The organism is Treponema vincentii (genome assembly GCF_010365865.1).
Taxonomy (GTDB): Bacteria; Spirochaetota; Spirochaetia; order Treponematales; family Treponemataceae; genus Treponema.
Window position 1 is genome coordinate 1,554,036 of the sequence record NZ_CP048020.1, and the last position, 57,671, is coordinate 1,611,706.

The window sequence follows — 57,671 nt, forward strand, 5'->3', positions numbered from 1 at the left end:
TGCGGGAGAACATCACCGAAAATGCCCCGCGGGCAGTGCTCTATCCTTCAAGTCATGAAGAAATCGTGCAGATTGTCGAATACTGCCAAAAGCAGCACATTCCCCTCTATGTATACGGCGGCGGCTCTTCCGTTACCCGCGGCGTAGAAGCGTTTAAGGGCGGCATCAGCCTTGATATGCGGCGGAACTTTAACAAGGTGATTAACTTTAACGAAACCGATCAAACCATCACGGTTGAAGCGGGGATGTCCGGCCCCCAGCTCGAAAAAATCTTAAGCGAAGCGAAAACACGGTTCGGCGCACGGCACGCATACACCTGCGGACACTTTCCGCAGTCGTTTGAATACTCCTCCGTCGGCGGCTGGACGGTAACGCGGGGGCGCCGGTCAAAACTCAACCTATTACGGCAATATTCACAATATCGTGATGGGGCAGACTTATGTTACCCCCACCGGTGTCATTAAAAGCTACGGACTTCCCGCCCACGCAGTCGGCCCCTGATATCGATGAGTTGATGATGGGGTCGGAAGGAGCGTTCGGCGTACTGACGCATGTAACGCTGAAAATTTCCCGCCTGACTGCGGAGAACCGCCGGTATTTCAGTTTTATGTTTAAGGACTGGCAGAGCGGACGCGACGCCGCGCGGGAAATTATGCAGGCCGAAGCAGGCTATCCTTCCGTGTTCCGCCTATCCGACCCCGAAGAAACCGATGCAATGATGAAGCTCTACGGCGTGGAAGGCACGCCGCTCGAAAGCTTGATGAACCTCCGCGGATACAAAGCGCATGACCGCTGTATGTTCTTAGGCTGGACGGAAGGGGAGCGAGGCTTTTCTTCAAATCTCTTCCGCGTCGTAAAAAAAATCAGCAAAGCCCACGGCGGACTGTACCTCACCGGCTATCCCGCGCACAAATGGGAAGAAGGCCGCTTTACCGACCCCTATTTACGGGAATCGCTGCAGGACTACGGTATCATCATCGACACGATGGAATGCTCCGTTACATGGGAGATGATGGGGCGTGTGCATGAAAAGGTTCGCGCCTTTGCAAAATCCCGCCCGAACACGGTCTGTATGACGCACCTTTCCCATGCGTATGAGCAGGGAGCCAATCTCTATTTTATCTTTATCGGAAAATTCCGTGATAAAGAAGAATATGCAGAATATCAGTTCGGTATCTTTGATAATATCATGGAACAGGGCGCTGCGATGAGCCACCACCACGGTGTCGGCAAGATGACGGCCGCATGGGTGGAACAATCGATCGGCACGGATAGGCTGAATATTTTCCGCGCGTTAAAAAAGCATTTTGACCCCGACAATATTATGAACCCGGGCGGCACCCTCGGCATCGACATGACCGATGAGCAAAAGCGTAAACCGAAGTTCTGCAGCAGAACATGGGATAATCCTGCATATTAAGAGGTATCGCTCAAAATAACGGAGCCGCTAAAAAGAGCCGGGGCTGTCCAAAAACTTCAGTTTTGGACAGTTTCCTTAGATTTAGATGCGATGTTTAAAATTAAGTTATTACTGTATAAAGACTTAATTTTAAACTCGCTATCAGCTATGCTGATGACGATGTCCAAAAAGTAACCAACTTTTGAGACATCCCCGGTTTTCGTTTTTAATGCAATTCTTCAAACCCGTAGGTTTCTTCTTTTGTATTAAAGAAATAGTTATAGGATTTGGAAGCCTCTACTGTAATTTCCTGTTTGCTTGCACCGTAGGTTGTTGTAACGGAGCGGTAAAAGAAACCGGGACGAGTTTTTGAAAAAGACGATTCGACGACATGGGTTCCGGGAGTAACATAGAATCCGGTTGAAAGCTTTTCTCTAAAGTAGAACGGGCGCTCCCCGTCGACGCTGCGGATGGTTATCTGTTGAGCGGCACTCGCCAGATAACCGGTTACCGAACTCGTTTTACCGATATATACTTTTACCGCATCGGGATGTTCATTCAGCCAATTTGTAACGCGCTGTTTATCCTTCTTCGTTTTAAAGATTGCAAATGCAAAATAAGCAAGCAGCCCTATCGGAATAAGGATAAAATAATAGATATGTGAAAAACTTGTATTACTCATGATGGTGTCCATGGGTTTTCTCCTTTACGGTTGTCAATTTAGCCGGTTCATCAGTATTGTCCGTGCTGAGTTTGGTTACGGAATCTCTATTGATTCCCAAATCATCCAATAACTTTATAAACTGCGTAATACCGATTAATTCGCAGTCAATCAGTTCTTCATTTTCTCCCTGCCGGGTAAGATAGAGCGAGCATTCCGTATCCCCGCCGGAACTAACGGTTTTTGCCCGTATAGCTGTAGCGGAAATCGAATAGGTATCGATTTTTTTCCCTTTTTTTATCGTCAATGTATTGCCGTCGGTTTCTATAACAATCATGTTGCCGATAATGACAAGCCAAATATAGCCGGCGAAAACTGCTAAAGCTATCAATAGCAATAATACGGAACTTTTAAGCCAAATTGATGCAATAAAAGTCACAAAGAGAGCGGCTCCCGCACCAAAAATGAGATTCACGAGAACTCTGTGCGGACGTGTCTTATAGACATTGCTCATTTTTTCCTCCTAATAAACTTCGGAATCGAAAGCATTATTATAATTGAGCAAGATAGTTTGTCAACCCAATCTAAATTTAGAGGATGCGAATTTACAAGATCGCACAAATAGATTACTGAGACGCCCTATTACACCACATATTGAAATTTCTTTCTACTTTATGGCATACTGCTTTCTGCAAGGAGAATACGATGGAACTCATACATCAAGAAAATAGAATTTATGCGGAAAACGATACCGGAAAAGTTATTGCCGAGGTTACCTTTCCGCAGGAGAATGATTCGACGGTTTGCCTCGACCATACCTTTGTTGATGATTCGCTGAGAGGACAGGGCGTTGCCGGTAAGCTCGTTAAAGAAGTCGTAGACTATGCCCAAAAAAACGGAAAAAAGATACGGCCTCAATGCTCGTATGCAGCTGATTGGTTCAATAAACATTCGGAATACGCGGATTTAGTCGCGCATTAATTAAACCACCAAGCACGCAGAGACCGCAAAGGATTCTAAAAAGAACACTCTTATCGAATTCCTTTTCTTTGCGATCTTGGCGGCCTTTGCGGTTACATTTACCAATTAGTTTATCTTTATCCCTCGCAAAGAGGAGGCACTTGAGTACTTATGAATGTTTTAGCTGAAAAATGTAAAGAAGTTATTTTTTCAGTTTTACCCATTGCCGTGTTAATTTGTATTTTGAACTTCCTTTTTGTGCGAGTTGATTATACTTTTTTTATTCAGTTCTTAATCGGCGTTGTTTTTATCTGCATCGGGCTTACGATATTCCTATTCGGAATAGACATCGGTATTACGCCCATCGGCGACGTGATGGGGCAGTTTATCACTGCGAAAAATAAAATCTCAGTGGTTATTATCGGAGCGCTCATACTCGGCTTTTTTATTTCGATTGCCGAACCCGATTTGCAAATCCTCGGCGATCAAGTGATGCAAGTCACCAAGGGTGCAATCCCGCAAACCACGCTGATTGTTATCGTTTCAATCGGTGTCGCGGTATTTCTTGCCGTCGGATTATTAACCATTGTCTATCACATCCCGCAGCATAAAGCTTTTACTTTCTCGTATGGATTGATATTACTCTGTTCGATTTTTTCGGTACGGGAGGGCATCTCGATTGCCTTTGATTCTTCGGGTGCAACAACCGGTGCAATTACGGTGCCGTTTGTTCTGGCAATAGCAGCAGGTGTTTCCCGCATGAAGAAAAACTCCATTGCATCGGAAACGGATTCTTTCGGGCTTGTCGGGATGGTTTCGGCAGGAGCAATCTTGAGCGTGCTTGCAATAACTTTGATACGGCAGTTACCAGCCTTTGATAATGATTTCAGTATTTCGGAGCCTGCTGCCGGAGCATCAATTCTTACCGCCATCTCCGAAGCGTTTAAGCATGCTGCCTCTGAATCGATGCTGTCGCTGTTACCGATTGCGATTATCTTTTTACTCACCGATGTATGTTCGTTACGGTTGAAAAAAAACACCTTGAGCGGAATTATTAAAGGGATGATTATCACCTTTGTCGGCTTAATGTTATTTTTAGCGGGAGTAAAAACGGGTTTTTTGGATCTCGGCTTCCTGATTGGGCATAAAATCGGAGAGATTGCAAATCTACCGCTCATTTTAATCATCGGGGCTTTTATCGGCTGCGTAGTCATCCTTGCGGAGCCGGCCGTTTATGTATTGACCAAGCAAATTGAAACCGTCAGCGCCGGCTATATTCCGAGAAAGCTGGTACTCATCTTCCTTGCGCTCGGCGTGAGTATTGCGACATTTCTTTCGATGCTGAGGATTCTTATTCCCGCATTTCAACTCTGGCATATTCTATTGCCGGGATATATGGTCGCGCTTGCGCTTTCATGGATTGTGCCGGAGCTGTTTGTCGGTATGGCTTTTGACGCAGGAGGGGTCGCGTCGGGGCCGATGACAGCAACATTCGTGCTCTCCTTTGCGCAAGGGCTGGCGGCAGCAACGCCGGGTGCAAACGTACTTATCGACGGGTTCGGTATTATCGCAGCAGTCGCTTTGGCGCCGGTTATCTCGCTGCAAGTGCTGGGATTACTTTTTTATTTAAAACAAAGGAAGGGGACATGACCGCTTTTTCATTATTGATCATTTTAGTGCCACATGGACAAGCGCGGAAAATTATTCACGAAGGTAGGGAACTCGGCCTTATCGGAGCGACGACGCTGCTTGCTCAAGGTACGGTAAAAAGTAAGCTGCTCGATTTTCTCGGCATCAATCAAATCCAAAAGGAATTGATTTTGACAATGGGAGAACATGATAAACTCACCTCGATTATGGAAGAACTGAACCGGCGGCATAAAGTAACCAGAAAAAATTTCGGCATTGCGTTCATCATTCCGATTACCTATTCAAATAAACATTTCAGCGGAGCAATGCCGCCGGAAACGCAAAAGGAGATACAAGCTATGAAGTCGGCGATTTTTACAATTGTAGATAGAGGACGAGCTAATGATGTTGTGGACGCTACCATAGAAGCGGGAGCACGCGGAGGCACCATCCTTCACGCCCGCGGTTCGGGGGCGAATCAAACAAAGCTGATTTTTGATATTGAAATAGAACCCGAAAAAGAAATTGTCTTAACAATTGTAGACCCCGAACAGGTTGAACCCGTCGTTGCCGCCATCCGCAGCCACAGTGATATCGAAAAGGACGGCCACGGAATCTTATTTGTGCTGCCCATCACCGACGCCTACGGAATAAAATAGTAGAAAAATTACTGGAATATAGTATACTCTAAGAAGGCACTGTAGGTCATAAGGAGTTTTTGTGGTGATAGAAACAACTCTTAAACAAAAAGCGATGGATTATTTTGCAATGCTTGATAATGAGCAGGCTCAAATGGTTATTTCATACATGGAAGCAATTGATTTTTCCACTGAAAAACAACAACGCAGTCTCGCCGACCTAAAGGGTAAAATTCAATTTGCTGATGGATATGATTATAAAGCAATGCGGAGTTCTTAATGATTCTAGTAGATACTTCTGTGCTGATCAATTTTTTTCGTGGCAGGGAAACAGTCGGTACTGTATATTTTGAAAAATTACTTGAAGAACAAAAACATTTTTGTATCAATGAATTTATTTATCAAGAAATTTTGCAAGGTTCAAAAGACGAAAAAGAATTTTCCGTTTTGAAATCTTATTTACGTGACGTACCGTTGTATTCTCTAAGACTCGGTATTTGCTCCTTTGAAAATGCAGCTCTGCTGAATTTTCGTTGTCGTAGAGGAGGGGTTACAATTCGTAGTACGGTCGATTTACTGATTGCAGAAACGGCAATTGAAAATAATATTCCACTTCTACACGATGATGCCGATTTTGTAAATATGGCTCGAATTATTACAGAATTAAAACTTGCTGTGTAAATCAAAACCGCTTAGTACCGTTATGTATTTTTTATAAACTCTTTATCTCTTTATGATTACACTACACCGGTTGCTTCAACATTATCAATAACACCGCCGCCAAGTACCCTACTCCCGCAATAAAATACAGCGGCTTGCCCGCGCGCAACCGCTCGTTCGGGTTCGGTAAAAACAATACGGACTCGGTCAATACCGCTCGGTTCAATGCAGACTTTTTTCAGCTGCTGCCGGTACCGTGTTTTAACCTCCGCGTAAAAAGGCTCCTGCGGCATTTCGGCAATCCAGTTTACCTCCCGCACCGAACAGGCGGCGGCGAGAAGGGAATCACCCGCACCGACGGTAACGGTATTATGCTCTGCCGATTTTTCAACCACGTAAATCGGATAGCCGAACGGCAGAGCAAGTCCCCGCCGCTGCCCGATGGTATAACGGTGCAAGCCGCGGTGCGTACCGACCTTGGCGCCATTGATGTCGATAAAATCTCCTTCGGGAAACGCATTGGGCGCCAATGCTTCGATTACTGCCGTGTAGTCGCCGTCCGGTACAAAGCAAATATCTTGGCTGTCGCTCTTATGTGCATTGACCAACCCGGTTTTTTCCGCAATGAGGCGAACCGCCGGCTTCGTCAGTTCCGCAAGCGGGAAAAACGTCCTGCTGAGCTGCCCTTGGCTCAACAAGGCCAAAAAATAGCTTTGATCTTTCTGCACATCAGCCCCCCGCTCCAGCACATACCGTCCGGACGGCTCCTGAAATACTTTGGCATAATGACCGGTTGCAACCGCATCACAACCTTCCCGTAACGCCTGTTCCAAAAGTAGGCCGAATTTAATCTGTCTATTGCAAATATAACACGGATTCGGCGTTTCTCCGCTGCGGTAGCTTTTTATAAAATAATCGATAATCTGCTTTTGAAATTCGGTACGGAAGTCGTAGACACGGTGCGGAATACCGAGAAGCCGCGCTGCCTGCGCCGCTTCTTCGATAATCCGCTCGGATTGTTCCTTCGCGATGGAAGTCTGTTCATCCAGCAAGCGGAGCGTAACACCACACACGTCATGCCCCTCTTCTATCAGAAGCTTTGCCGCAACGCTAGAATCTACCCCTCCGCTTAAACCTACTGCAATCTTCATTTTTTTATTGCACTCCGCAATGACAGCGCTTTACCGTCTGCGAGCACAACCGCTTCCAATTGTTTATACGTATGGGCAGGAAACTGAATCGGTACGCTTAAAGTACTGCCGATGTAAATCACTTCGACGGCTTTTGTTTCCTTCTGTTCCGTATCGCGGTTCGCCGCAGTGATACGGACGGTAAGCGGCAGCGCATAGTCATCGCTTTGTTCCGTGGCTGCGAACGAAACATTCACATAGAGATGTTCCTGCTGCGTTAAATATTCCAATTTAACCGGAACTCCCTCAATTTTTCCTGACTGCCGATCGGTTTTAAATAAAAATGATGCAAAGGTGAGGGCAAAAACGGCAACAATAGCAAACAGCATAGATCGGGTTGAACGAGTTGCGGTAAGGCTTTTAAGAAGACTCATTTTTTTGATGTAGTCGGGCTCGTACATTTGCTGCACCGCTTCCGGCGCACGCTTTAAACGCTCACTTCGGTCATAGCGGAGATACGAACTTCCCTCATCCCATGAATCCGGTTGGTTATTCATTTTTTGACGCTCCGGTAATTTCGGTTGTCTTCCACCAAACGATGTCCGCCTGCTTGTCCCCTGCAAGGAGCGCCGATAAGATACCATCGGAAGAAAGATGGAAAGCGTTATACACTAATTCATCCGGGGAGACGGTCAATGTTCGCGTATGTATTTTATTTGAATGTAAATTGATTAGTTCGAGGATATATCCGTCGGAACGCGGTGTCGTCAACAAGCACCAATTATTTGCGGTTACACCGAGCAACCCATACACTTTTTTAATGTGCCGGATACCGGTATTCGTGTCTTCCGTATCCTCATACGGCGCAATATCCACCGTCCGCTCGTACTGCCTCTCTTCAATATTGAACGTATAGAGGCAGCTTTTATCATAACTGATTCCGGCGCTCACATTGATATCCGTATCAATATCTTCACGGTAATAATCGACTTTAATATGCAGCTTCTTTGCCGTAAAATCGGGAACAGCCTTATCAAGGCTCGAAAATACTTTTACATCGTTGGTGTAAGGCGACGGCAACCCGCTAAATGCAATAGGAATTTTGTACAGCAAACCGCCCGTATTGTCATACCAGTACACCCTGATACCGGTTTCCGTTCGACATACTACAATAAGACCATTGTTTGAATCCGCATACAGTCCTTCGATAGGTGGAAACGGCGTACCGCCGACTCCTTCTTGTCCGACGGTATCAACAAATTCACCGGTCTCATTAAAATGAATGACCGTATCGCGTAACGCAAGATTCTCCGTTTGATCGTATTCAATACGTTCTTCGTTGACCGTATCGACGGCAAACAAGTGCTTGTTCGGCGTTACGGCAAGATAGGTCGGATGATTAAGCGGATACGGCACGGCGCGGCGGGTCATAATTTTATCCGCTTGATCGGCGTCGATAAATGTCGGGCGGGGATTCTTTTCGGGATTATAATACAGCGCAAGCAAATCACCGAAAGACGTCAATTTCATAATTTTTCCCGCGCCTGAATTGCTTAAGTAAAAAATACCGTCATCCATGACTAACTGACTGTCGGGACGGACATACGGACTTGCCAGCTGAAATAAATCGAGCTGATCTTCAAAATTTCCGTATTTAATTGAAAAAAGTTGTTTGCGCTCCAAGTTCCCCGTTTTTTCTTTCCCGCACGAAACGGCACAAAGAGAAACAACGGCACACAAGAAAATACAGAGCCCTTTAACAAAATGACTGCGGTAACACATTACAATAATCCGGTTCCTTACGGTATCTTCTAAAAACTCATGAGAGATTTGTTTTGCACCCTTAGGAATAGAAGATACCGCATCAGCAAAACTGCTTATTTGATAACTTCCGCAATACTTGACACAAGCCCTGCCATATTCTGAATATCAGCAGGAATAATAATTTTCGTCGATTTTCCGTCGGCTACTTTTTCAAAGGCTTCCAAGCTGCGCAGTTTAATCAGTGCAGGGTCGGCACCGACATTCTTAATAAGATTCAAACCTTCGGCAGTTGCTTTCTGGATAGCCAAAATTGCCTCAGCCTCACCCTGCGCCCTGCAGATAGCGGATTCTTTTTCCGCTTCGGCCTGTAAAATCATCGACGCCTTTTTTCCTTCTGCCACCAGAATGGAGGACTGCTTTTGTCCCTCCGCAATGAGAATGGCCTCACGCCGTTCACGTTCTGCACGCATCTGTTTTTCCATCGCTTCCTGAATGGATTCAGGGGGAATGATATTCTTTACTTCTACGCGGTTTACCTTAATACCCCAGGGATCGGTCGCTTCATCCAGAATGCTGCGCATACGAGTATTGATAACATCGCGGCTTGTCAGCGTACCGTCAAGTTCCAATTCACCGATAATATTCCGCAGCGTGGTCGCTGACAGATTTTCAATCGCATTCATCGGGTTTTCAACGCCGTAGGTATAGAGCTTCGGGTCGGTAATCTGAAAATAGATAACCGTGTCAATCATCATGGTAACGTTGTCTTTCGTAATAACCGGCTGCGGTTTAAAATCGAGCACCCGCTCCTTGAGCGACACCTTATTGGCGATTCGATCGACAAACGGCATCTTAACGTGCAGACCGACCTCCCATGACTGGAAATAGCCGCCAAGCCGTTCGATAATGAACGACTGAGACTGCGGTACAATTCTGATATTCAAAATAAGCAGAATGAGTACGAATACGATTAATGCAAAAGCAATCCACATAGTAAAACCTCTCTATTATATTTAGGTTCTTGTTAGGCGTCTCTAAACGTTTCAGTTTTCAGAGGCATCCATTTCTTTTACGATCAGGGTAACACCCTCTATCTTTTCGATGATACATTCATCTCCGGCAGGTATAACCGCGCCGTCAACCGAAGAAGCCGTCCACACAACGCCGTTGATTTTAACTTGCCCTTTTTCCCATTCGGTAATGGTTTGTAGCACGACGGCTTTTTTACCGATAAGGCTGTCCGCATTGGTTTTTTCCCGTTTGGTATGCAAAAATTTCAGCGCAATGGGGCGGGTAAAAAAGAGCAGCAGCAATGCAACAAGCGCAAACAGAACGCACTGCACATAAAACGGCGGCTGCAACATGGAAATGAAAATCATCAGCACGGCGCTGAGCGCGAACCACACGGTCGTTAAACCAAGCGTCATCCCCTCGATAATTGCACAAATAACGGCAATACCGAACCAAAACCACGGCGTATAAAACGCTAAAAACATCGATAGTTGGAAGAGCATACGGCCATCTCCTTAGGTTCGTGCCAGCGCCGCTCCGATAAAGTCACGGAATAGCGGATGCGGCTTATTCGGACGGGAGGCAAACTCGGGATGAAACTGTACCGCTAAAAACCACGGATGATTTTTCAGCTCGACGATTTCCACTAAATTGCGCTCAGGATTGATTCCCGAAAGCAGCATGTCGGTATTTTCAAACCGGCTGCGGTACAAATTGTTAAATTCATAGCGGTGCCGGTGGCGCTCGCGAATTTCGTGCATTTTATAAGCCTGCTCCGCCTTGCTGTTCTCCGCAACCATACAGCGGAAAGAACCGAGCCTGAGCGTACCGCCGAGCTGCACATCTTTTTGATCGGGCATCAAGTCGATAACGGGTTCACAATTCTTGATAAACTCGGAGGAATGCGCGCGTTCCAACCCAAGTACATGGCGGGCAAATTCGATAACGGCAATCTGCATTCCAAGGCAAATACCGAAATAGGGAACGCCCTTGGTGCGCGCATATTCCGCAGTAAGCACCATCCCCTCAATGCCACGCTCACCGAAACCGCCCGGAACGATAATCGCCTGTGCATCTTTTAACAATTCTTCAGCCTTTGCCGCATCCGTAATCTTCGCTGCGTCAATCCACAGCTGCTTTACACGTGCGCGGTGATAGACCCCTGCAGCGGTCAACGCTTCGCTTACGCTTAAATACGCATCGGGCAGCTCGGTGTATTTGCCGACGAGGGCAACCGTTACTTCTTTTTCGGGATGATAATAAGACTCAACCATTTCCTTCCACGACTGTAAATCGGGTTCGGAATTGGGAATATTGAAAAGCTCGCAGATTTTTTTACCGAGGTTCCCTTCTTCCAGCATCAGCGGAACTTCGTAGATAGACTTTGCGGTAAGATTTTCGATAATGGCATCTTGGCTGACATTGCAAAAAAGACTGAGCTTTTCGCGGATGGATTTACTGAGCTTTTTTTCGCTGCGGCACATAATGATATCGGGCTGAATTCCGAAGCCGAGCAGCTCTTTAACGCTATGCTGCATGGGTTTGGTTTTAAGCTCGCCGCATTCTTTTAGGTACGGTAAAAGACCGAGGTGGATAAAAAGGCAATGTTCTCTGCCGACTGTGTTCCGAATTTGCCGAATCGCTTCTATAAAAGGGAGCGATTCGATGTCGCCGACCGTACCGCCTATTTCCGTAATAACGATATCGCTGCCGGTTTGCTCCGCCGTTTGCATAATGCGGTGTTTAATTTCGTCGGTAACATGCGGGATAACCTGTACGGTCGCTCCGCAATAGTCCCCAGCCCGCTCATGATCTAATATGGAAAGATACACTTTTCCGGCCGTGTGGCTGTTAAATTTATGCAAAGCAACATCAGTGAACCGTTCGTAATGACCGAGGTCGAGATCGGTTTCGCCGCCGTCCTCCGTTACAAAAACTTCTCCATGCTGATAGGGATTCATCGTTCCCGGATCGATATTCAAATAAGGATCAAACTTTTGATTGATAACCGAAAAACCTCTGCTTTTCAGCAAAAGTCCGATAGATGCAGCGGTAATGCCTTTCCCAAGGGAAGAAACAACCCCGCCGGTAATAAAAATAAAACGAGCTTTCATCATGTACGCTACTATAGCATATTATGAGGGCTTCCGCAATCAATATGCCCATGCCGAACACAGTATCGTGAAATCCCACCACTCCGCTATGACTGCGGGGCGTTTTATGATACACTCATCCCCATGACACAGCATACACAAGACACGCTCTACCTACTTGATTCCTACGGCTTAATTTACCGCTCTTACTTCGCTTTTGTCAGCCATCCGTTGACCAATAAGGCGGGCGAAAATGTTTCCGCGCTTTACGGCTTTTTTAGAAGTCTTGCGATGATTTTAAAAACATACCGGCCGCAGTATTTTCTTGCAGCCTTCGATTCCCGCACGCCGACGTTTCGGCACGAATGGTACCCCGAATACAAAGCAACCCGCGACAAGACACCGGAAGATTTGCACGCTCAGATTCCGCATATCGAAAAAATACTGACAACGCTCGGTATCACCTGCCTCCGCAAAGACGGTTTTGAGGCTGATGATATTATTGCAACCCTTGCCTGCCGCGCTGCACAAGAAGGCCTCCGCTGTGTTATCATCTCCGGAGATAAAGATTTGGCGCAGCTGGTAGGAGATTTTGTTTCGGTGCTTAAACCCGATAAGAGTGAAGCCTTGGCGCACTGCGGCATCGAAGAGGTTAAGGAGCATTGGGGGGTTGCACCTGCACAGATGCTCGATTACCTTTCGCTCATCGGCGATGCTTCGGACAATATCCCCGGCGTAAAGGGCATCGGCCCCCAAAACGGCTGTAAAGCTTTTGCAGGATTACGGTACGCTCGACGCTGTGTATGAACATATCGATTCCATTGCGGGAGCCGTACAAAAGAAATTGGCTGCCGGAAAGGAGAGCGCGTATTTTTCAAAAAAACTGATAACGCTTGCCGCCGATATTCCCATCGAAGGCTCGATCGAAGATTACCGCTGCGATGCGCTGCACTACACAGAGGCGGCTGCGCTGCTAAAAGAATATGAGCTGCCGCGCCTCGGCGAACTGTATACAAAGGCTGCCGAAGAAGCAGGCATGGCCGGTGCAATGGCCGCGCCGAATACCGCAGCAACCGGCGGGTCAGCGGATAACGGTTCGGCAGAGATCGGTTCCGGTACAGGCAATGCGATTTCCCGCGGCAAAGCAGCCTCGTCTGCCGGAACCGGCATGAAAGCGGCAGGCGCAGGTACAAAACTGGCGACCGGTACAAAATCGATAGGCGGCGCTGACGGCGCACCGGAAGCCGGTAACGGTACAGTACCAGCGGAGCTCCGTAAAAATACCGGCGAGTACCGCACCGTAACGGACGCGGAAGAACTCGAAGCCGTTATCGCAGCAGCCGAAGCGCAGGGCTTTGCCGCCTTTGACTGTGAAACCACCGGCCTCAACCCGCTGTACGACGCTCTTGTCGGGTTTTCGCTCAGCTTAAAAGCCGGAACCGGTATCTACGTACCGCTCAAAGCACCGGCGCCCGAACTGGGGGAACAGCCCTTCACCGTGATGCCCCTTGCCGCCGCAAAGGAACTACTCGCGCGGCTCTGGAGCAATGAAGCGCTTACTCTGATACTGCACAACGGCAAATTTGACTATCAGGTGCTGCGGACGGCAAAGATTTTTACCCGCGCCGGCTGCCGCCTCTTCGATACGATGATAGCGGCATGGCTGCTCGAACCTGATAACCTCAGTTTCGGACTGGAGAACCTTGCCGAATCGCAGCTCGGCTTGCAGGGCATTAACTATAAAGACGTCGTACCCAAGGGTCATACCTTTGCGGCGGTGCCCCTTCCGCAAGCGACTGCGTATGCGGCGGAGGATGCAGACCTCACCCTGCAATTATACCACATATATAAGCCCGCCTTGGAACAGGCAAACCTCACCGCGCTTTTTGAAACGCTTGAAATGCCGCTGATGCCGCTCCTTGCAGATATGGAAGCACAGGGTATCTTCCTTAAAAAAGAAGAGCTAGCCGCGTTTTCTGAAGAATTGGCGGATACGCTTGCACGGGACGAAGCGGAAATTTACAAGCTGGTCGGCCATCCCTTTAACATCGCCTCCCCTAAGCAGCTGCAGGAAGTGCTGTTCACCGAACGGAAACTGCCGACCGGTAAAAAAACAAAGACCGGCTACTCTACGGATATTTCCGTGCTTGAGGAGCTTGCCGCCATCGATGAACTTCCCGCAAAAATTCTCGATTACCGCGCCTCCGCAAAACTGAAATCGGGTTACGCCGATGCACTGCCCCTACTTGCCGATACACACGGGCGGATACACACCAGTTTTATTCAAACCGGGACTGCGACAGGAAGACTTTCGAGCCGCGATCCGAACTTGCAGAATATTCCGATCAGAGGAGAAGAAGGCCGCAAAATCCGCAAGGCGTTCTACGCAGCAGACGGCTGTAAACTGATTTCCGCCGACTATGCACAAATCGAGCTGGTTATCCTCGCTCATTTTTCGCAAGATGAAAATTTAGTAAAGGCATTCCGGCACGGAACCGATGTCCACGCGGCGACGGCTGCGCTCATCTTTAATGTACCGGTCGAGAACGTTGTCCCCGATATGCGCCGCATTGCAAAGGTGATCAACTTCGGGGTGATGTACGGTATGAGCGCATTTAGGCTCGCCAACCAACTGCGCATATCCCGCACCGAGGCGGCCGAGTTTATTACCCGCTACTTTACTACCTATTCGGGAGTATCCGCCTTTATGGAAACGCTCAAAGAGTCGGCGGCGGAAAAAGGCTTTGTGGAAACACTGATGGGCAGACGGCGGTATATCCGAGCCATCAACAGCAAGAACCAAACGCAGCGCGCCGCAGCGGAACGGATCGCCGTCAACACGCCCATTCAAGGCTCCGCCGCCGATATCGTCAAAACGGCAATGCTGCGTGTAGACCGCGCATTGAAGCAGCAGCAGTTAAAGGCACGCCTCCTGTTACAGGTACACGATGAGCTAATCCTCGAAGCGCCCGATGCGGAAGTCGATACCGTCAAAGCACTGTTAAAACAAGAGATGGAACACGTCGTCGAACTCGCCGTCCCGCTCCGTGTCAGCATCGAAGCAGGCAGCTGCTGGGGAGATTTCCATTAAGGTGTCAGGGTTCTGCCCTAAGAACCCGCCTTGGTTCCAGAGCTTGATTCTTATAGAGCTTCTACTTCTGCTTGAGAGAGTCCCGAAATTTTACAAATATCATTGAGTGGATACCCCATAGTTAGCATTGTCTTTGCGGTTTCAAGCGCTTTTTGGCGGGAACCGCGAGCTTCTCCTTGTTGTATCCCAAGCATTAAACTTTCTTCTCTTTGTACTGCAATATCGGTATCGTAATCATATTCGGCTATTAACATGTTTATGACCTCCCGTGATTTTCTTTGTAGGTATTCCTTCAGTATATCATTTTTGATGCATTCTTTAATCGCATTTTCAAACCCATGCTCTTTATCAACTGCAATATGCCGACGTACTGCATCCACAAACAGGCTGTATTGTCCCAACGGTTCGCAACGCTTTACTATTCGACTATCTTTATCATAATTGATATTTATCAGTTTTACAACAAGCTCAAGAGTTGGCGTTTCAGGTTGCCTAATAAAGGAATCCGAAAGCCTTAGTATTTTTTGTGCAGGAATGGTTTCTCTTCCATTGTAAAAGACGTAAAATGCCGGAACCGGGATTTTTTTAAGAGTCCGTGAATAGCGATCGCGGGGATTTTGAATATGCTCATACAACCGCGTAACATATTCAAGACATCTTAATGGCATATTCGGATTTACGGTAGACTGATGTTCCGCAAGGACAATAATTTTATTATCAACGAGATACGATACGTCATTAGCGAATGACATATACATTGTTTGTTTCAGCCGCATGTTTTTCAATATATCTGTAGACTGATAATTCGTATTATACAGGGCATTATACAGCGCTAAAAAATTATCTTTTGCAGTTCTATCATTACTGAAAAGATCGACAAAGACCGAGTCCTTATAACGGCGATTGTGTTTTCTCATAGTAATTCACCTCCGTGCACCGCCACCGACGGCGGTAGTTCCTACAGGATATATAAAGCACAGATGCAAAAATGGCTAAAGAAATGAAGAAAAAATCACAAGTTTGTATTAAATGCTTATTTTATCACACCTACCCATTTTGCCTGTTCGGTTTCGCCGCATACCGCCACGGATGGCGGTGGTTCCACGCAGCAGCGACGTTTCGTCAATTTACAACGTCCGTGTTGTAAATTGACTTGCGAGTTTTCCAAAAGCATCGCTTTTGGAAAACGTCGTTTCTGACTAACACGACCGGCTTCCATGCCGGAAATGCCTCAAACTCGTCGATGAAAAATGTACAAGGATGTACATTTTTCATCAGGGACGGTTCACACCGTTTGTGTGAGCTCTCAGTACCGCCACGGAGGGCGGTGGTTCCACGCAATAGCGACGTTTTGGCAGGCGGAGCCTACCAAAACTCGCGTCCAAGAATTGACAAGGACGTCAATTCTTGGACATAGCCACCCGAAAGCCAAGATAGACGTAGTAGAAGTCGGGGATGCCGAGGTTCCGATAACCGACGACGCAGCCCCCCGCGATACTGTTCCAGCTACCGCCGCGTATGACGCGGCGCACGCCAGACGCGCCACCCTGCGGGTCAGTACCATCTCCAGCTTCGATATTGCCATACCAGTCAAAACACCATTCCCATACATTCCCGCTCATATCGTGTAAGCCTAGTGCATTTGACCGTTTTTCTCCTACAGGATGGGTCTTACTGTTTGAATTATCACCATACCATGCAACCGCTTTTGTCGCATCCGCATTATTCCAGTCAGCTTTCGCTCCGCTCGCGCTGTTCAGTTTGGTAAGCCATACTTCTCCGTATTGTTCAGCATTTGTGTTGTCGCTTCCCTGCCACCGAGCTGCATATTCCCATTCCGCTTCCGTCGGAAGGCGATACCCTTTCTTCCTCATATCGGCAGATGCATTATCGCAGGCATCTCCGTCCGTTGCGTCTTTTAATACGACGGTATGATCGTCCTTTTTGCGGTAGACGCATTCCCCCTCCCCTTTGATTTTCTGGGTATACGCATTACACCACACTATGCAGTCCCGCCAGCTTACACTCGTTACCGGCTCTTCTTCGCTCCCGCTTCCATCTTTACCTTTTACTCCTGCATTGGCAAACTTGTATCCATTCGCAGGCTGTGTCGCCCAATCGTATACCTCTTTCCACAGTTTATACGGCACTTCCGTTTTGCCAAGCTTATAAGGGCTCAATGTTACCTTACGCCCTGCGCGGAATACCCCTTTCCAATCATCTCCCGTTCCCGGCAATGTATATGTCGGATCTTTACCGGTAATCCCCGCTGCAGGCGGACTTATTTTTATAAAATTGTCGCCTGTATCTTCAAAACTACCGACATCGCCGGAAGGCGGTGTAGGCGGGACGCTGTTGCTTTCAAAGCTCACCTTAACCTCAACGCCTTTTGTAACGGTAAACGAATAGAAAGCGTTCGTGCCGTTTACGGCTTCTCCATCACACGTCCAGCCCTTTACCCTGTAGCCTGAATCAGGCGTCGCCCTAAAGGTTACTGTTTTACCCTGTTCAATGGTTATAGGGCTCGTCTCCGTTTCCGCTATGCCGTCCGCTTTCGCTTTGAGCGTACCGTGTTCCCCGGCGCTAAACGTTACTTCAAATGTTACCGGTTTAACCGTTATCTTATTCGGACATCCGGTAAACAAGGCCATTGCAGCAAGCATCAATCCTACTGCCAACCGGCTCAACAGCCGATTCGTTCTTCCTTTTTTATCCATAATTGTTCCTCCTAGCACTTATATATTTTCAACCGCTAAACGGTTTAGTTCTTAATGCAACCGCAAAGCGTACAGAAAATGGTAAGATTTTAAATGCCTTATACGGTACATCGCTCTCAATACCGCCACAGACGGCGGTGGTTCCACGCAGTAGCGATGTTTTTTGCTCTGCAAAAAACTCGCGTTGAGCAGGATACACGGCTGTATACTGCTCAACAGTACTCTCCGCATACGTGGTACTCTTTGCGGTTTAATATGGAAAAGATTAACAGCACGGTTGTCGTCTGCAAAAATTGATGAGAAAATATAATGATGTCGTTGTCTGAATGAAAAAAACGCCCGTTTATCAGGGCACAGTCTAGTTGCTGAGTTGCTGAGTTGCTGAGTTGCTGAGTTGCTGAGTTGCTGAGTTGCTGAGTTGCTGAGTTGCTGAGTTGCTGAGTTGCTGAGTTGCTGAGTTGCTGAGTAAGTGTTGCCGCTTATTTTATGCGTGTCAAGTATCTTTTGCATCTTTTTTTGCGCGTTGTGAGAAGATAATTGATACTGTAGTGATCCAGTTCTGAAACTCAGCATAGAAATAGTATAGAAGTAAATATTGAGAAATGCAAGGGCTCGCATTGCCTCACGTTAAATCTAACCGAAAAAGAAGCGGTGCATCACGTAAAAATCTAACCCAAAATAGAAGCCCAAAGGAAGGGCGCAATGGGGTTAGACATGAAAACGAAAAAGAAATTAACCGAAGAGACGGCGAAGCGTTACTGTACGGCAAGCAAAAAGAACAAGACGAAAATAATCGATGAGTTCATCGCAACAACCGGTTACAATCGAAAGTATGCCATTCACGTTCTGAAAAACAGTGCCTACGTAAAAGTCACGCACTTTAACAATGTCGCAAGACAGAGCGTACAGGTCATTACAAAGACAGGTAAAAAGCGGAAGTATGAAAATACTACGGGCAAGACGTACAACAAGAAGTCATCCGGCTGTGGATTTTTTCGATGTATCTGTGTGCAAAACGTCTTGTGCCGTTCATTCGGGATAATATCGATTACTTTGCTCAAAAGTTCAGCTATGATGAAAACTGAAAACAAAACTCACCCGCATATCAAGCGCGACAGTCGGCAGGATTCTCAAACCGGAAATTCCAAAACATTCCATCCGCGGTATTTCAACAACACGACCTGCAAAGAATCTTAACAAGCTCATCCCCATCCGTACCTTTTTCGATTGGGATGAACGTAAGCCGGGTTTTTTTGAGGTTGACACCGTTGCCAACTGCGGCATAAGTACCCAAGGACAGTATATTTGCACGCTTACCCTTACCGATGTCCATTCAGGCTGGACGGAAAACCGAGCCCTTTAAACAAAGCTCATCGTTGGGTAAAAGAAGCAATAGAAGATGTGAAAGAAAAGCCCGTTTCAGATGAAAGGTATTGATAGCGACAACGGAAGTGAGTTCAAAAATACACAGCTGTTGCAATGGTGTAAAAGTAATGAGATTATCTTCACTCGGAGCCGATCGTATAAAAAGAATGATAATTGTTTTGTTGAACAGAAAAATGATAGTGTCGTAAGGCACATTGTCGGTTACTATCGCTTTGAGGGAGAAGCTGCGCGAGCGGTTATGGCTGACCTTTATCAGCAGTATAATACACTGGTCAATTTCTTTTTTCCTTCGATGAAAATTATTTCAAAAAAACGGATAGACGCAAAGGTCACAAAGAAATATGATACGGCAAAGACTCCGTATTGCAGGCTGATGGAAAGCTCTGATGTAAGCGAGGCGGTAAAAGCTGAGCTGTGCCGCAGGAAGAACAACTTGGATTTACAACAACTGCTTGAAACAACGCAATGCTTGCAGAGTAAACTTATCTCTATGGCTCAGTCTTGGTCATAGATAGCTACGGTTAGATTTTTACATGAGTAACCGCAATCCTTTCGGTTAGATTTTTACGTGAGTAAATACGGGCCTTTTGAAAATATGCATACCGTCTACGGCGTTGCATTGCCAAAAGTGTACATCCTTGTACACTTTTGGCAGCGAGTTTCAGCGATGCTGAAACATCGCTTCTGATATAACCAGCGGCATCCCTGCCGCTACTGAAAATCCTCAACGTGCAAAAGGCACGTCTCCGGTTGTTTTTTACACGCGCCTTGTATCCCCGGTATCACTATTTTCAAAAGTGCTGGAATTACGGGGCACATACGGCATTCCTGCAAACAAATTAATTGGTAATGGGCATCGATAATAAGCGTTAGGGATTGGAAGGGCAGCGCAGCTGTTCCGAAAGGAATGAAGCGCCAGCGAAACCCCGCAAAGCCCGACGGTCGGTCAACCATTGACATCCGTGTCGATGTTTGACCGACCGGAACGCCCAAAATATAGTTACCCATTAAATATTACAACGTACACATTAGTTCAGCGCTTCACCCCGCGATTGTTCAAGCTGTTTCAAAACTACCGGATCAAGTTTAATGGAAAGATTTTTTTCGTTTGACGGGAGCACGGTTCCTTTCGGTGCGTTCTTCGCCCTCCGCAAATCCTTCACTGCAGTGTAGTAGAGATCGGCTTGTCCGTTCCGGCGCGCCTTTGAATAAAACACGGCGAGGTTCCCCGCGGCAATCAGCACAGGCAGCGGAACGGTCTTTCCGTTTTGGTTTTTGATAAAGACATAGCCGCCGGAATAGTCCCGCACATGGAGCCACATATCCTTGCCCCGCACGTGGTGCCTCAACAGCTCATCGTTTTCGGCGGCTGTCCTGCCGACATACAGAATCCACCCGTCATGGTAAAACGTAAGTCCCGGCCGCTCTTTTTCTTGAGCCGCCTGTTTCCGCTGCACGGGTATCTTCCGCTTGTGCAGCACCTTTTCGATAAGGTAAGGATTTTCTTCAACCCGCAGCTTTGCAAGTTCTTCGTTAAGCGCGGCGAGCGTCTGCTTGGAAGCTTCGATGTCATCGGTGAGCGCCTCAAGCCCCGAAACAGCTTTCTTATACCGCTCATAGTATCCGGCGGCATTTTCCTGCGCGGTTTTTCTCGGGTCGAGGGCGATGCGGATAATCCGGTTGTCCGCCGCATAATCTTCCAGTTCGACGGAAGAGGCACCCTGCGGAATCCGATAGAGATTTGCCAAGAGTAAATCGCCTTGATGTTTCAGCGTATCAGCCTGCAAGAACGAATGCTTTTTCGCTTCGAGTTTTTCAAGCGCGCGGGAAATCTTTTCTATTTTAAGACCGTAAAAGCGCTCCGCTTCCGCACGTAGCGCTTCGAGCGAAAGTACGGGCGCCTGCCGCGCGTACCATTCGTCAATCGCTTCATTAAAGGTCTTGGATGTATCATAGCTGCGGACGGTGTAGGTTTTTATCGGTTTGTCAGCGGCTATAGGCGACACGGTGATAGATGTACTTTCTGTGGTCTTTGCTTCAACGTCCGTCACAGCAGCTTCGGTTTCTCCCGGCAGGCGCTGCCACGGCTCTCCGCTCACTTCATGGCGGGATGGGCGGCGGTAAAAGGCATCGACGATAATGCCGTTATCGACAAGCAGCATATTCGCTGCCCCGCTCCACAGCCGGATATAGAGGTAGAGCATACCTGAAGAGGTCTCCAACGAAAGCCTGACAATGCGGTCATTGTTCAGCTGAACAGCTTCGGTAATCTTGGCGCCGCGGAGCCGGGAACGGAGCAGCTCCATAAAACGGAGCGGCTTGTCGAACTTGGGGATTTTCCGCGTAGTTTCATGCAAGCGGCACGCCCCCGGTTCAAGACAGATGACCAAACTCATCGGCCGGGTCTTATAGAGGTGCAGCACCATCACTGAATAGGATGACTGCACCACCTTTTGTATGTATGAGCCTTCCAAATCGAGCTCTTCCAGAATCTTATCAATTTCAGCGCAATTAAGCGACATCTCCACCTCCAGTCACAGGGCAAACGCATCAGATACTTTTGAAAATATACGGCGCATCTACTGCGTCGCACGCTGAAAATAAATGCTCAACGTATCATAGATACGCCTGCGCTTTATTTTCAGCTAACTCCTTGTAGCTACACCATCTATTTTCAAAAGCACTGGTTCTAGGCAGTAGTATCCGTTATCTTGTGAAATGGCATCTATCGGTCTGATGCGTTTGCCCTGAGCTTAAAGAAATGATACCTAAAATTTCGATCAGGAGGAAGGCATTTCGATGATGTTGTCGGCGAGATACTCGGCTTCGTCGCGGTCATGGGTAACGTAGATTGCCGTGTACTGCATTTCGGCTTGATGTTTTTTGAGCTCTTCGCGGAGTTTAAGCCGCAGCGGAGCGTCGAGGGCGGAAAGCGGCTCGTCGAACAAGACCACGAGCGGGTTTACTGCAAGCGTCCGTGCAAGGGCAACGCGCTGCCGCTCCCCGCCGGAGAGTCCTTCAATCCGTCTTTTTTCCATACCGGTCAAACCGAAACGTTCGAGCCATTCCGCAGCAGCCCGCCTGCTTTCCCTTTTGGATATCCCTTGCGAAACGAGGCCGTACCCGATATTGTCTTCGACACTTAAATGAGGAAACAGTGCATAGTCCTGAAAGACCATACCGATGTTGCGTTTTTTGATGGGTTCATCGGTAATATCGTGTCCGTTTAAAAAGACGTTTCCCGAATCGGCGGGCAATAAACCTGCGATCATTTTAAGCACGGTTGACTTACCGCATCCCGACGAACCGAGCAGCGCAAGCGTCCCCGCCTTTTCTACCGAACAGGAAAGACTGATAGTCTTTGACGGCAACCGCTTCGTCAAACAGACAAGCCGGAGAAACGCCTCACTTTCATCATTCTCTCTATTTATCGGAAAACCCATCGAATCACCTTTCATATACGTTCCCTACCATACCTCGCTTACCCCGCATTTGTATCTTTGCCGATGCGCATAGCAGCAGTAAAGACACATCAAACAACTTTCGTGACAAAACAAATGTCAGCGTTAAAGTGAGTGTTATACCGAATATTCTATCGTCCAATCCTCAATTAATAAGCCTTCTACTCTTGAAAACTCTCCGACATTATGTGTTATCAATGTTCCACCGTTTGCTAGCACTGTTGCTGCAATCATCATATCATTCGGACCGATTATGACACCATTTGACGATAAAATTTTTCTTAATTTTCCGTATTCCACTGACGATTTTTTATCAAAAACAGCTGTCGGATATAAATCCAAAAACGGTTTATAAACTGAAATTGTCTTTTCATAATCGTTGGAATTCCTTGCCCCATATTCAAGCTCGGCAAGAACAACAGAGGGAATTACTATATCTCTGTCATGTGCCTCCAGCATTTCTCCAATGGTACGAAATTTTCCCTTTATGAAATAGATTATAATATTTGAATCTAAAAAATACTTCACAGGGTCTCCAGTTTTGTATCAGCAGAAAAATCCGGTTCGGCAGATATATTCATTTCGATATCTTTGCCGCTGCCAAAATAGTGCCAGATATTTTTTTTATTTGATTCATCTCTAAGGTCGAAAGGGAGCCCATTAACAGCAACCGTTTTTTTCATAAAAATCCTGATGGCTGTCGGTAAATCCAGTCCGTAATAATCATAGATATGGGTAACTTTATCTTTTAGCGCTTCATCAACTCTAACTTGAACAAGTGTTGTATTTGTCATTATTGACTCCTTTTTAGTATTCGGTATTCATACACTCGTATTAATATTGTATATTTAAATAAGTAGTTTTTCAAGGTTAAAGCAGGGTAATTTTAAAATAATAGCATTTCTAACTATTTGTAATGCTTCTTTATATATCACCGCCATCAGTGGCGGACATGACAAAACGTCTGATGCGTTTGTCCGCGCTCCCTCACCGTGTCCTGAATATAAAAGAGCGAGCCCGTCAGCACGGCAAGAATCACCGCAATACCGGCGCTTTCAGTGAACCGATACGAACCGGCAAAGCGGAACAGCATCAGCGCGAGGTTTTCAAAGTTCGGAATGTGAAGCAGAAGTGGCAGCGATGCGTCCCCCGCACTGATTGCAAACACGCAGCACAGTGCAGATATAATACCGGTTTTGCATAACGGTAGAAATACCCGAAAAAATGCATCCGTGCGGGAAGAAGACAAAAGCCGGGCGGCGTCGAGTACCGAACGGGGAATTTTTGCGAGGCCGGTCTCTATTTGCATCCACGCAAAGGGCCACGCAAGCGAACTTTGCACAACAACCAGCAACAACAGCGACGGCATGGTATCAAGCTTCAACCACCCCGATCCCAATACAATAGAAGAAACTGCAAAAGGAATAAGCGGCAGGCTTTTATACCACTTCCCATTCGCTTGAAACGCTGCATACGCAAAAAAAAGCGCAGCCGTTACGGAAAGCACAGCGGTTCCGATCCCTGTCTGCACAGTGTGCTGCACCGCGCCCCAAAAGTGAGGCCGCTGCAAAAGCTGCCGCCACGCATCAACGGTTATCGTGAGCGGCGCCTTAGGACTCGAAAAGGAATACCACACCAGAGAACCGAGCGGAAACAGTAAACAAAAACAGATAACACAGATAAGCACGGCAAAAAAGATATGTTCCGCTGCGCCGCTGATGCGCAACCGGCTGCGGGCGTATTGGGTGTTTTCAGTATGATCGGGTGTTCTGCTCCTTAAATAAGCGTACAGCCCTACCGCAGCCGCTGCGATACCGGTTTCCGTCAGCGCAATATGCGCCGCGGTACTCGCGTGTATATCTCTGCGGATGGTTTGATACAGCTCAACCTCCAGCGTTGTTACGCCGAGACCGCCCAGCAACAGAATAATCACAAAGCTGAAAAAACAATATAAAAAGATAATGACGAACGAAGCGCATAGCGGCGCCTTTAATGCCGGAAAGATAACCGTTCTAAAAATACGCAGCGGTGAGGCTCCGAGCAAAAGAGCAGCCTGTTCGGTTTCCTCAGGGAGTTGTTCCCATGCGGCGGATACGGTACGCATCGTGATGGGAAAATTATAAAAGGTGTGTACAAGCAGAATGCCGCCGGTAGAATAAAGGAAGGTGCCGATTGAAAGCTCCCCTGCCGAAACCGCCGCAAGCAGTTTGTTCAGTAAACCGTTTTTTCCAAAGAACAGGATAAACGCGAGCGCGATAACCACCGGCGGCACACTCAAGGGTATCGCCGAAAGAGAGAGCAACAACTTTCGTCCGAAGAACCTCCGGCGGGCGCAAAAAAACGCCGCACAGAGGCCGATACCGCTTGCCCCTGCCGCAGAGAGAAACGCTTGCATCACGGTAAAGCGGGCAGCCTTCCATAAAGGCCGAAAGGCCGCTGCAGAAGCGCCCCCGCCGAAAGCCGGAAAAACGGCAGCTCCGAGCGGTACGAAAAAAGCAATCAGCACCGCACAGAATAACAACCCGCCGCCTACTACAAACGTGTTTTGCAGTAGTGTCCGCTTCGCAGCGTATCGATTAATTGAAACCATACAATTCTGCGATAAAAATGCGAAAATACGGTTGGTTATTTTTCCAATACTGAAATAATAGCGTCTACCGCCGTTTCCGCCTCGGTCCCGGAAATCGTCAGCGATTTTTTCGGCATCGGGATTGTTTTAAATGATTCGGGAAGCTGCACCGCGGTATTTGCCGGATACATCCACTGCGTTTCGGGCAACACTTCCTGCGCTTTTTCGGTCAGCATAAAATCGATAAAAGCGTGAGCCGCTGCTCTATGCGGCGCATTCTTAACGACGCCCATTCCCTCAAGCGCAATCATATTCCCTTCGGCAAATGTCAATGCCTGATACCGATCTGTTTTATCATATCGGATGTGATAGGCCATACTGGTGGTATAGCTGACGGCAAGCGGAGCCTCCCCCGCCGTAAACAGCCCGTATCCGGCACTCCACGAATGGCTCATCGTCAGGATGGAAGGCATCAGTCTTTTCCAGTACGAAAGATAATCGTTCCCGTAAACAGCCTTTGTCCATGCGGCAAAACCTAAGCCGGGAGCGCTTGTGCGGGGATCCATGATAACCAAGGATTTTGCATATTCGGGTTTTGTTAAATCTTCCAGCGACTGAGGAGCAGGCACCTTTGATTGAGTGTCATACATAATCGCAAAATAGCCCCAATCATACGGGGTGAGTAGTTGATCATCAGTCATTATAACGTGTTTCGGAACAACTTTATCCAAATTCGGAGAGGTATACGGTTCCAGAACGCCTGCACTGCGCGTCTTATCGACAAGAAACGCATTGATACCGAGCAGCACATCGGCACGCGGATTCTTTTTTTTTCAGCCATCGCTTTCGATAGGACGGAACCGGAATCCTCGCAGATCACATAATTTACGGTGTAGCCCGTTTGCTCTTTGAAGCGTTTGGCTATTTCGGCGCCCGGTCCCCATTCAGAAGCAAAGGAGTCATAGGTATAGACAACAACGATTTTTTCCGCAGTATCTTGTTTTCCGCCTGCAAAAGCGGTTGAAGGCAGTATGATTGAACATACGATAAACAAAAAAGAAATAAAGACGTAACTTCATTATTCCCTCCGCCGGCATTATCCGGATCAGGTGTAAGGCCTCCGTACGGACGCCTTTTTCGGGTATGCTCTCAGCACGGAACGAATAGCGGTGATCATCTCTAAAAAGCCGATGAGGTTCTTAAAGATTCCTATCCACTGTTCCGGCACCCCAAGTTCGCGTATCCTAGTATATTCGCAAAAAAAGTGCAAGCGATTTATCAGCTTTTGAAAATATAGAATCGCATAACTGTTATTCATGCATATTACATCTAAAGTAATGATCTTCAATCTTTATCACATTGACAATTCTTGGATATCTGAATGCTTCTTGAAATTCACTGTACATCTCTTTATCCATATATGTATCTGCAGATGAATGATACAACATATCTAAATTATTATGCTTATCATAAATGATAACGCTGTATGTATCTAAAAATCCCGGATCCCATATAATTCCGACATAATTATTAAATACCCGGATATTTTTATTTTCTACATTGTTTGTGATATAACTATCAAGTTCATTTTTGTATCTTTTGAATTCTATTTTTAAGGCAATTTTTTCAGATAGCTGGTTTTTCTCAATCAAAAAACTGAATAAAAGAGAACACATAATCGGTATTAAAAAAACTAATTGTTTTATTGCTTTTGCTTTTATCGTTTTTGTGATCACAAATAAAATATTTAAAATGATACTTAATATACATAGACCTAAAAGTATAAGAACCCCGAGAAAACTAAAACGCCTCACGAGATAAAAAGAGGATAATGATAAAAAGATTAGGCTTATATTTGATACGATCACAATTATTCTAAAATATAACGTACTCTTTTCATTTTTTAAAACTAAAAACGGAATATAAATATACATGAGCAATAAAAAAAATAGCATACCCCACATAGGTATCTCCTCTCACAGCTTTTTACCTTAATTGTTTTCATCTTTTAAAGCTTTACCGTCCTTTTTATATACTGATCTTTCCCATCACGACAAACTTCTTGGCCCCCGTTGCAGACGGGACGTTATTCGGATTGCCGCAGAGCGCTTCGTTTGCAAGTACGGCGAAGGCACACGCTTCTTTTGAATCGCTGTTTTTACCGATATCCTCATTGGTTAGCACGGAACATTCAGGCAATAGCTGCCGCAGATGATCTAAGATGACGGGATTTCTGCAGCCGCCTCCGCCGACTATCAGCTTTTGCGGCATCGGCAATCCGAATGTATTAAGCGAATACGCGATTGAATACGCAGTGTAATAGGTTGCCGTTCTCACAATTGTTTCCGGCGGCAACTGCAGCGCCTTACCTTTATCGTAGAGCGCTTGTATAAACGCTTTGGAATAATGTTCTCTGCCGGTGGTCTTAGGCGGTTTTAATTGCAAATAAGGATCGGCTTTTAAAAATTCCAGTAAGGTCGAATCGACCGCACCGGCAGCGGCACATTTGCCGTCTTCGTCATAATTTTGCGTACCGCCGGTGATAAGCCACATTAAGCCGTCTATCAGCATATTGCCCGGGCCGGTATCAAAAGCGATAATGCCGCCCATATCGGCATCGGCAGGCAAAAGCGTGATATTGCCGATACCGCCGATATTCTGCAAGCCGATTACCGTACCTGGTTCCCGGTATAGCAGATACTCGGTAAACGGAACAAGCGGCGCCCCTGCCCCGCCCGCAGCGACATCCCGAACGCGGAAATCGGCAACGGTAACGCATCCGGTTCTCTCTGCAATAACAGCGGCTTCACCGATTTGCAGCGTACTTTTAATATTCTTGCCGAAGTAGCACCGTTCATTCGGTGCATGAAAAACCGTATGCCCATGCGAACCGATAAAGTCAACCGTACTAATATCGACCTTCGCCTTTTTGCATACGGCAAAGCAGGCGTCCGCAAATAGTTCCCCAAGATAAACATTCATCGCGCTTAACTCTTCGCTGCCGCCGAAAGAACCGGAAGCAAGTGCCAACAGCCGCTGTCGTACTTCTTGCAAATAAGGCACGGTCAGAAATGCCCACTCCGTAATATGCGTATCGAGCCCGCTGCCGGTAATAGTCAGCAGCACCACATCAATACCGTCAACAGACGTTCCACTCATAAGCCCAATCGCCGTTTTTCCTTTTTTTCCGTTTATAAAATCCAAATACTTCATATATTGTTCCCGAGGACAACCGCGTTTAAATATTCTAAGCGGTTGTATTCCTTTTGTGCAAAATTTTATCCAAAATTTTGCACACTTTATCTAAGAAGAAGGGGGAAACGCATCAGACCAGCATATAAAAATCGCAGAATAAGTGAGGTTGCGAGACCATTTGAACCATCTTCAACTGTTGTACATCCGTGTACATCAGTTGAAGGCGAGTTTTGCCTATAGACAAAACATCGCTACTGTATGGAACCACTGCCATCCTTGGCAGTTCTGGTTGAACAACCTCACTTATTCTGCGGGGCTATCAACAAAATGTCTGATGCGTTTACCCTCAGTTAGTCGCGGTCTTTTTGGAAGAATTTTAAAAACGGCTTTTTCTGTTTTTTTTCGGTATCCGTTTTTTGTATTAAATGTTTGACATTTTCCATGACCTTGCTCACAATCGGCTGATCGGAGAGATCAATCAAAAAGAATGACAGCGTACCGGTAGCCGAGAACACCGGCATACACACGATATGTGTATCTTGCTGCATAGCTGTACGAGTGAGCGCTGCATTTTGAATCGCTTCTTTAAGGCTGATACCGGGAGCTATTTCGGAAAGCGCATCCCCTTGTTTACAACCCGTTTTCTCCTGTGCTTTAGCGGAGAAATTCAGAATGGTTCCGGTAAGACTCACAACCAGAAGAGGGCGATCGATAATCAATAAGAGTTCATCAACCAGACCGTTTAATCCTGCAATCTTTAAGCTCTTTTGTGCGGTAATTTGATAGGCATCATCGAGCGCTTCCTGTAGTGTGGCACCTAAATTTCCCAATTTTTTTGCACGGGAATTCGATAATACGCCGTTCAGCTGAATAGCCTTTGCGACCATTAAAAAATCACTTTCTTTTCTTTTTGCATAGACGAGCATTGCAATCAATAGGCAAAGCTCCAACCCTGCTCCGATAAATCCGAAAAACAGCACCAGTTCCGAATCGCTTTTAAGCGAACTCTGCATTCCGACTTTATATCCCCAAATTGCAGTCGCTAAAATAAGTGCAAATGAAAAAAGTACCGCCCCGATCAATTTCTTTTTTCCGATAATAATCATACATACATTCCTATTCGTTAGACATTCCGAAACATCGCTAAAAAGCTGTCCAAGTTTCTAAAAGCTGCTCTTTAGATGTTTCTAAATTCCGCAATTTTTTCGACGCTGCCAAGCACAAAGAGTTTATCGCCTGCCTGCAATACAAGATTATCATCCGGTTCATACATCACTTCGCGGTTCAAAGGATTGCCGACCGTATCGATATCAAGCTCAAGCCGGACAACCGTAATGAGCGTTATATTGAATTTTTCTTTGAGCGCAACTTGCGAGAGTGTTTTACCGATAAAAAACTTCGGCACTTTTACTTCGCAGATTCCATATCCCTCGATAACGGAAAGCGAATTGAGTGCATCGGGATTAATCAATTCATGTGCAATACGGGTAGCCGACTCTTCTTCAATCTTTAACACTCGATTTGCCCCTACCCGCTTTAATACTATCGCATGGAGCGGAGAAACCGCCCGCGCTACAATATAGGGAATTTCCCGTTCCTTCAGCAGCGTCGTCGTCAAGATACTCGCTTCTTTATTGTCGCCGATCGTAACGATAGCAACATCAATATCGTCGAGCGGAGCTTTCTTAAACGCATTTTCATCGGTAGTATCGATCACCATAGCCGCCGGGACAAATTTTTTTACCCGATCGACAGCTTGCGCATCGTGGTCAAACGCAACAACCGAGCCGCCGCCTTCCGCCAGCATTTCGCAAACCCGAATGCCGAATTCTCCTAATCCGATAACCGCAAAATTTTGTTGTACATCCATAGTCGTTCTCCTTTTAGAGATGCCCTCTACATCAACGGTGCGATAGCTTTTAACACAATGCCGGAAGCTTTAACCGTCCATTTCTCCTGTCGGATCGTTTCAGTCGTTACCGCCCTGCACTGTTTTAATACGGATTGATAATCCGCTTCAATATCATTGATACAGTCGGCACCATATAAATAAGTAGCGCATTCAAAATGATGATAGAGGCTGCGATAATCCAAATTGATGGTGCCGACAACAGCTTCCCGATCATCACACACAAAAACTTTTGCATGCACAAAGCCCGGCGTATATTCATAAATTCGTACTCCCGACGCGAGCAAAGGAGCGTAATGGGTTTTTGCCAATGCGTACGGAGCTTTTTTATCGGGAATACCCGGCAAGATCAATGTAATATCCACGCCGCGCTCTGCCGCAAACTTCAACATCGTTTCCATTTCCCCGTCGAGAATAAGGTAGGGGGACATGATATGCACATACCGCTGCGCTCTGTTGAGGATATCCATATACACACACTCGCCGACTTTATTTTGATCGACGGGACTGTCTCCGAAAGGAATAACAAACCCCGCTGCAGAAACCGGCAAGATATTGGCGGGAACATTCACATACTCATTAAAATCCCATTCTTTTTCGTGTATGCTCCACAACTGCAAAAACATCAGCGTAAAACTTTTAACCGCGGCGCCGTGCAGCATGACGGCGGCATCTTTCCAGTATCCGTATTTATGAATAACATTGATATATTCATCCGCTAAATTAACGCCGCCGTTAAACGCAACTTTACCGTCAATCACCAGGATTTTGCGATGGTCTCGGTAATTATAGCGTGTTGAGAGAAACGGTGTAAGCCGCCCGAATATCTTACATTTAATTCCTAATTTTTCCAAACGCTCAGGATAGTCATGCGGCAATGTAGAAAACTCGCAAGTACCATCATACATAATTCGGACATCGACGCCCTCTTTCGCTTTTTGCGCCAATATTTCCAATACGCTTCCCCACATCAGACCTTCTTCTATAATAAAATACTCCAAAAAGATAAAATGCTTTGCCTGTTTCAGTTGAATAAGCATTTCTTTCCACTTCGCTTTTCCGGAAGGGAAATATGTTACTTCAGTTTGATTAAAAACCGGATGACATCCGGTATATCGGAGATACTGAGCAAGCGATGCAGCACCCTTATCTTGTACTGCAAGAGAAGCGGCAACCTGCGGATCTTGCGGAATAGTATCTTGCGTCAGCGTAAAAAGATTATTCAGATGTTTCCGCGCCAAGCGGTTTCCCGGATCACTTTGGGTATACCAAAACAACAAAGCGCCGAATGCAGGGAGCATCATGATGATAACAAGCCACGTAATTTTTGCAGTAGGATCAATATCGGAATTCAGTAAATACAGCACCATCGCAACGATGAATAAAGACTGGACAATAGAATAATAAGGGAATATTTCTTTAAACCGATACGGAATACTGAATAAAATAAATGCCTGCAAGCCTAATAAAACGAGGAATACCCCTAAACGGCTAAACAGTGCACGTACAAGTCCCTTCCGGCCTTTTTTGAGTAAATATAAACCTTTGCGTTTTCTCCGTTTTTTTTCTTTCGTATTATCCTCGCTTATGGGAACTGTATCCGATTAAGCACAAAATGTAAACGTGAGGATAATCAACATGCCCCGCTGCAGAGCACTTGCATATTAAACTCCCCGCGAGCATCTCTAAAAAGCTAACCGAGTTTTTAGAGATACCTATACATGCTTGAGCAAATATGTTATAACAGGCTTACAAATTAAATCTAAGGAGTATTTTATGAAAAAACACTATGTTATAGCGTTTTTATTTTGTTGTATCACCGCGATGCTCTGTGCAGGCGGTAAAAAGGAGCCGGCCACGGCGGCTCAGGCAAAATCAGCCGGCAATTCATCCGCTCAAGCAGCTTATACCGTAAAGGTGGTTGTGCCCGCTAATGCTCCGGCAATTTGTATCGCAAAAATGGCATCCGACGCCGCCGCTGTTGCCGACGGTGCGGTTACGGAATATGAAGTGTTGCAAGCACCCGATATGCTGCAAGCACGGCTGCTTTCCGGAGAAGCGGATATCGCTATCGTCCCTTCAAACCTCTCCGCTATTTTATACGCAAAAGGTACCGGTGTCCGACTTGCAGGCGCCGTCGTTTGGGGAATTCTCTATGGACTTACCTCAGAATCAGTCAATTCTATCGAAGATTTAAGAGGAAAAACAATTATCACTTTCGGAAGAGGTCTTACCCCGGATGTCACGGTACGGGAGCTTTTAAACGCCTACGGACTTACTCCCGATAAGGACGTAATCTTTAACTATGTACAGTCGGGACAAGAAGCGGCAGCTGCTTTTATCAGCGGAAAAGGCTCTTTTGTTATTTTACCTGAGCCGATGGTTAGCATGGTATTAACCAAAAAACCCGGATCAAAGGTGTTCCTCGACGTACAGAACGCATGGAAAGAAAAACTCGGTGGAGACAGCTCCTACCCACAGGCAGTCGTGGTCGTACAAAAAAAACTCATCGAAAATCATCCCGATTACGTTGCTCGCTTCTTAGCTCAACTGGAACAATCAATAAACTGGGCAAAAGAAAACCCCAAGCAAGCGGGAGAAGCCACCGCAAAGCTGCAAAAAGGTATTCAAGCACCGCTTATTGCAAAAGGAATAAGCCGAATGAATATGCAGTTTGTGAACGCCGAACAAACCCGCCCCGCACTTGAGCGATATTTCTCCATTCTCTATAAGGCTGATCCGAAATTTATCGGCGGGGCCATGCCTCAGGATGATTTCTATTACACCACAGCAAAATAGCGATACGGGCAGCGGCAACGGTAAGGACCGAACTCGAGCAGTATACCGGCTCTGCGGACTCGTCGCGGGGCTGGGACTATGGCAGTTAACAGCCGTGCTGATAGCACAACCGCTCATTGTGCCGAGACTTGAAGCTATTGCCGCCGCTACGGTCGATATTCTTACCGGAGAAGATTTCTTTTTAACCGTTGCTGCAACGCTTTTACGCATTGCGGCAACGATCGCTATAGATACCGTCATTGCTTTTTTACTGGGAATTGCAGCCGGCGTGTCCGCGCGAATCGAAGCAGCGCTCAGCCCTTTTGAAACTGCCATGCGTGCTGTCCCGACGATGGGTATTCTGCTCCTCTCGCTGATATGGTTTAATTCCGAGATCACCCCTATTTTTGTCGCAAGCCTTATCGCGCTTCCGCTGCTGTACCGCGGCGTGGTAAACGGCGTTAAAAACATCGACATTCGTCTTATCCAAATGTCTACCGGTTTCCAAGTCTCCTTCGTGCGCAAACTTAAACAGCTGTACATTCCTTCCATTAGGCCGTTTACACTCACCGCATATTCCGCAACGCTTGGGTTGTTGGTAAAGGTTATGGTTACCGCCGAAGTACTCAGCCAGCCACGGAGAGGCATCGGTACGGAGTTCCAGATTGCACGTGCTCAGTTGGATACCGCAACGATTTTCGGCTGGGGAATCATTGTGATCGTCTTTGCCGCTCTTATGGAGCAGGCAGCAAAACGTATTCTTTCATATAATAAAGCCCGCAAAGCGATGCAGACAGCGGATGCTGATACCGCTCTACCCGACACACCTGTCAACACCGGAGAAAACTTCGATACTGACGTATATGCAGATATCGGCAAACAAGCTGCCGAAATACATATTGACCGTATCTCTTTTAATTTTGAATCGGTACCGGTGTTTCAATCTTTTTCACTTGAGGTTAAACCTGCGCGGATAAATTATATCCTCGGCCGCTCCGGTAGAGGCAAAACAACGCTGCTTTTTTTAATTGCAGGTTTTCTGCACCCTCAACACGGAACGATACGCATATTGCCGCCCAATGCGAAAATCGGTTTTGCCTATCAAGACCTGCGGCTTATCCCACACCTCACCGCAGAACAGAATATCCGCTATATACTGCCGCCGGATTACGGAACGGAAAAGGCAAAGCGTATTGCACGGCAATATTTACAGATGTTCGGCTTACAAGGGTTTGAGCATTTTCTACCGGCGGAACTTTCCGGCGGTATGCAGCGGCGAGTCAGTTTAGCCCGTGCACTCGCCTACCCTTCGGAAATTTTGCTCCTCGACGAGGCCTTTGACTCCCTCGATCCCGAAACAAAAAAAGCGGCGGCGAGAGTGTTTTCCCGTATTGTCCGGCAGCAGCGGCGGACAGTCCTATGTGTAACGCACGACCCGGTATTCACGCAGCTTATCGAAGGCATTACGCTGGATGTTCCCAACGGTCATTGACAAACGCTACCACTTCACTTCTCTTAGGCTGAAGCAAAAGGCCGTATCAGGTTCAAGTGTTACCCGATCGAAATAGCGCCGTACGGATATTCGACGGTATCGCTGCCTTCCTTTTTTTTCCGGCAGCAGTGAGAATGGTAAGCGGCCCTACCCTGCCGATAAACATGAGGAAGACCAATATCAGTTTACCGGCAACACTGAACTGCGCCGTTATGCCGGTAGAGAGCCCAACCGTTGCAAAGGCGGAAACCGTTTCAAACGCCATGGGTAAAAAACGGCAGCGATTCGGTTACCGTCAATACAAATATGGCAGCGGACACAATCGTCAAACCGAAACCGAGAATAAGAAAAGCTTTTTTTACCTGCTCATCGGGTATCGACATTTTTTTGATAACGACCGTCCGGTCGTTTTTTAGAAACGAACGGAAAAACGCGAAGACCACCGCAACAGTGTTCAGCTTAATACCGCCGGCCGTACTGCCCGATGCGCCGCCTGCGAACATTACAAAAATCATCATAAGCAGCGTCGCATTCGTCAGGGAAGCAAAGGACACCGTTGAGAAACCCGCCGTCCGCAGGGTAACCGCCTGAAAGAAAGCGCCGAGGTATTGTTCTCGAAGTGAAAAATCCTTCATCGCATGAGTATGCTCCAGCAGATAAAACGCCGCAAACGAGATAAAAAGAATGCCCGCAGTCATTATAAGCACGATCTGCGTATTCAACGGAAGGAAAAACGTTGTCTTTTTCTTTTTGAACGCATTACACGTTTCGGTTTTTATTTTACGCGCCGTATCGTACATAACCGCAAAACCGATACCTCCAAGGATAATCGTAAAGCTAATCGTTAAACTGATAATAGGATCGCCGATAAAGGATTCGAGATTATTGGAAAAGAGCGCAAAACCTGCGTTACAAAAAGCGGAGACCGCATGAAAAGCCGCAAAACCAAGTGTCTTGGCGGATGCTCCCATGGTGCGTGAAAACCCGAGAAATAAAAAACCGGCACTGACAGCTTCAACTAAAAAGGTAGACCCAACAATGACGCGGAGCGCTTTAAACAATCCCGACATATCATCTTCGCTCACCATATACGAAACGGTCAGCTTTTCCGCAATAGACAGCTTGCGCCGAAACGCGAGCATACCGAAAAACGAGAACACCATAATACCAAGTCCGCCGATCTGAATAAGCAAAACGAGGATTACTTTTCCGACTGTTGTCAATTCTGTCGCGACATCGATAATACTCAAGCCGGTAACACAGACTGCAGAAGTTGCAGTAAATAGTGCAGTCAAAAAGTCAAGATGACCTGCGTCGGGAGTAGCTGCCGGAAGCATCAACAAAAAGGCACCGGTAATAATCACCATGAAGAATGAAATAAGCAAAGTTCCTGCAGGGTTCAACATTATCCGCTCCGTGCCGCCCGCACTGTCCGCCGTATTCTTGATGATTTTCCCAAATAGAAAAATGTTCTTGATCAGCGCAAACATAAGAATCAATTCCGGCGACGTAGGAATAAAACCGATTTTTATTTTAAAAAAGATAAAAACTGCACAAAAGAGAAGCGTACTTAAACACAGCGCAACATGTTTTTGAACATACTGCTGAAAATACTTTTCATGCCGCATCGGTAAAAACGTTTCCGCAATAATAAGAAGCAAAATGATTGCATCTATCGCATGAATAACAATAGTAGCGGCAAGAGAAGCATAAAACTGCTGCAAAAACAGCACTGCCAAACTGAGTATAAAGGCAACGCCCGAAAGATTTGTACGGAGTTTGATTACTATGGTATTCATATCAGTCCAATCCTTTTTCCTACTTCCTAAATGCTTTCACTTTTTCCGCAAAGTCTCGAAGTGCGGCAGAAACGCGTACGGTAACATCCGCCGTATTCATACCGCTCAAGAGCTCGATACCTTCATCGATATTGCTGACCGCCCATATCTTAAACCGCTTTTCGGCAATTGCATTGATGACGCGCTCCGGCAAAAAGAGATTATTTTTATTGCCCTGAGGAATCATCACCCCTTGCGTGCCGGTAAGCCCGAGAATCGCGCAGGTATCGAAAAAGCCGGTTATCTTTTCCGAAATACCGCCCACCGGCTGCACCATACCAAGCTGATTCAAACTACCGGTTACCGCAATGTCCTGCCTAAGCGGGATGCCCCCGATTGCGGAAAGCAGCGTGAAAAGCTCGGCGCAGGAAGCGGAGTCTCCGTCGATCATACCGTACGATTGTTCAAAGCAGATTGCAGCGGAAATCGACAGCGGAAAATCAGGCGCGTATTTTTGCCGGAGAATCGAGCTGATGATGAGGTGCGCCTTATCGTAAATTTCACCGGAAAGCCCCGCCTCCCGCTCGATGTTGATAATACCGGCAGTACCCGGAGAGGCTTGTGCGGTAACGCTCACCGGTATGCCGAAGGTATGGAAGCCGCGCTCCTCTACGGCAAGCCCGTTGATTTTTCCCACTGCGGTACCGGAGGTGTCGATTAAAATTTCTTTGAGCTGCACCATCTCGGCGAATTTTTCTTCGGGTAAGGCCGCAAGGTAATGCCGCCGCTCGATTGTTTTGGTAATGATCTCATCGGTGATAAGCTCGCACGATTGTTGCTTCGCCGTATAATTCGCCTCCGCAACAAAATCCGCAATCTTCGTAAACTGAGCGGAAATCAAATGCCGGCTCTCCGAAAGTTCAACCGCATAGGCAAGCAACTTCGCATACCCCGAATCGCTGAACGGCAGCGAATGCCGGTCTTTTACAAAGGTTTCGATGAGCGCCAAAACGGCGGCCAAGTTTTCATCAGTCAGCGGCATCACCGAATCAAATTCTGCGCACACCTTGAACAGTTTATAAAAGTCGGGATCCTCCTGATAGAGAATCTCATAGGAATATTCGCCGCCGATGATGATAACCTTCAGTTGTGCAGGAATCGGTTCGGGCTTTAAAAGAGAAGGCGTATGCGTACCGGCAGGCGGCGCTTGCACGGCGATACGTCCCGACTGCAGCACCCGCTTTAAATACACCCACGAATCTTCTTCTTCCAAAAGGTCTTTCAGCCGCAGCACCAAAAAGCCGCCTAAGGCACGGTGTACCGCTCCGCCGCGCAGCCGTAAATGGCCGTTCAGCAGTCCGTCTTCTTCATCACCGTGCCCCTCGATTGTCCCGAAGAGATTGGAAAAATTCGGCTGATTTTCATCGATAACGTAGGATTTATCATCCGTATTTTCGCAAATCAGATTGATTGCATACCGCCCGAAAAAAGCCTTCTTGTGTCGCGGAGACTTAAACGGCGCTGCATACATCACGGCACGGGCAATCAAATCCGTCTCGGTCTTTTTTAAAAAAGACGCAATCTTCTCGTTGTGTTTTTTCTGTATATCGGTTTCTGCAGGATAGCCGTTCAACAGCGCACAAGGCTGCTCAAGCTCCGCCGCGACAATCGGTTTGAGTAAATCGATGTACAGCTGCTTGAGCTTTTCTTCAGCCTCCGTTCGGTTTTTCCGCAGCAGGGCAAAAAGATCGGCCAGCTCATCGAGCGAGCGGTAATATGTTTCACGCAAATCGTTGAGCGCTTGTTCGGAAAACTTCTTCCGCGCAACCAGCAGCTGCAGCTCCCCGAACGGAACCTCTTTTCCTTTAATGAGCGGAATCAAATCGACGGATTGATTGGAATCGTCTTTCAGCTGCAAGAGCTTAAATCCCCGTGATAGCATCGTTACTTCAAAATTTGCAAGCAGGGAATTTTCGTCGCTGTCGACCGCCGACATAATCTTCTTTTGAGCAGACAAAAAATTCTCCGACTTTTCAATCTGCAGCGCCTGTTTATAGAGAGCTTCAACCGCATTCTTGAGACTGTGCTGAAACTTCTTGCCCTCCCCCGCCGGAAAAAATAGCGCGATCGGTTCCGCCGGATGCCGGTAGTTATGCGCATACGCAATATCTTGCAAGGCGGCGGTATTTGGTTTATAGTCCTTGAGCAGCGAAGAGAGAACCGTCCGGCGGCCTGTTCCCGGCGCTCCCATAATAAAAATGTTGTAGCCGTCGTCCCGAATACTTAAGCCGAGTTCCAATGCGGACACCGCGCGGAGCTGCCCGACAATCGGCTTATGCGGCGCCTGTGTTTTTAATGCGGCGATTTTCGATTCCGGTATATTGAATTGAATTTCTGAAAGCGGAAGCTCCTGTGCCGAAGCCTGCTGCGGGATGTTTGACGTTGATGATGTATTCAATAGCTTCACTCTCCTCAATGATTATGAGATACAAAAGGAAAAAATATGACCGATCTGTTACTAAGCGAGCTTGTCGTTCTGCTCCTCTTACTGCCGGTATTACTGCGCCCGTTTTCAAAAAGCTTAAAAAAAGGCCGTGCAATTCCTATTCTACCTTTTCTGAGCCTCTTTGTCTGTATCTGCATTATCATCGGACAGGGAATCGTTCTCTATCTTTTTATTCTCGTTCTCTTTGTTCTGATTGTCTGCCTTTCGGAAATAATACGGCTGATTGCGTTTTTCCAAGGGATGCTGAACGATTTTTACGGTATCGCATCGATGATGCTGCGCATTGTGTTATTGTGCCTTTTTTGCGGAGTCGCGTATTGCGCATTCAGATTTGCGCCGGAAGCAAGTATCAGAACCGAATATCCACTGACCGTCCGTTCGATCGAATTAACCGACAAAACAAGCGCCGGTTCCAATAAAGATACTGCCGAGCAGACCGCCGATTCCACTTCACCTGATTCTTCCACTTCGCGGAATCCTATCGAAGGATTGTTGATTGAGCGGCAGGGCGGCGCCGATAAAAGAGCGCTGGTGATTATTGCCGACGCCTTTCCATACACCGAACGGCCGGAAACGCTCGCCTCTCTTCTGGCGGATCAAGGCTATACCGTTGCGGAAATCACGAGGCTCAAACCGCGCGGCCTTATTCCGCGTATCGAACTGTACCGCAAGCTGCTGCACCTCGTCGGGAAAAAAGAGCAACGGTATTTAATAAAAGAAGATGACCCGCAGACGGCTGCGTTCTTTGCCGACTTTCTTGAACAAACGGTTGCACGTTACGGACGCAATAAACGGATATTTTTATATGCGGAAGGAATCTATACCGATTTAGCCGCGCACTTTTGTACGGAAAATCCGGGTGTATTTACGGGTGTGTTTTTCAGCCTTTCCGAAGAAGAGCCGCTGCCGTCCGCCCCCGACGGATGGATACAAACCATGCGGGAACACAATCCGGAACTTCCGTCTGAGGACAATTCAGCAGCGGATACTACCGCCGTATCTGATGCAGCATCAGAGCAAGCAGCAGGTGCCGGCGGGAACGGTTCGGCTGAGACAGCTCCCGCAGTTTCCGCAGCTCCGGCAACTGCCCCCACACAGCCGGAGCGGCCGCTGCCGTTCTGTTGTTACATCCGCCCCTACTCCGAACTCGCAGGCTTCGGACAACTGCGCGCAGAGGATGCCCTCGCAGCGGAACTCTTAGGCAGCGGCCGCAGCATCGGCAGACAGGACAAAGCCGCAGCAGCCGCGGCATTTAACCGGTATGCACTACTGTTTTGAACTGCTGACCCCGGAGACTATCTATGACGCGGCTGCATTCGTGCGACAGCACGAATACCGTTGCATCGATCTTGCAGAGCAGCTGCGGCTTTGCTTGTACCCCGACTATGCTCCGCGGTATAAAAAGGCAGCGGCTGTCTATGCCTGCCCGCAACGGCAAACTTGTCCGCAACCGCAAAAAATCTGCTGCGGGGTCTTACTGTTCAGCACGTATGGGCTTTTATTCCACTGTATCGACACTGACATTCCAGAAGAAACGGTCTTAGATTTCGGCAGATTTTTTTTAAGTGAGGACTTTCCTTACAAGGAACTCCACGCCGTTGCGGGCATCCGCGAACACACGCTTCTCTTTGAGCGGGTTATGTCCGAAGCGGCACATATCCGGCTCGACGCCGCCGTAGATTACTACCTGATGCGGTGCGCCAAACCTTGTACGGATACATTCTTTCAAACAGCGGAGTCAAAACTGAATACCACGCTGAATGCCGCGCTGTCCATTGAACGCGCAACGGAGAATGATCTTATAGAGCTCTTCCCGCTCCAGCTTGATTATGAAAATACCGAGGTTGCCTACGAAGGCCGCCCGATAAACCCTGCCGTCTGCAAACTGTCGCTGTGTGCCCGCCTTACAACCGAATACATCTACAAGGTCTCGGCAGACGGACACATCGTCGCAAAGGCCGGAACCAATGCGCAGGGCTTTCACTGGTTCCAAATCGGCGGCGTCTACACCCTGCCCGCATACCGGAACAAAGGATTAGCTGCAGCCGCCGTTGCGCATCTCATCAATACCCACAGCGCAGAAGCGCACGGCTTCGCACTCTTCGTAAAAACCGCCAACACAGCCGCCCTCCGCGTATACAAAAAACTCGGCTTTGAGCAGTGCGGGCTGCTTAGAATGAGTTACTGGAAAGCGAGGCAAGATCCATTCTATTCTCCTGAAAACAGCGCAGTACTTGATAAGAGAATCGCAGATATAAGAACAGGAAAGAATGTCTCCGGACATGAGCTTATCGGGGAGTGATAGTGCGTAAAACCGCTCTATTCGTCTTTATGATTGAGGATGAGGTCTTCGAAATACTGAGCGCTCAAATGTATAGCGACTTGATTGTAAGATATAAAAATATTTGGCGAAAAAAGATACTCTGTATATACTGAACATATATGGACATTCCAGATAATACATATAGTAAGTTACGGGACTGTATATGTATTCTACTGGAAAAAGCGAACATTCATTATATGACCTTCCCTTTATATGAAGAATTACAGCCATAGCCCCCTACTTACTGAATCGGAAGGTGATTGCCTACTGCTCCAATAAGATGCTTACGATCAAGAAACAGCAGCTATTTTTAATACATTATCCATGAATGTTCTACCACGTAAACGTCCCTTTTACCCATATAGCGCTTATCTTGTGTAAGGCTGCAAAATCGCCCTTACCGTCATAGCCTTTGGTGTACACATCCCCGCCGAGTGCAAAATTGATATTATCGGTGAGGGCATAGCTAACCGAATAGGTGCTGGATGTGCTGCCGTAGTTTATATCGACAACGCCGCTTGCCGAAAGTTTCAGCGTATCGCGTAAAAATGTTTTACTTACATTGAGGCTGACAAAGCCCTTGTGCATCGGACGCTCTATATCGTCTTTATGATTGAGAATAAGGTCTTCAAAATACTGAGCGCTCAGCGTCCACGAGCTTTTAATCCAGTCAATACCGGCAAGCATCAGCAGCTGGTGTTTTTTAACCGGAGCATTAAAGGGTATCGGAACATCAGCACCGGAAGTTTTGTCCATAAGTTGTGCAATCGGCAAAGATGACAGCATCCCTTTCGGTTCAAAATATCGTCCGCCTACCCACGCCGTTTCCAACCGGATTGTTACATCGCCTGCAGGAATCGCCGCATCAATACCCGCCATTCCGATACGATAATACTCTTCATTTAAATTGGTGTGCAGTTCTTTCGGTACGTATGGATTTAAAAGTGGATGATGTGTACCGGCTGGATTAAACAAACCCTTTTTTGCATACCCGCTTTTTACAAAGCGTGGATTTTTATCCCAGCCGTAGAAGCCGGAAACGGAAAAATCGATGCCGGGTAAAAAGAACGAAAAACGGGCGGCCGCTTCCGTGTCGGTAAACATCTTTGGTTTTGTGCTTTCCGTCTTTGTGTACTTAACAGGAATAGAACCAATCGCCGTCTTATAGGTATCCGGCGTGTCGATATAGTAGAGACCGTTCTTTGCACCGTCTTCAAAGCCGAAGCGCGGCAGCTTATTCGGGGTAAAAAACGGTACGGCAATCGCTTCAAACGTAAACAGATCGTGAAAAAAACGCAGACGGATACTGTCCGACGGAAGCCGCGCATCATCGCCGCTAAAGGCGATAAACTCCGAGCTGTCCCGCGCACTTAACACATCCGTAAGCTTAAACCCGTCAGCCTGCCCCCACACAATAACCTGCCGCCCGACACTGATATCCCATATCTCACCCGAATAGCGGTAATACGCTTCGTTCAGGCGGAAGCCCGTGCGCGCAGGGTTCCGGTAATTGTACTCGGCTGCGGCGGAAATAACTGCGTAAGAAGAACCGGCAGAGACCTCACCGTTTATCCGGGCAATCGAACGGGATGCCCCGTATTCGAGATTTTTTTTAGCATCATTCCAGCGCACTCCGTGCAGCGTCCCAATTTTACCGCTTACCGTGAATACCGGTTTTGTGCTGCTATCTTCCGCATCATCGGAAAATTCATCATCTGTTGAATTATCAGTTGTTTGATATTCGGCTTGACCACCGGAGGATGAATCCGCTGCGTGAGCTGTTCCTGCCTTTTCGTCTACGCCTGCTGCCTCCTGCGCACTACAGGGAAGCGTCAATACAAAAAACAGTAAACAAAACGCGACGACCGATGTGTATGTCCGTATCGTTTTCATATTGTAGTTACTCCTTTACTTAATCTTCCCTTCCTCCAGAGAATTCACCCTAAAATACGAGTCCGAAATGTTTTTATTGAACTCGTGCTTGAGCGTTTCGATAACGGTTGTGTGTTTTTTTTGCAGGTTGTTCATCTCCATTTTGCCCGCAGTCCAAAAGCCGTCTTTTTTCCCGATGCCGCTTACCGTAAGCACTTTCAACAGCGAACCTTGCTCATCGTAAAATTCCGCCTTTACCTGCACCAGCGATTCCTTATCAATCCACGAAATATATTTTGAATACATCGATTTTTTTACCGGAACCGATTCAATCTTCCAGCAGTTTTTCCCGTCCACCGTTTCTTCCGCAAGCAGTGTGTACGTGTAGTCATCGATCTTGTGCCCGCTTATATCATCGTAGGTAAAATCGGTACCCATAAAATAGTCCTGACTTGAAGAACCGGAAATACGCTTCGCCTTTTTAAGCGCAGGCATATAGAGCCAGCGGTCATCGCTTTTTGCCGCATCATCATACGAGAAAGAAAGATAGCCGACGCCCTTTACATCAGCGGGCAGCGTAAACATCATCACCGTTTTTTTCTCGCTGCCGTAATCCTTCGAATATGCCGTAACTTGGCGCACCCGCTTTTTACCGCCGGAATTGATCAGCGTCATCCGCATCGTAAATGAATCGGTTGCAGCTTTTTCGCGCTTATCAACCTTTTGCATAATCTCTTTCCCCGTCAGCTCTTGTGCAAAGACAAGGCTTACGGCCATCGCTGCAAACACAATCAGCGCAATTACGTGTTTTATAATTTTCATACATCCTCCTCTTTTAATTGGTAATTTGTAATGCGTAATTGGTAATTACTGCTGCACGTAAATCGCTTTAATTACCAATTACCAATTATCGCATTACCCATTATTTTTCCTCTTTCCCAAACGGTTTGCTTATGTAAATCAGTACCGGTGTCATCAAATAGTCGGCGGCGAGAGCGGACATGAGACCGACAGCGGCCAATACACCGAGACGTAAAATTGCTGCAATATTACACGTAAGATATACTAAAAATGTGGCAGACAAAATGATCGTGGTCATTGCAAGCGTTTTTCCGATGGAATAGAACGTCCCGAAAATAGCGCGGTCATACGATTTTTCTTTTCCAAAAAGATACTTTGCGTGGTTGGTGAAGTGAATAGTGTCATCAACGGCAATCCCGAGGATCATCGGCATAATCGCCATCGTCATAAGGTCGAGCGAAATACCGAGATAGCCCATAATCGCACCGATGACAAGAACGGGAAAGATATTTGGGATAAGCCCGATGAGTCCCATTTTCACACTGCCGAATACGAGCATCATCAAAATTGCAATCGCAACAAGCGAAGTAAAAAAAGAATACAATTCGCCGAATACGATTTTGTTGTTCAATTCCGCAAATTGCACGGCAGCTCCGATTAGATGACAGTCCGCCTGCGGAAACAGTTCCGCACATGTTTGTTCGATAGTTTTCAGATTTGCCGCAAGCTCGTTCGCATCATACGAGGCAACATCAATCGACATACGAAGCGTACGGAACTCTTCGTCAACCCAACGCGATGTTTGCCCGCCTGAAATTTCGTACAAGAACAAGAGCTGCGCAAGCAAGTCTTCGTCATCGGGGATTGTGTAAAACGCAGGATCGTCGGAGTGCATCGTTTGATTCATCTCTTTGACAATATCCAAAATCGAGAATATCTTCGGCACACCGTTATTCATTTTTGTTAATCTGAACGTCCCGATGAGTGTGCTCAGTTTATCGAGTTTTTTAAGCACATCGGGATTTTTGACTGCATCATCTTCATCAAAGGTGAGCATAATATTGTAACTAAAATAGGAACCGAGCTGCGACTGCGTAATTTCATAGATGCGCCTGATATACGGAATGCGCAAACCCATAAATTTAAAATTGTCCATGTTGACATCGATTTTGAACAACGCCGGAATACAAGCTGCAGTGATGAGCGTAAATGCAGTGATGATTGCTTTGCGTCTTTTGATAACAGTACGCCCGAAGCGTTCAAACCGTGCATCCAATTTTTGGGCACGTGCAGCTTTTGCATTGTGGGTATTTGCCGAATCTTTACCGGCCTCAATATCTTTTCCGAAGCTCATCAGAATGGGAATGAGAACGCTGACATAGACATACACGGCAAATACCATCGCGGCGCTTGCTGCCCCCATCCAGCGCATCGGCTTAAGGTCAGTCGTTAAAAACGACAGCACCGAAACAACGGTAGTAACGACAGTAAAAAAGAGCGGCCAACCGGTATTTTCAATCGAAGCGATAACAGCCTCTTTTCGTTTGCCGAGTTCATAAAAGCTTGTTTTAAATGAATTGACGAGGTGAATCGAGTAACCGACCGAAAGCGCCATCGCAAGCACAATCGGCACCGACATCATCTCCGACTTTCCCGAAATATGCAAAAAGCCCATAAAGCCGAGCACCGTAGTAATACCGAAGAAGGTTGCGAATAGCGGTACGATCGTTCCGCGCAGCGAGCGGGTAAATATGATGAGCAAGATAATCATACAGAGAAAACTCAAGCCCACGCTTTTTGTGGTCTCGTGTCCCATCACGACTTTTTCTTCCGTTTCGGTATAGGGGAGCCCCGCAGGTTTTATTGTGTACGCAGCGCTGTGATATTTAGGGTCGGTTACAATATCGATTGCAGCTTCTCCGATAACGTACATCGGAGCCTTTGTCGAAGTTTTACTCCACACCTCTTCAGGTGGCGTCGCCTTGAGCGACAGTACCAGCCATGTTTCCGTCGCATCCTGTGTTACGAGCTTATTAACAATCGACTTACGTGAAAGAATAAAATCCTTCGCTTTTTGTAGATCAGCAGGATCGGAAGGAATACCGTCTCGAAACGGATTGGTAATTTCTATGCCTTCGTCCGTACCAACGGTAATATCCGTATCGGTAATCGAAGTAATGGAATCCGCATACGGTACTTTTTCCAAAAGATCGGTGCCGATATCTTTAATCGCTTGGAGCACCTCCGGCTTAAATACATCATCTGATTCAAAGAGCAGCACAATCGAATCGTTACTGCCGAACAGCTCCTTAAACCGTGCATCATTCTTTTTTGTGCTTTCTTTTACGGTTAAAAACTCGTCTTCATCCGCCGAGCCTACCTTAAAGCTTTTTACGCCTATAAGCCCCGCAACCGTTACTGCTGCAAGCAGAGCTAAACAAAGCCAGCGGTATTTTAATTGAAACTCTGCGATCTTCTTAAAGAATAGATGCATCCCTTCAAGTTTCATAGTATGAACCTCTTATAAATGACCTGCAACACTAGTTCCGTTGTTTTGCAGATACCATGATGAAAAAAACAGTAAACATTGTTTACTGTTTTAGTATAAAATTTCCATAAGAATTGTCAATAGGTGCGATTGTCGGTTCACTTCATCTGCGAACACTCCGGCATAAACTGTGAAAGCGCCGGTTCTTTACCTTTTAAGCACCTTATACATAACGATACCGACGGCAAGTAAGATCAGACCGGCGATATCTAATCCTCGCAGTATCCAAACGGGAATAACGGCTGCCGGAAGATACAACCCTCCAAGCAGCAAAAAAATGCTGATGATAATCAGGATGAGTCCGCATATTTTTGATCCGGTTCCGCTCATTCTTACGCTCCTTCTTGCCACGATGTAGCGTCATTATGGGCTTGCGTCATGCGGTAATAGAGCCCATGCTCTTTGATCAGTTCATCATGGGTACCTTGCTCTTTGAGTTCTCCGCCATCAATGACAAAAATACGGTCTGCTTCGCGGACGGTTTCCAGCCGATGGGCAATAACCAGTGTGGTTTTTCCGCGGCATAATTCACTCAAAGCTTTCTGTATTGCCTGCTCGTTATCGGCATCGATACTCGCGGTGGCTTCATCCAAGATGATGAGCGGCGCGTCTTTGAGAATACTCCGTGCAATCGAAATACGCTGGGCTTCTCCGCCCGAAAGAGAGGCACCACCTTCACCGATAACGGTATCGAATCCGTACGGAAGTCGCATGATAAAATCATAACACTGCGCTTTTTTCGCCGCTTCGATCACCGCTTCTCTATCCGCATGAGGACGCCCCATCGCGATGTTATTTGCAATCGTGTCCTCAAACAGATAGACCCGCTGAAACACCATACTGATATGATCCATTAATACCGTCAGCGGAAGCTCTTTGATGTTTTTTCCCCGTAAGAGGATTTCGCCCTTCGATATATCCCAGAACCGTGCCAGTATATTCATAATCGTGCTTTTCCCGCCGCCGGACTGCCCGACAAAGGCCGCCATCTGCCCTTGGTCGATGCTGAACGACAGGTTATGCAGCACTTCTTTATCTCCGTAGTCAAACGACACATTTTTGAATGTTATTTCCGTATCGGCTGTTTGCGGCAAAGACTCGGTTCCCGTATCCTCAAGCTCCCGTTCGTTAAATACTTCGTTCACACGATTCAGCGCAGCTTGCATGATCGCCAGAATGCCGGTTTTTTGATAGAGCTGTTTGAGCGGCGTAAAAAGATTGAAGGCAAACAGCATACAGCCGACAAATACGGTGCTTGACAGAGCTCCGTGTTGAAACAACCAAATGTTTAAAGCAAGTATTGCGGTCATACCAAGACTGTAAATGATCAGCAGAGTCCGCTCCTTGGGGGAATATTCTTCTTCAAAAGACAAGCTCGCTTCTTTCATGCGCGCAAAGCTGGCTCTGATATCTTCCGCACCCGCTCCGGTGAGGTTATAGCTTTTAATTACGCCGAGCCCTTCCGTATATTCCAACACGGCGCCGGTCAATGCTTCGATGCTTTTTTGGCGCAGCTTTGAATTACGGGCGGAAAGCCGGATCATCGGCTGCGCGAAAAGAATTGCCGTAAGCTCCGTCGCAATGGCAACAGCTCCGAACAGCGGATGCAGCGCAAACAGGAACCCTGTCAAAATGATCTGCGCCGCGATGCTGCTTGTAACCTCCGAAACAGCCGCCATCGCCTGCTCCTCGATAAAGACCATATCGGCAGACAGCACCGAACTGATTTTTCCGATATTCCCCGCAGTAAAGTATCCCATCGGCAGCCGGCGCAGATGCCGCCCAAGCTCAAGCCGCTTTTCTGCAAAGACCTTATATCCCGCTCCCGCTTGCAGCCGGTCTGCGATATTTTGACAGATTGCCTGAATAGCCAGCAAAAGCAGCATGACCGCTGCCGCATAGATTGCCGTTTTAATGTCGGCTTCACCTTTGATAAGCATGTCGATAAGTTTTACGGCAACCATCAGCGGCGCATTTGCTGCAACCGCTTTTAAAAAAGTAAACAGATATGCCAATCGGATTTTCCGAGCGTACGTGCCGGTAAATACGAGTAACTGATGAACCATCGCAATCATAGAGAGCTTCCTTCTTCGGCTCCGCATCGGCGCCCCAACATTTTATAATTTTATAACACAAAGCTCAGACAATTACTATTCTTTCAGTATATCCATCAAGCCGGTATTTATAAACAGATTGTCTTTTCCAACCTTTATACAGGTAAGAACACCGATAGCTTCTAGTTGATGCAGGTAACGGGAGGCAGCTTTCCGTTCTACCCCTAGCGTTTTTACAATGAACTCAGTTTTGCAATAGGGATTTTCAAAAAGGGTTTCTACCAGTTCTTTGGAATAAATTTTCGGAGCTTCCGATTTTACTTTTTCGATTGTGCTATCTAACAGTTCCTTTATCGCTTTTACCTTTTGAATTGTTTCTGCGGCTGTCTCTTCTATTCCTTTAAGGATAAAAACAATCCATTTTTCCCACGCTTCTTCCGTACGGACTTTTTGCAAAAGTTCGTAGTATTGTTCTTTATTTTTGATGATATATGAACTTAAATAGAGAATTGGAAAATCAAGATGATGCTTTAAAATCAAATAAAGGATATTTACAATTCTTCCGGTTCGTCCATTTCCATCATAAAAAGGATGGATGCTTTCAAATTGATGGTGAAGTATTGCAAGTTTTGTCAGAGAATCATCATCGTTGTTTAAATACTCAGTAAAGTTTTTTAAGAGTCCGTCAATTTCTTCTTTTGTCTGCGGCGGAATATAGACAACTTCATTCCTACGGTCATTCATCAGCTTTGTGCCGGGTACAGTTCTGATTCCCGCATCATTTTGAACAAGCTGTTCTTGAATATTTATGATATCATTTATAGAAATAAAATGATGTTTTTTTAGTTCTGCAAAACCTGCGTATAAGGCTTCTCTGTAGAACATAACCTCTTTTGTAGCAGAATCAACTTTTTTTACCGTTTCGGAAAGAGCTTTATAGAGCTCATCTTTCGTGGTAATGATATTTTCAATCTCTGAACTGTCTTGAGACTCTTGAAGCACAACGGCATTAATAAGAATAAACTGATTCGGAATCACCTGTGCAATACCTTTAAGCTCGGCAAGCGCTTTAGATGCTTTGCTTTCTGCTTTGAGGATAGTAATTGTTTCGGTCTTTTTAGGATCAACCGGCAATTTTGGCAATTCCGACATGTCCCAATTATAGTCTTTTTTGGGACATGTAATCAAGATATGTACCAAATATTAAAAAAATGGTACATATCAATCCGTTCTTACACCGTTTTCACGGTAGCCAGGGGATGTCTCAAAAGTTGGTTAGTTTTTGGACAGCCCCTAGGGTTACTCCCCTCTTACTTCCCCCGTACCGTCCAGTCTGCGGTTTCTTCCGAGATACGCCAGAGGTTTTGGTATTCCGGGCTGGTTTTAATAAGTTCCGCATGACAGCCGGAAGCAGCGATACGTCCATCTTTGAGCACGATAATGCGGTTGGCGCTCATAATGGACTTCATTTTATGAGCGATGACGATAACGGTTTTATCCCGCACGATTTCGGATATTGCCTGATTCATCTTTTGCTCGTTTTCAGGATCGATAAAGGCGGTTGCCTCATCCAAAATAACAATCGGAGCATCTTTAAGTATTGCCCGTGCAAAGGCAATCCGCTGCCGCTGCCCGCCTGAAAGTTTACTGCCTGCTTCTCCTGCAAGCGTTGCGTACCCGTCCGGCAGTTCGCGGATAAACTCATCCGCCTGCGCTTTTTTTGCTGCGGCAATAATCTCCTCATCGGTTGCGCCTTTTTTCCCGATTCGGATATTGTCGGCAATGCTCTTGTTAAAAAGGAATACATCCTGAGAAACGTAGGCAATCTGTTCGTTGAGCGCTTCTAAGCTCATGTCACGGATATTCTGTCCGCCGATTAACACCCCGCCGCCCGAAACATCGTAATAATGCACTAAGAGCTTTGCCGCCGTGCTTTTTCCGCTGCCGCTTGCTCCGACTAAAGCAGTCATCTGCCGCTCTTGCGCCGTAAAGGAAACATCTTTCAGAACTTCCAAATCCTTGTATGCAAACCGAACATTGCGGAACTCGATGTCGTGCCCCATGCCGGAAAACGGCGCCGTTCCTGCTTTAAGTTCCGGGTAATCAAATGCCTTTTCCAACGCCTGAATTTTATAACTTGCTTGCGGTACGGCGCCGATAAAACTCATGCAGCGGAGCAGGAGCGGTGCGATACCGAAAGAAAGACAAATTGTCAAAATGTAGCGGGCAAGGGTCAGTTGACCGAGCAAGATAAGCAGTGTGCCGAAAGGCAGGCTGTATAGTAAAATGTTTGAAAATAAACTGCCGTATAGAGCCATCCACGGGAATGAAACCTTGTACCATGACAGCGCAAAGTCGCGGTACGCAGTAACGGAAGAAGCAAATCGTTCGCCGAATTCATCCTGCCGGTTAAACACGCGAACAACCTCCATACCGTTTACATATTCGATAATGGTATTGTTCAGCCGCTTTGCTGCGGCAAAGTAACTGCCCATCTGCTCGACACCGACACGGTACATCTGTCCCGAAACACTGATGCCCAGCGCAATGACAACACAGGTAAGCAGTGCAAGCTGCCAGTCTATAACGAGGATGGTTACAAGCGCAAACACGGCAACGGTGAGATTGGCAATCCCTTCGGGGATCATGTGCGCCAAAAGGAGTTCTATCGATTCAATGTCATCGGTAAACAGCTTTTTGATAGCTCCGCTGCCCATCTCCCTCACTTTTCCGAGCGGCTTGCGCTCCAAGTTTTCCTGCAAAAAACGGCGTATGTTTTCCAGCGTGTTGTAGGCCGCACGGTGCGAAAGCTGAAAGCCGTACATATAAAAAACCGCGTATACGATTTCCGTAAGCAGGATACCCGCAAGCATTTTCCCGCTTCCGGCTAAGGTCGGAACCGAACCGTTTAAGACCTGCTCAAGGATGGTGTATACCAAAAGATACGGGATAATACTCGCCGCTGCTCCGAGTGTCATACAGAGCGCCGCTTGATATATCGTGCGGCGGTGCGCCCCTGCGTACTGCAAAATCTTGGAGATAGAGCTTTGCTTGTCCCGTTTCCGGCTCGTGTTTTCATCGCTTTCCTGCAAGAAATAGGAAGAAACCCGTTCGATGCCTGCTTTATTCAAAGGATAGAAAGCTAAGACCCTGCCGTTTTCGATATGGAGAATGTGCGTGCAGCAGCTCATAATCAATTCGGGGTCGTGCGTAATAACGAGCGAAATGGCGGCGCTTGTCTGCAGATCGCGTAACAGAAAGCCGAAGCGTTCCATACCGCGGCGGTCAAGTCCGCTGGTCGGCTCATCAAAAATCAGCACACCTTTTTTTGCACAGAGTGCGGAAGCAATTGCCGTCCGCTGTTTTTGACCACCCGATAACGAGGCCGGGTGCCGGTCTTTCAGTTCGAGGATACCGAGCCGCGCCAATACCTCTTCGGCATCAGCTGCGGAAGCGCCGGTGTTCATCATCACTTCTTCCAACACGCTGTCGGCAAAGAGCTGCCGGTTGACGTCCTGCATCACCATAAAACTGTGTTTGCTACGCTCCTCCGCCGTCAAATACGCGCCGCCGACTGCGATGCTCCCGTTTGAAGGAATCAACCCCGCGAACGCTTGCGCAAAAGTGCTTTTGCCCGATCCGTTATCACCGATGAGCGCCACAATCGAATGTTCGGGCAGCGCGAGCCGCTCTATATCGAGCACACGGGTAGAGCCGTAGCCGCAAGTTACATCGAGCGCTTCAAGCGCGGGCTTTGACACGGGTTGGGTTTCGGGCGGTGTACTGCCTTTGACCGGCGTTTCTCGCGCCGCATCCTCTTTCCGTGCAAGCACGGCGAGGGACTGCATATTCGTGAGGCGCAAGCCCAGCGCGGTTAAATCGGATTCGCTGAGCGCTTTCATTTCGTCCCGTGTAAAAATACGCTCGATCTTTCCGCTGCGCATATAGATAAAGCGGTCTGCTACATCCATCAGGTAATAGAGCCGATGCTCTGCAATAACAACGGTCTTTCCCGCTGCTTTGATTTTTACCAGCATCCGGTGCAGCCGCTGAATTGCCCGTTTATCCAAATTAGAGGACGGCTCATCCAGCACAAAGACTTGAGGGTCTGCGGTATAGCAGGAGGCGCAGGCAATTTGCTGCTTTTCTCCTCCCGACAGTTCAAAAATATCCCTGTCCATCAAATTATCGAGCTGCAAGTCGCGTTTTGTTTTTTCGAGGCGCTGTTGAATCTGCTCCCTTGGGATGCCGAGATTTTCGCAGCCGAATACAAGCTCGCCGGTGGTGTCAAGGTTAAAGAATTGGCTCTTTGGATTTTGAAAAACGCTTCCGGTGAGCGCTGCAATATCGGATAAGTTTTCCGTGTTTACGCACACATCGCCGATCATCACGGAACCGCTCATTTCACCTTCATAAAAATGAGGAGCAAGCCCGTTTATCAGCCGTGTAACGGTGGTCTTGCCGCAGCCCGACTCGCCGCATAATACGACAAATTCGCCGTCTTTTATGGTAAGGTCTATTTCGGATACGCCGTCTCCGGTACCGTGTTCCCCGCTGTAGGAAAAAGAGACGTTTTTAAAATTGATCACACTATTACTCTCCGATAGTCTTGAGGGGTTCCTGAGTATGGTTTCTAGTTACAAACTTCTATGGATAATTTTTCACAAATGCTATCGTTCGATTTTCAGCTTTGGCAGTATATGAAATTTTTTATAAATATCTTCAGGACATTCTCTTACTTGTAATAACGGCATATAGTTACCTCTAGCATACAATCTACAGCTGTTCGTATGTTATGTCAAGCAGTAGCTTTGAATCAAAAAAGTACTGTCAATTATGAGTAAGAGTAATAAAACACAGTGAAAGTATGTTCAGCATTTTTCAACACATTCTTCGTCAAAGAGTCCACTTCAAAATCATCGTCTTTGATCTGAAAACCACCTACTTAGGTTCTTCCAATCTTATCGGACTCGGCATGAAAGCCGTAAATACCGGCAACCTCGACTCCGGTGTTTTATCTAGCAACCGTAACTTTGTAAAAACACCGTCGAACAATTCGACAGCGTCCGGACGTGCGCCCGCTGCGAGGGCTGCAAAAGACAAGCGTTCTGCGGGAACTCGGTTGAAATGAAATAAAGCGAATTTAAACAACTTTAAGCTTTATTAGATTCTGAAATGAGATTTTTTAAGGCTTCGGCAAATAATTCCGGATGTTTGATCATTTCGTCTGTTGTATTAAATGCAAAGTATTCATCTGCATCCGTATTTGTTTTATTCATTAAAACCTTTTTCCTTTTTTTATAATCTCCCCAGTCATCCGTCATTATATAAACATCATAGATTTTTTTATCGTCATCCGGCCACCAAGAAAAGAAGCAATTATCATACTTAAAATATGTTTCCCATCCGGAATAAAAGATATAATCTTTGCTAGAATAATCGGTTGTAAAATAAGCATTAGGTAATTTTAGACTTTTTAAAAGAAGATTTCTTTTCTCTTCTCCTAAAAGTATATTTCCCCGAACATCGTTTCCAAAAACTTTCCAGACGCATCCTGTAGTTCCCCAGAGCACAACCTTCTTTCCATACTTACCTACAATTTGTCCATCCGATCGGCTTATATTAAGAAGTGTAGTTGTTGATAATTCTTTTATCCATTTCTGAGTGATTGAAGTATTTATCTTATCTGAGGTAATTTTCTGAAATTCATTGAAAAATGTTTTAGTTACTAACTGTTTAATGTTTTCTTTTGTGTGCTTCAATGAAATTTTTCCGTTGGGAATTGCTTCATCATAATACGAAAGAAGCACTTTAATAATATGATAAGGGTCATTGTTTTTATACATTGCTTTTAATAAATTGAATCTAGTATTAAAAACCTCAAGGGAAGTTTTTTCGCCCGCTTGAAAGAGAACATTTACTTTTCCAAGTAAAATTTCATAATGTTCTGCTAAAATTATAGCTTTTTCCCATTTTCCTGATTCAAGAATCTTTTTTGCCTTTAACCGTTCTTCTGAGACTTGTTCTTTAGCAAAACCTGAGTTAATTCCCTTTGAATCATCAGCGAGGAATGTATAAATGTCATGGCTATGAACTCCCAATTCAGAAAAGAACCGTAAAGCGTATAAATATGAATCCATACTATCAATAGTTTGGTTTTCAATAATGTTGAACACGACTCTCATCCAATGAGAAAATGATGTTTTCTGATAGTTATCTTCTTCAAAATATAAAAGCAATGCAAAAAATGTAACTCTGGCCGGATATGTATCATTTTTATCACATCCATAAAAATCCCATGTTTGATAAGGCTTAATTTGTTTTTCAATTGAATTATTAACTAAGGTCGTTAACAAATTAAAGATTGGGTGTATCGTATTTTTAATTGCGGCAGTATTCAATATTTTTTCGTATACCGACCATGAGATAAAAGTGTCAATCAATGGGAAAGCAACTAAATCGGAATTAACTTTATCATAGATAGATTTCTCTTCTATGCTAGGTTCATTTTTTTTATAGAAATTCCATACATTAATAAAATGCCTATTAAAAAAGGACATAAAAAGAGAATCCGGTAAGCAGGGTTTTGTTTTGGAGAACATTAAATCCAGCCATTTTGAATCTATGTTGTTTCTAAATGTTCGATATAATGAATTATCAGATTTCTTTAAATACTCTTCCAAACTAGCTTTGAAGTTTTCAAAACCTGTTAGAGTTTTTCCCCTGGCATTCATCTTAACATACGTATTGTTAGGCAACTGGTTTAATTGCATGTTAACGAAGTGAAAGGAGATTAACTCCGTATCTTTTAGAAGACTCATAATCTTACTATAATCCGGACTTTGAAGTTTCAGAAACTGATTATGAATTTCATCGAGTACTGTCAGAATTGAGGAAATTGTCGGATCTTTCTTCCAATCATCAAAAAACCAATTTTGATTAATTACAAACTTCGATAGGGTTTCCTCATTAAATGGTATGATATTTTCCTTGTTAGAAGGTATGATAGTATTGATACATATCTTTTCAAGAAATTCTTTTGCAGACGGCCGTGTCTCATAGCTAAATTTTTTTAATATGTCTAACGGTTCCTTTGCTTTTTCATATACATATCGATGAAATAAAAACAATGTAGTTAACCGTTGTTGACCATCAAATGGAATAAACTTTTTTTCATCTTGACTAATATTACCATATACAAAGTCAAAAAACAGAGGTTTGTTCTGCAAAGCAGAAGAAATAATTGTTTCTATTATTGATTTCCGAACATCTTCTGCATGTTTTGTATTTCTACCTTCCGCATATGAGCGTTGCATAACTGGAATTACTATTTTATATTCTTCTAAGAGTTTTATAAAAGTATAAATATCATTCATATTTTAATTCTCCTTACGCTTACTTTCGAGCAATCCAAAAGATATTTCTTCAGAATTAGAATGATCAAAGGTATAAAATGGTTTTGCCTCGATAAAATTGCCGATTACATTCATCATAGCTTTTACATAATCCATACCGGCTTTTCTATCCCAAACTAATGGATTTGCTGCATCAGGCGAATAATGTTTGAAAAAAGCATTCCTGGTGCAGATAGGAACGAATTGCGTTTCTGTGACTGCATTTTCATATGTTGCAAGGATACGTCTTTTTTCAAGGAAAGTTTTATTATTGAAAGAGGCATTCTTGTCAGCTTGTAATAATGCAAGATTCATCAAAGTATCATCTCTTTCGAAATCAGAATATACAGATAGTATTGAATTATTTTCGTCCTTTTCAATTTTTATAGGAATCCCCATAAAAACAGCCATCATGGAACGATAGACTTCTTCATCTTTTAAGTTTTCAGAGTCTATATATTCTGAAAATTCTGTAAGTTTTCCTTTTTCCATATTATTTGATAAACTTGCAATGTTAGATATATCTCTTTTTAATTGTGCTATTTCTTCTTCAGACCAACGTTTTTGACGCTCATTTTGTGCGTGGATATGTTCCAAAGACCATAAATTCTTTGCAGCTTCAAAATGTTTTTTAAATGGATAGCGGGATGTTTCACTTATTTGATTTTGAGTTGTTGCTATATTAAATAAAAGTAAAATATTATGTATTTTATCATTATCTTTTCCGTAGAGCAGCTTAGAAAAATCAGATTTCTTATTATTGTCCATAACAGTTTTCTTACAGCGTTCTTTTATCCAATCAAAGAACGTATCTTTGGTTTCTTCATCATAATGCTTTAGAAGCTCGCTTACACTTACTTTTGAATTGCCTCGTGCATTTATAAGAAATCCAATATAGTGATAAAGTTTTCTGTCATTGTACCACGTTTGTATTGTTCGATAGACAGATTTAATTTCTTCCCAAACATTCTTCCAACCATCTTTTTTAATTTTTTCATTGAATTCTGAAAAAATAAAATAATTATCTTTCAAATTAATGTTATTTTTTAAAAGTATGGTTTCGAGTAAAAAATCCATACGGGTTGATTCGTATTTTGTTGCTTCAGGATTTGAATTGATAAAGTACCACAAATCATCATTTTCTAGTTGATTTTCGATATTCTCCCATTCTCTTGCCACATCTTCTTGGTTAAAACTTTCGTCTTTATCTTCATCATTAAGGATTAATGCTTTTACAAGTTCTGAATTTGTCAGTGATAATTTTCCTGAATTAAGTCTTCTAAATACTTCGTAAGAATTTTCATTTTCATCAATTTCATACCAAATAAATTGAGCGTTAAATGTTTCACCTGATAGAATATCAAAAATATCATTTTTCTTTCTTGGTGAGTCTAACCATTTTATTATAGTTGTATATGCATTAGAAATATGTAAAAAATCAAGGTTTTCATCGGATGATGTCTTAAATGATTCCGTCTTAAAAAAAGTTTCACAATTAGTTCTGGTTGTATAATCCGGAGGTATTAGAGTATAACCTTCTACATCTAATGCATCTTTAGCATATTGTTCTAATGCTTTTAATATTAAAAAAATAGTTGTAAGTCTTTGTTGTCCATCTATAACTTCATATTTTGAATCCTGTCTTTTTACTACTAATGGCTGCAAACAATAAAACTTACTATCATTTTTTGCGCATTTTTTTGAATCTGCATATTCCGATAAATCTTTTAATAAGGCTAACACTTCTTCTTCTGTCCATCTATAACCGCGTTGATAACTTGGTATATGAAAATGCATTCCTAATAAATCTTTTACTGAATAAAAACAAATATCCATAAGCCTTTCCTTACCA

48 protein-coding genes and 1 pseudogene (1 of these 49 only partly in view) are annotated in these 57,671 nt (G+C 45.8%); 15 read left to right on the forward strand and 34 right to left on the reverse strand.

The window, feature by feature from the left end; genetic code table 11:
* Both GWP43_RS14790 and GWP43_RS14795 read left to right on the forward strand, forming a co-directional pair.
* On the forward strand, nucleotides 1-464 hold the 3' portion of the coding sequence (locus GWP43_RS14790; protein WP_230977586.1) for an FAD-binding oxidoreductase. It extends 349 nt beyond the left edge of the window; the window shows 464 of its 813 coding nt (coding positions 350-813); its start codon lies off the left edge, out of view; its stop codon occupies nucleotides 462-464.
* The gene (locus GWP43_RS14795) at nucleotides 440-1,420 is read left to right on the forward strand and encodes an FAD-binding oxidoreductase (RefSeq protein WP_230977587.1); all 981 of its coding nucleotides are present in this window, start codon (nucleotides 440-442) and stop codon (nucleotides 1,418-1,420) included. The genes GWP43_RS14790 and GWP43_RS14795 overlap by 25 nt, the downstream gene beginning before the upstream one ends.
* A gap of 205 nt (nucleotides 1,421-1,625) precedes the next feature.
* On the opposite strand, the gene GWP43_RS07270 is transcribed toward GWP43_RS14795, so the two are convergent.
* Together GWP43_RS07270 and GWP43_RS07275 are read right to left on the reverse strand one after the other, a co-directional pair.
* The gene (locus tag GWP43_RS07270) at nucleotides 1,626-2,093 is read right to left on the reverse strand and encodes a hypothetical protein (protein ID WP_162663611.1); all 468 of its coding nucleotides are present in this window, start codon (nucleotides 2,091-2,093) and stop codon (nucleotides 1,626-1,628) included.
* The gene (locus tag GWP43_RS07275; protein ID WP_162663612.1) at nucleotides 2,074-2,574 is read right to left on the reverse strand and encodes a hypothetical protein; all 501 of its coding nucleotides are present in this window, start codon (nucleotides 2,572-2,574) and stop codon (nucleotides 2,074-2,076) included. The genes GWP43_RS07270 and GWP43_RS07275 overlap by 20 nt, the downstream gene beginning before the upstream one ends.
* 140 nt (nucleotides 2,575-2,714) lie before the next feature.
* Between GWP43_RS07275 and GWP43_RS07280 the strand changes: the two genes are divergently transcribed.
* The 5 genes from GWP43_RS07280 (at nucleotide 2,715) to vapC (ending at nucleotide 5,968) form a co-directional block, all read left to right on the forward strand.
* Nucleotides 2,715-3,041 carry a GNAT family N-acetyltransferase gene (locus GWP43_RS07280; RefSeq protein WP_315450566.1) on the forward strand — a complete coding sequence of 109 codons (327 nt, stop codon included), beginning with the start codon at nucleotides 2,715-2,717 and terminating at the stop codon, nucleotides 3,039-3,041.
* Nucleotides 3,042-3,191: 150 nt separating this feature from the next.
* Entirely contained in the window at nucleotides 3,192-4,670 is a 1,479-nt protein-coding gene (locus GWP43_RS07285) for a DUF1538 domain-containing protein (RefSeq protein ID WP_162663614.1), read from the forward strand.
* Nucleotides 4,667-5,308 carry a P-II family nitrogen regulator gene (locus tag GWP43_RS07290; protein WP_162663615.1) on the forward strand — a complete coding sequence of 214 codons (642 nt, stop codon included), beginning with the start codon at nucleotides 4,667-4,669 and terminating at the stop codon, nucleotides 5,306-5,308. Before GWP43_RS07285 ends, GWP43_RS07290 begins: the two co-directional genes overlap by 4 nt.
* 64 nt (nucleotides 5,309-5,372) lie before the next feature.
* On the forward strand, nucleotides 5,373-5,567 hold the full coding sequence (locus GWP43_RS07295) for a hypothetical protein (protein ID WP_162663616.1): 195 nt from the start codon (nucleotides 5,373-5,375) through the stop codon (nucleotides 5,565-5,567).
* The gene (gene vapC, locus GWP43_RS07300; protein WP_162663617.1) at nucleotides 5,567-5,968 is read left to right on the forward strand and encodes a type II toxin-antitoxin system VapC family toxin; all 402 of its coding nucleotides are present in this window, start codon (nucleotides 5,567-5,569) and stop codon (nucleotides 5,966-5,968) included. Before GWP43_RS07295 ends, vapC begins: the two co-directional genes overlap by 1 nt.
* Before the next feature lie 56 nt (nucleotides 5,969-6,024).
* On the opposite strand, the gene mnmA is transcribed toward vapC, so the two are convergent.
* From mnmA to GWP43_RS07330, 6 genes are all read right to left on the reverse strand, one after another.
* The gene (mnmA, locus tag GWP43_RS07305; protein ID WP_162663618.1) at nucleotides 6,025-7,098 is read right to left on the reverse strand and encodes a tRNA 2-thiouridine(34) synthase MnmA; all 1,074 of its coding nucleotides are present in this window, start codon (nucleotides 7,096-7,098) and stop codon (nucleotides 6,025-6,027) included.
* The gene (locus GWP43_RS07310) at nucleotides 7,095-7,634 is read right to left on the reverse strand and encodes a hypothetical protein (RefSeq protein WP_162663619.1); all 540 of its coding nucleotides are present in this window, start codon (nucleotides 7,632-7,634) and stop codon (nucleotides 7,095-7,097) included. The genes mnmA and GWP43_RS07310 overlap by 4 nt, the downstream gene beginning before the upstream one ends.
* Complete coding sequence (locus GWP43_RS07315) at nucleotides 7,627-8,859, reverse strand: LIC_12708 family protein (RefSeq protein ID WP_162663620.1); 1,233 nt, start codon at nucleotides 8,857-8,859, stop codon at nucleotides 7,627-7,629. The genes GWP43_RS07310 and GWP43_RS07315 overlap by 8 nt, the downstream gene beginning before the upstream one ends.
* A 95-nt stretch (nucleotides 8,860-8,954) precedes the next feature.
* On the reverse strand, nucleotides 8,955-9,833 hold the full coding sequence (locus GWP43_RS07320; RefSeq protein WP_162663621.1) for an SPFH domain-containing protein: 879 nt from the start codon (nucleotides 9,831-9,833) through the stop codon (nucleotides 8,955-8,957).
* A 51-nt stretch (nucleotides 9,834-9,884) separates the two neighbouring features.
* Nucleotides 9,885-10,355 carry an NfeD family protein gene (locus GWP43_RS07325; RefSeq protein ID WP_162663622.1) on the reverse strand — a complete coding sequence of 157 codons (471 nt, stop codon included), beginning with the start codon at nucleotides 10,353-10,355 and terminating at the stop codon, nucleotides 9,885-9,887.
* A gap of 12 nt (nucleotides 10,356-10,367) precedes the next feature.
* Entirely contained in the window at nucleotides 10,368-11,966 is a 1,599-nt protein-coding gene (locus GWP43_RS07330) for a CTP synthase (protein WP_203232466.1), read from the reverse strand.
* A gap of 123 nt (nucleotides 11,967-12,089) precedes the next feature.
* On the opposite strand from GWP43_RS07330, the pseudogene polA reads away from it, so the two are divergent.
* A pseudogene (gene polA / locus GWP43_RS07335) lies at nucleotides 12,090-15,036 on the forward strand (DNA polymerase I).
* A 50-nt stretch (nucleotides 15,037-15,086) separates the two neighbouring features.
* Here polA and GWP43_RS07340 read toward each other — a convergent pair.
* Both GWP43_RS07340 and GWP43_RS07345 read right to left on the reverse strand, forming a co-directional pair.
* Nucleotides 15,087-15,953 carry an Rpn family recombination-promoting nuclease/putative transposase gene (locus tag GWP43_RS07340; RefSeq protein ID WP_162663624.1) on the reverse strand — a complete coding sequence of 289 codons (867 nt, stop codon included), beginning with the start codon at nucleotides 15,951-15,953 and terminating at the stop codon, nucleotides 15,087-15,089.
* Nucleotides 15,954-16,436: 483 nt separating this feature from the next.
* Nucleotides 16,437-17,753, reverse strand: coding sequence for an SUMF1/EgtB/PvdO family nonheme iron enzyme (locus GWP43_RS07345; protein WP_162663625.1), 1,317 nt, complete (start codon nucleotides 17,751-17,753; stop codon nucleotides 16,437-16,439).
* Between the two features lie 702 nt (nucleotides 17,754-18,455).
* Between GWP43_RS07345 and GWP43_RS14800 the strand changes: the two genes are divergently transcribed.
* Nucleotides 18,456-18,950 carry a hypothetical protein gene (locus tag GWP43_RS14800; protein ID WP_230977588.1) on the forward strand — a complete coding sequence of 165 codons (495 nt, stop codon included), beginning with the start codon at nucleotides 18,456-18,458 and terminating at the stop codon, nucleotides 18,948-18,950.
* A gap of 226 nt (nucleotides 18,951-19,176) precedes the next feature.
* Nucleotides 19,177-19,650 carry a hypothetical protein gene (locus GWP43_RS14805; RefSeq protein WP_230977589.1) on the forward strand — a complete coding sequence of 158 codons (474 nt, stop codon included), beginning with the start codon at nucleotides 19,177-19,179 and terminating at the stop codon, nucleotides 19,648-19,650.
* A 200-nt stretch (nucleotides 19,651-19,850) separates the two neighbouring features.
* Here GWP43_RS14805 and GWP43_RS07355 read toward each other — a convergent pair whose 3' ends face one another.
* From GWP43_RS07355 to GWP43_RS07410, 12 genes are all read right to left on the reverse strand, one after another.
* Nucleotides 19,851-20,147 (reverse strand): hypothetical protein, encoded by a 297-nt coding sequence (locus GWP43_RS07355; RefSeq protein ID WP_162663626.1) that lies wholly within the window; start codon nucleotides 20,145-20,147, stop codon nucleotides 19,851-19,853.
* A gap of 20 nt (nucleotides 20,148-20,167) precedes the next feature.
* Nucleotides 20,168-21,661 (reverse strand): NFACT RNA binding domain-containing protein, encoded by a 1,494-nt coding sequence (locus GWP43_RS07360; protein WP_162663627.1) that lies wholly within the window; start codon nucleotides 21,659-21,661, stop codon nucleotides 20,168-20,170.
* A 258-nt stretch (nucleotides 21,662-21,919) separates the two neighbouring features.
* The gene (locus GWP43_RS07365; RefSeq protein ID WP_162663628.1) at nucleotides 21,920-22,597 is read right to left on the reverse strand and encodes an ABC transporter ATP-binding protein; all 678 of its coding nucleotides are present in this window, start codon (nucleotides 22,595-22,597) and stop codon (nucleotides 21,920-21,922) included.
* A gap of 120 nt (nucleotides 22,598-22,717) precedes the next feature.
* Nucleotides 22,718-23,128, reverse strand: coding sequence for a PIN domain-containing protein (locus GWP43_RS07370; RefSeq protein WP_162663629.1), 411 nt, complete (start codon nucleotides 23,126-23,128; stop codon nucleotides 22,718-22,720).
* Nucleotides 23,125-23,394, reverse strand: a complete 270-nt coding sequence (locus GWP43_RS07375; RefSeq protein WP_162663630.1) for a type II toxin-antitoxin system RelB/DinJ family antitoxin — start codon at nucleotides 23,392-23,394, stop codon at nucleotides 23,125-23,127. Before GWP43_RS07375 ends, GWP43_RS07370 begins: the two co-directional genes overlap by 4 nt.
* Before the next feature lie 146 nt (nucleotides 23,395-23,540).
* On the reverse strand, nucleotides 23,541-25,190 hold the full coding sequence (locus tag GWP43_RS07380) for an ABC transporter permease (RefSeq protein WP_162663631.1): 1,650 nt from the start codon (nucleotides 25,188-25,190) through the stop codon (nucleotides 23,541-23,543).
* Between the two features lie 35 nt (nucleotides 25,191-25,225).
* A complete protein-coding gene (locus GWP43_RS07385) occupies nucleotides 25,226-25,978 on the reverse strand; it encodes a thiamine ABC transporter substrate-binding protein (RefSeq protein ID WP_230977590.1) in 753 nt (250 codons plus the stop codon).
* A 501-nt stretch (nucleotides 25,979-26,479) separates the two neighbouring features.
* A complete protein-coding gene (locus GWP43_RS07390) occupies nucleotides 26,480-27,133 on the reverse strand; it encodes a hypothetical protein (RefSeq protein ID WP_230977591.1) in 654 nt (217 codons plus the stop codon).
* A gap of 64 nt (nucleotides 27,134-27,197) precedes the next feature.
* Nucleotides 27,198-28,382 carry an anhydro-N-acetylmuramic acid kinase gene (locus tag GWP43_RS07395; RefSeq protein ID WP_162663632.1) on the reverse strand — a complete coding sequence of 395 codons (1,185 nt, stop codon included), beginning with the start codon at nucleotides 28,380-28,382 and terminating at the stop codon, nucleotides 27,198-27,200.
* A 332-nt stretch (nucleotides 28,383-28,714) separates the two neighbouring features.
* Entirely contained in the window at nucleotides 28,715-29,470 is a 756-nt protein-coding gene (locus GWP43_RS07400; protein WP_162663633.1) for a hypothetical protein, read from the reverse strand.
* A 71-nt stretch (nucleotides 29,471-29,541) separates the two neighbouring features.
* Nucleotides 29,542-30,234, reverse strand: coding sequence for a potassium channel family protein (locus GWP43_RS07405; RefSeq protein WP_162663634.1), 693 nt, complete (start codon nucleotides 30,232-30,234; stop codon nucleotides 29,542-29,544).
* A 26-nt stretch (nucleotides 30,235-30,260) separates the two neighbouring features.
* On the reverse strand, nucleotides 30,261-31,733 hold the full coding sequence (locus GWP43_RS07410; RefSeq protein ID WP_230977592.1) for a phospholipase D-like domain-containing protein: 1,473 nt from the start codon (nucleotides 31,731-31,733) through the stop codon (nucleotides 30,261-30,263).
* 316 nt (nucleotides 31,734-32,049) lie between these two features.
* On the opposite strand from GWP43_RS07410, the gene GWP43_RS07415 reads away from it, so the two are divergent.
* Together GWP43_RS07415 and GWP43_RS14810 are read left to right on the forward strand one after the other, a co-directional pair.
* Nucleotides 32,050-33,072 (forward strand): ABC transporter substrate-binding protein, encoded by a 1,023-nt coding sequence (locus GWP43_RS07415; RefSeq protein WP_162663635.1) that lies wholly within the window; start codon nucleotides 32,050-32,052, stop codon nucleotides 33,070-33,072.
* Entirely contained in the window at nucleotides 33,044-34,543 is a 1,500-nt protein-coding gene (locus GWP43_RS14810) for an ATP-binding cassette domain-containing protein (RefSeq protein ID WP_230977593.1), read from the forward strand. The genes GWP43_RS07415 and GWP43_RS14810 overlap by 29 nt, the downstream gene beginning before the upstream one ends.
* Before the next feature lie 52 nt (nucleotides 34,544-34,595).
* Here GWP43_RS14810 and GWP43_RS15245 read toward each other — a convergent pair whose 3' ends face one another.
* Genes GWP43_RS15245 through GWP43_RS07435 form a run of 3 tightly spaced genes read right to left on the reverse strand, consistent with a single transcriptional unit; the run spans nucleotide 34,596 to nucleotide 38,779 of the window.
* Complete coding sequence (locus tag GWP43_RS15245) at nucleotides 34,596-34,808, reverse strand: potassium transporter TrkG (protein WP_269138836.1); 213 nt, start codon at nucleotides 34,806-34,808, stop codon at nucleotides 34,596-34,598.
* Nucleotides 34,798-36,342, reverse strand: a complete 1,545-nt coding sequence (locus tag GWP43_RS07430) for a potassium transporter TrkG (protein WP_269138837.1) — start codon at nucleotides 36,340-36,342, stop codon at nucleotides 34,798-34,800. Before GWP43_RS07430 ends, GWP43_RS15245 begins: the two co-directional genes overlap by 11 nt.
* A 19-nt stretch (nucleotides 36,343-36,361) precedes the next feature.
* Nucleotides 36,362-38,779 carry a Lon protease family protein gene (locus GWP43_RS07435; protein WP_162663636.1) on the reverse strand — a complete coding sequence of 806 codons (2,418 nt, stop codon included), beginning with the start codon at nucleotides 38,777-38,779 and terminating at the stop codon, nucleotides 36,362-36,364.
* Between the two features lie 45 nt (nucleotides 38,780-38,824).
* On the opposite strand from GWP43_RS07435, the gene GWP43_RS07440 reads away from it, so the two are divergent.
* Nucleotides 38,825-40,105, forward strand: coding sequence for a hypothetical protein (locus tag GWP43_RS07440; protein WP_162663637.1), 1,281 nt, complete (start codon nucleotides 38,825-38,827; stop codon nucleotides 40,103-40,105).
* A complete protein-coding gene (locus GWP43_RS07445) occupies nucleotides 40,089-41,129 on the forward strand; it encodes a GNAT family N-acetyltransferase (protein WP_162663638.1) in 1,041 nt (346 codons plus the stop codon). The genes GWP43_RS07440 and GWP43_RS07445 overlap by 17 nt, the downstream gene beginning before the upstream one ends.
* Nucleotides 41,130-41,483: 354 nt before the next feature.
* Here GWP43_RS07445 and GWP43_RS07450 read toward each other — a convergent pair whose 3' ends face one another.
* From GWP43_RS07450 to GWP43_RS07480, 7 genes are all read right to left on the reverse strand, one after another.
* Nucleotides 41,484-43,043 (reverse strand): DUF1302 family protein, encoded by a 1,560-nt coding sequence (locus tag GWP43_RS07450; RefSeq protein ID WP_162663639.1) that lies wholly within the window; start codon nucleotides 43,041-43,043, stop codon nucleotides 41,484-41,486.
* Nucleotides 43,044-43,058: 15 nt separating this feature from the next.
* Nucleotides 43,059-43,844, reverse strand: coding sequence for an outer membrane lipoprotein-sorting protein (locus tag GWP43_RS07455; RefSeq protein ID WP_162663640.1), 786 nt, complete (start codon nucleotides 43,842-43,844; stop codon nucleotides 43,059-43,061).
* A gap of 100 nt (nucleotides 43,845-43,944) precedes the next feature.
* Nucleotides 43,945-46,332, reverse strand: a complete 2,388-nt coding sequence (locus GWP43_RS07460; protein WP_162663641.1) for an efflux RND transporter permease subunit — start codon at nucleotides 46,330-46,332, stop codon at nucleotides 43,945-43,947.
* A gap of 186 nt (nucleotides 46,333-46,518) precedes the next feature.
* Complete coding sequence (locus GWP43_RS07465; RefSeq protein WP_162663642.1) at nucleotides 46,519-46,701, reverse strand: hypothetical protein; 183 nt, start codon at nucleotides 46,699-46,701, stop codon at nucleotides 46,519-46,521.
* Nucleotides 46,702-46,703: 2 nt separating this feature from the next.
* Complete coding sequence (locus GWP43_RS07470) at nucleotides 46,704-48,446, reverse strand: ABC transporter ATP-binding protein (RefSeq protein ID WP_162663643.1); 1,743 nt, start codon at nucleotides 48,444-48,446, stop codon at nucleotides 46,704-46,706.
* Between the two features lie 75 nt (nucleotides 48,447-48,521).
* Nucleotides 48,522-49,577, reverse strand: a complete 1,056-nt coding sequence (locus GWP43_RS07475) for a Fic family protein (protein ID WP_162663644.1) — start codon at nucleotides 49,575-49,577, stop codon at nucleotides 48,522-48,524.
* A gap of 158 nt (nucleotides 49,578-49,735) precedes the next feature.
* The gene (locus tag GWP43_RS07480) at nucleotides 49,736-53,014 is read right to left on the reverse strand and encodes an energy-coupling factor transporter ATPase (RefSeq protein WP_162663645.1); all 3,279 of its coding nucleotides are present in this window, start codon (nucleotides 53,012-53,014) and stop codon (nucleotides 49,736-49,738) included.
* Nucleotides 53,015-53,292: 278 nt separating this feature from the next.
* Here GWP43_RS07480 and GWP43_RS07485 point away from each other — a divergent pair, with 278 nt between their 5' ends.
* Nucleotides 53,293-53,556 (forward strand): phospholipase D-like domain-containing protein, encoded by a 264-nt coding sequence (locus GWP43_RS07485; RefSeq protein WP_162663646.1) that lies wholly within the window; start codon nucleotides 53,293-53,295, stop codon nucleotides 53,554-53,556.
* Nucleotides 53,557-53,578: 22 nt separating this feature from the next.
* Here the strand turns inward: GWP43_RS07485 and GWP43_RS07490 are convergent, their stop codons facing one another.
* Complete coding sequence (locus tag GWP43_RS07490) at nucleotides 53,579-55,801, reverse strand: DUF262 domain-containing protein (RefSeq protein WP_162663647.1); 2,223 nt, start codon at nucleotides 55,799-55,801, stop codon at nucleotides 53,579-53,581.
* 3 nt (nucleotides 55,802-55,804) lie between these two features.
* On the reverse strand, nucleotides 55,805-57,655 hold the full coding sequence (locus GWP43_RS07495; RefSeq protein ID WP_162663648.1) for a DUF262 domain-containing protein: 1,851 nt from the start codon (nucleotides 57,653-57,655) through the stop codon (nucleotides 55,805-55,807).
* Nucleotides 57,656-57,671: the final 16 nt, after the last annotated feature.

Coding starts and splice junctions, on each gene's coding strand:
- GWP43_RS07450 (WP_162663639.1), bottom strand. CDS start 43,043: ATGAAAACGATACGGACATACACATCGGTCGTCGCGTTTTGTTTACTG.
- GWP43_RS07475 (WP_162663644.1), bottom strand. CDS start 49,577: ATGTCGGAATTGCCAAAATTGCCGGTTGATCCTAAAAAGACCGAAACA.
- GWP43_RS07440 (WP_162663637.1), top strand. CDS start 38,825: ATGACCGATCTGTTACTAAGCGAGCTTGTCGTTCTGCTCCTCTTACTG.
- GWP43_RS07490 (WP_162663647.1), bottom strand. CDS start 55,801: ATGAATGATATTTATACTTTTATAAAACTCTTAGAAGAATATAAAATA.
- GWP43_RS14800 (WP_230977588.1), top strand. CDS start 18,456: ATGGGGTTAGACATGAAAACGAAAAAGAAATTAACCGAAGAGACGGCG.
- GWP43_RS07360 (WP_162663627.1), bottom strand. CDS start 21,661: ATGTCGCTTAATTGCGCTGAAATTGATAAGATTCTGGAAGAGCTCGAT.
- vapC (WP_162663617.1), top strand. CDS start 5,567: ATGATTCTAGTAGATACTTCTGTGCTGATCAATTTTTTTCGTGGCAGG.
- GWP43_RS07390 (WP_230977591.1), bottom strand. CDS start 27,133: ATGTGGGGTATGCTATTTTTTTTATTGCTCATGTATATTTATATTCCG.
- GWP43_RS07310 (WP_162663619.1), bottom strand. CDS start 7,634: ATGAATAACCAACCGGATTCATGGGATGAGGGAAGTTCGTATCTCCGC.
- GWP43_RS07340 (WP_162663624.1), bottom strand. CDS start 15,953: ATGAGAAAACACAATCGCCGTTATAAGGACTCGGTCTTTGTCGATCTT.
- GWP43_RS07285 (WP_162663614.1), top strand. CDS start 3,192: ATGAATGTTTTAGCTGAAAAATGTAAAGAAGTTATTTTTTCAGTTTTA.
- GWP43_RS07325 (WP_162663622.1), bottom strand. CDS start 10,355: ATGCTCTTCCAACTATCGATGTTTTTAGCGTTTTATACGCCGTGGTTT.
- GWP43_RS07275 (WP_162663612.1), bottom strand. CDS start 2,574: ATGAGCAATGTCTATAAGACACGTCCGCACAGAGTTCTCGTGAATCTC.
- GWP43_RS14810 (WP_230977593.1), top strand. CDS start 33,044: ATGATTTCTATTACACCACAGCAAAATAGCGATACGGGCAGCGGCAAC.
- GWP43_RS07365 (WP_162663628.1), bottom strand. CDS start 22,597: ATGAAAGGTGATTCGATGGGTTTTCCGATAAATAGAGAGAATGATGAA.
- GWP43_RS07460 (WP_162663641.1), bottom strand. CDS start 46,332: ATGAAACTTGAAGGGATGCATCTATTCTTTAAGAAGATCGCAGAGTTT.
- GWP43_RS15245 (WP_269138836.1), bottom strand. CDS start 34,808: ATGGCGTTTGAAACGGTTTCCGCCTTTGCAACGGTTGGGCTCTCTACC.
- GWP43_RS07455 (WP_162663640.1), bottom strand. CDS start 43,844: ATGAAAATTATAAAACACGTAATTGCGCTGATTGTGTTTGCAGCGATG.
- GWP43_RS07400 (WP_162663633.1), bottom strand. CDS start 29,470: ATGATTATTATCGGAAAAAAGAAATTGATCGGGGCGGTACTTTTTTCA.
- GWP43_RS07375 (WP_162663630.1), bottom strand. CDS start 23,394: ATGACAAATACAACACTTGTTCAAGTTAGAGTTGATGAAGCGCTAAAA.
- GWP43_RS07415 (WP_162663635.1), top strand. CDS start 32,050: ATGAAAAAACACTATGTTATAGCGTTTTTATTTTGTTGTATCACCGCG.
- GWP43_RS07380 (WP_162663631.1), bottom strand. CDS start 25,190: ATGGTTTCAATTAATCGATACGCTGCGAAGCGGACACTACTGCAAAAC.
- GWP43_RS07330 (WP_203232466.1), bottom strand. CDS start 11,966: ATGAAAGCTCGTTTTATTTTTATTACCGGCGGGGTTGTTTCTTCCCTT.
- GWP43_RS07445 (WP_162663638.1), top strand. CDS start 40,089: ATGCACTACTGTTTTGAACTGCTGACCCCGGAGACTATCTATGACGCG.
- GWP43_RS14805 (WP_230977589.1), top strand. CDS start 19,177: ATGAAAGGTATTGATAGCGACAACGGAAGTGAGTTCAAAAATACACAG.
- GWP43_RS07320 (WP_162663621.1), bottom strand. CDS start 9,833: ATGTGGATTGCTTTTGCATTAATCGTATTCGTACTCATTCTGCTTATT.
- GWP43_RS07270 (WP_162663611.1), bottom strand. CDS start 2,093: ATGGACACCATCATGAGTAATACAAGTTTTTCACATATCTATTATTTT.
- GWP43_RS07290 (WP_162663615.1), top strand. CDS start 4,667: ATGACCGCTTTTTCATTATTGATCATTTTAGTGCCACATGGACAAGCG.
- GWP43_RS07465 (WP_162663642.1), bottom strand. CDS start 46,701: ATGAGCGGAACCGGATCAAAAATATGCGGACTCATCCTGATTATCATC.
- GWP43_RS07485 (WP_162663646.1), top strand. CDS start 53,293: ATGTTCAGCATTTTTCAACACATTCTTCGTCAAAGAGTCCACTTCAAA.
- GWP43_RS07495 (WP_162663648.1), bottom strand. CDS start 57,655: ATGGATATTTGTTTTTATTCAGTAAAAGATTTATTAGGAATGCATTTT.
- GWP43_RS07430 (WP_269138837.1), bottom strand. CDS start 36,342: ATGAATACCATAGTAATCAAACTCCGTACAAATCTTTCGGGCGTTGCC.
- GWP43_RS07470 (WP_162663643.1), bottom strand. CDS start 48,446: ATGATTGCGATGGTTCATCAGTTACTCGTATTTACCGGCACGTACGCT.
- GWP43_RS07355 (WP_162663626.1), bottom strand. CDS start 20,147: ATGGGTAACTATATTTTGGGCGTTCCGGTCGGTCAAACATCGACACGG.
- GWP43_RS07405 (WP_162663634.1), bottom strand. CDS start 30,234: ATGGATGTACAACAAAATTTTGCGGTTATCGGATTAGGAGAATTCGGC.
- GWP43_RS07395 (WP_162663632.1), bottom strand. CDS start 28,382: ATGAAGTATTTGGATTTTATAAACGGAAAAAAAGGAAAAACGGCGATT.
- GWP43_RS07345 (WP_162663625.1), bottom strand. CDS start 17,753: ATGGATAAAAAAGGAAGAACGAATCGGCTGTTGAGCCGGTTGGCAGTA.
- GWP43_RS14795 (WP_230977587.1), top strand. CDS start 440: ATGTTACCCCCACCGGTGTCATTAAAAGCTACGGACTTCCCGCCCACG.
- mnmA (WP_162663618.1), bottom strand. CDS start 7,098: ATGAAGATTGCAGTAGGTTTAAGCGGAGGGGTAGATTCTAGCGTTGCG.
- GWP43_RS07315 (WP_162663620.1), bottom strand. CDS start 8,859: ATGTGTTACCGCAGTCATTTTGTTAAAGGGCTCTGTATTTTCTTGTGT.